The 57,671-nt window shown below is 38.8% G+C and carries 38 protein-coding genes, 1 tRNA gene and 1 pseudogene (1 of these 40 only partly in view); 18 read left to right on the top strand and 22 right to left on the bottom strand.

Features of this window, described 5'->3' with window-relative positions; translation table 11 throughout:
- A protein-coding gene (locus tag BUA60_RS00345; protein WP_072860780.1) for a tellurite resistance TerB family protein crosses the window boundary here: on the bottom strand, nucleotides 1-78 show its start. The gene continues 345 nt to the left of window position 1, outside the view; the window shows 78 of its 423 coding nt (coding positions 1-78); the start codon lies at nucleotides 76-78; the stop codon falls past the left edge of the window.
- A gap of 453 nt (nucleotides 79-531) precedes the next feature.
- On the opposite strand from BUA60_RS00345, the gene BUA60_RS00340 reads away from it, so the two are divergent.
- The 5 genes from BUA60_RS00340 to BUA60_RS00320 all read left to right on the top strand — a co-directional run bounded on the left by BUA60_RS00340 (nucleotide 532) and on the right by BUA60_RS00320 (nucleotide 6,994).
- Nucleotides 532-2,574, top strand: coding sequence for a response regulator (locus BUA60_RS00340; RefSeq protein WP_072859780.1), 2,043 nt, complete (start codon nucleotides 532-534; stop codon nucleotides 2,572-2,574).
- 354 nt (nucleotides 2,575-2,928) lie between these two features.
- Entirely contained in the window at nucleotides 2,929-3,789 is an 861-nt protein-coding gene (locus BUA60_RS00335) for a UDP-2,3-diacylglucosamine diphosphatase (RefSeq protein ID WP_072859779.1), read from the top strand.
- A gap of 37 nt (nucleotides 3,790-3,826) precedes the next feature.
- Nucleotides 3,827-4,822, top strand: a complete 996-nt coding sequence (locus tag BUA60_RS00330) for a glycosyltransferase family protein (RefSeq protein ID WP_072859778.1) — start codon at nucleotides 3,827-3,829, stop codon at nucleotides 4,820-4,822.
- Between the two features lie 15 nt (nucleotides 4,823-4,837).
- Nucleotides 4,838-6,199: a GH1 family beta-glucosidase gene (locus BUA60_RS00325; protein WP_072859777.1), complete on the top strand. Its 1,362-nt coding sequence runs from the start codon at nucleotides 4,838-4,840 to the stop codon at nucleotides 6,197-6,199.
- Between the two features lie 294 nt (nucleotides 6,200-6,493).
- Nucleotides 6,494-6,994 carry a heme-binding domain-containing protein gene (locus BUA60_RS00320; protein ID WP_072859776.1) on the top strand — a complete coding sequence of 167 codons (501 nt, stop codon included), beginning with the start codon at nucleotides 6,494-6,496 and terminating at the stop codon, nucleotides 6,992-6,994.
- 27 nt (nucleotides 6,995-7,021) lie between these two features.
- Here the strand turns inward: BUA60_RS00320 and BUA60_RS00315 are convergent, their stop codons facing one another.
- The 6 genes from BUA60_RS00315 to BUA60_RS00290 all read right to left on the bottom strand — a co-directional run bounded on the left by BUA60_RS00315 (nucleotide 7,022) and on the right by BUA60_RS00290 (nucleotide 12,494).
- Nucleotides 7,022-8,200, bottom strand: a complete 1,179-nt coding sequence (locus tag BUA60_RS00315; protein ID WP_072859775.1) for an acyl-CoA dehydrogenase family protein — start codon at nucleotides 8,198-8,200, stop codon at nucleotides 7,022-7,024.
- Nucleotides 8,201-8,273: 73 nt separating this feature from the next.
- Nucleotides 8,274-8,987, bottom strand: a complete 714-nt coding sequence (locus tag BUA60_RS00310) for a tRNA1(Val) (adenine(37)-N6)-methyltransferase (protein WP_072859774.1) — start codon at nucleotides 8,985-8,987, stop codon at nucleotides 8,274-8,276.
- Nucleotides 8,988-9,023: 36 nt separating this feature from the next.
- Nucleotides 9,024-10,451 carry a sulfatase family protein gene (locus BUA60_RS00305; RefSeq protein ID WP_072859773.1) on the bottom strand — a complete coding sequence of 476 codons (1,428 nt, stop codon included), beginning with the start codon at nucleotides 10,449-10,451 and terminating at the stop codon, nucleotides 9,024-9,026.
- Between the two features lie 138 nt (nucleotides 10,452-10,589).
- On the bottom strand, nucleotides 10,590-11,177 hold the full coding sequence (locus tag BUA60_RS00300) for an SET domain-containing protein (RefSeq protein WP_072859772.1): 588 nt from the start codon (nucleotides 11,175-11,177) through the stop codon (nucleotides 10,590-10,592).
- 215 nt (nucleotides 11,178-11,392) lie between these two features.
- The gene (gene rimM, locus BUA60_RS00295) at nucleotides 11,393-11,920 is read right to left on the bottom strand and encodes a ribosome maturation factor RimM (protein WP_072859771.1); all 528 of its coding nucleotides are present in this window, start codon (nucleotides 11,918-11,920) and stop codon (nucleotides 11,393-11,395) included.
- A 13-nt stretch (nucleotides 11,921-11,933) separates the two neighbouring features.
- The gene (locus BUA60_RS00290) at nucleotides 11,934-12,494 is read right to left on the bottom strand and encodes a 30S ribosomal protein S16 (protein ID WP_072859770.1); all 561 of its coding nucleotides are present in this window, start codon (nucleotides 12,492-12,494) and stop codon (nucleotides 11,934-11,936) included.
- A 270-nt stretch (nucleotides 12,495-12,764) separates the two neighbouring features.
- Here BUA60_RS00290 and BUA60_RS00285 point away from each other — a divergent pair, with 270 nt between their 5' ends.
- The 5 genes from BUA60_RS00285 to BUA60_RS00265 all read left to right on the top strand — a co-directional run bounded on the left by BUA60_RS00285 (nucleotide 12,765) and on the right by BUA60_RS00265 (nucleotide 19,579).
- Nucleotides 12,765-13,232, top strand: a complete 468-nt coding sequence (locus tag BUA60_RS00285) for a ferritin-like domain-containing protein (RefSeq protein WP_245802481.1) — start codon at nucleotides 12,765-12,767, stop codon at nucleotides 13,230-13,232.
- A 154-nt stretch (nucleotides 13,233-13,386) separates the two neighbouring features.
- Nucleotides 13,387-17,823, top strand: a complete 4,437-nt coding sequence (dnaE, locus tag BUA60_RS00280) for a DNA polymerase III subunit alpha (RefSeq protein WP_072860779.1) — start codon at nucleotides 13,387-13,389, stop codon at nucleotides 17,821-17,823.
- A 160-nt stretch (nucleotides 17,824-17,983) separates the two neighbouring features.
- Entirely contained in the window at nucleotides 17,984-18,301 is a 318-nt protein-coding gene (gene trxA / locus BUA60_RS00275; RefSeq protein ID WP_031442126.1) for a thioredoxin, read from the top strand.
- Between the two features lie 200 nt (nucleotides 18,302-18,501).
- Nucleotides 18,502-19,431 carry a DUF58 domain-containing protein gene (locus tag BUA60_RS00270; RefSeq protein WP_072859768.1) on the top strand — a complete coding sequence of 310 codons (930 nt, stop codon included), beginning with the start codon at nucleotides 18,502-18,504 and terminating at the stop codon, nucleotides 19,429-19,431.
- Nucleotides 19,432-19,505: 74 nt separating this feature from the next.
- Nucleotides 19,506-19,579, top strand: a tRNA-Asp gene (locus BUA60_RS00265).
- A 281-nt stretch (nucleotides 19,580-19,860) separates the two neighbouring features.
- Here BUA60_RS00265 and BUA60_RS00260 read toward each other — a convergent pair.
- Together BUA60_RS00260 and BUA60_RS00255 are read right to left on the bottom strand one after the other, a co-directional pair.
- Entirely contained in the window at nucleotides 19,861-23,331 is a 3,471-nt protein-coding gene (locus tag BUA60_RS00260) for a glycoside hydrolase family 38 N-terminal domain-containing protein (protein ID WP_084532436.1), read from the bottom strand.
- Between the two features lie 414 nt (nucleotides 23,332-23,745).
- The gene (locus BUA60_RS00255; protein ID WP_072859767.1) at nucleotides 23,746-24,615 is read right to left on the bottom strand and encodes an AraC family transcriptional regulator; all 870 of its coding nucleotides are present in this window, start codon (nucleotides 24,613-24,615) and stop codon (nucleotides 23,746-23,748) included.
- Between the two features lie 417 nt (nucleotides 24,616-25,032).
- On the opposite strand from BUA60_RS00255, the gene BUA60_RS00250 reads away from it, so the two are divergent.
- A complete protein-coding gene (locus BUA60_RS00250) occupies nucleotides 25,033-25,458 on the top strand; it encodes a cupin domain-containing protein (protein WP_072859766.1) in 426 nt (141 codons plus the stop codon).
- 219 nt (nucleotides 25,459-25,677) lie between these two features.
- Here the strand turns inward: BUA60_RS00250 and BUA60_RS00245 are convergent, their stop codons facing one another.
- The 7 genes from BUA60_RS00245 to BUA60_RS00210 all read right to left on the bottom strand — a co-directional run bounded on the left by BUA60_RS00245 (nucleotide 25,678) and on the right by BUA60_RS00210 (nucleotide 36,619).
- Nucleotides 25,678-26,451: an SDR family NAD(P)-dependent oxidoreductase gene (locus BUA60_RS00245; protein ID WP_072859765.1), complete on the bottom strand. Its 774-nt coding sequence runs from the start codon at nucleotides 26,449-26,451 to the stop codon at nucleotides 25,678-25,680.
- A 1-nt stretch (nucleotide 26,452) separates the two neighbouring features.
- Entirely contained in the window at nucleotides 26,453-27,829 is a 1,377-nt protein-coding gene (locus BUA60_RS00240; RefSeq protein ID WP_072859764.1) for a sugar porter family MFS transporter, read from the bottom strand.
- Nucleotides 27,830-27,946: 117 nt separating this feature from the next.
- Nucleotides 27,947-28,984 carry a mannonate dehydratase gene (locus BUA60_RS00235; RefSeq protein WP_072859763.1) on the bottom strand — a complete coding sequence of 346 codons (1,038 nt, stop codon included), beginning with the start codon at nucleotides 28,982-28,984 and terminating at the stop codon, nucleotides 27,947-27,949.
- A gap of 49 nt (nucleotides 28,985-29,033) precedes the next feature.
- Entirely contained in the window at nucleotides 29,034-31,217 is a 2,184-nt protein-coding gene (locus BUA60_RS00230; protein ID WP_072859762.1) for a glucosidase family protein, read from the bottom strand.
- A 109-nt stretch (nucleotides 31,218-31,326) separates the two neighbouring features.
- Nucleotides 31,327-32,475 carry an extracellular solute-binding protein gene (locus BUA60_RS00225; RefSeq protein WP_072859761.1) on the bottom strand — a complete coding sequence of 383 codons (1,149 nt, stop codon included), beginning with the start codon at nucleotides 32,473-32,475 and terminating at the stop codon, nucleotides 31,327-31,329.
- 328 nt (nucleotides 32,476-32,803) lie between these two features.
- Nucleotides 32,804-35,512 (bottom strand): glycoside hydrolase family 38 N-terminal domain-containing protein, encoded by a 2,709-nt coding sequence (locus BUA60_RS00215; RefSeq protein WP_143153098.1) that lies wholly within the window; start codon nucleotides 35,510-35,512, stop codon nucleotides 32,804-32,806.
- Nucleotides 35,513-35,740: 228 nt separating this feature from the next.
- Nucleotides 35,741-36,619, bottom strand: a complete 879-nt coding sequence (locus tag BUA60_RS00210; protein ID WP_072859759.1) for an AraC family transcriptional regulator — start codon at nucleotides 36,617-36,619, stop codon at nucleotides 35,741-35,743.
- Nucleotides 36,620-36,911: 292 nt separating this feature from the next.
- On the opposite strand from BUA60_RS00210, the gene BUA60_RS00205 reads away from it, so the two are divergent.
- The 6 genes from BUA60_RS00205 (at nucleotide 36,912) to eno (ending at nucleotide 43,271) form a co-directional block, all read left to right on the top strand.
- On the top strand, nucleotides 36,912-37,982 hold the full coding sequence (locus BUA60_RS00205; RefSeq protein WP_072859758.1) for a mannonate dehydratase: 1,071 nt from the start codon (nucleotides 36,912-36,914) through the stop codon (nucleotides 37,980-37,982).
- Between the two features lie 168 nt (nucleotides 37,983-38,150).
- The gene (locus BUA60_RS00200; RefSeq protein WP_072859757.1) at nucleotides 38,151-39,212 is read left to right on the top strand and encodes a lactonase family protein; all 1,062 of its coding nucleotides are present in this window, start codon (nucleotides 38,151-38,153) and stop codon (nucleotides 39,210-39,212) included.
- A gap of 66 nt (nucleotides 39,213-39,278) precedes the next feature.
- A complete protein-coding gene (locus tag BUA60_RS00195; protein WP_072859756.1) occupies nucleotides 39,279-40,055 on the top strand; it encodes an SDR family NAD(P)-dependent oxidoreductase in 777 nt (258 codons plus the stop codon).
- A gap of 18 nt (nucleotides 40,056-40,073) precedes the next feature.
- Nucleotides 40,074-40,919 (top strand): fumarylacetoacetate hydrolase family protein, encoded by an 846-nt coding sequence (locus BUA60_RS00190; RefSeq protein WP_072859755.1) that lies wholly within the window; start codon nucleotides 40,074-40,076, stop codon nucleotides 40,917-40,919.
- Nucleotides 40,920-40,977: 58 nt separating this feature from the next.
- On the top strand, nucleotides 40,978-41,973 hold the full coding sequence (locus BUA60_RS00185) for a phosphotransferase family protein (protein WP_072859754.1): 996 nt from the start codon (nucleotides 40,978-40,980) through the stop codon (nucleotides 41,971-41,973).
- A 14-nt stretch (nucleotides 41,974-41,987) separates the two neighbouring features.
- The gene (gene eno, locus BUA60_RS00180; RefSeq protein ID WP_072859753.1) at nucleotides 41,988-43,271 is read left to right on the top strand and encodes a phosphopyruvate hydratase; all 1,284 of its coding nucleotides are present in this window, start codon (nucleotides 41,988-41,990) and stop codon (nucleotides 43,269-43,271) included.
- A gap of 221 nt (nucleotides 43,272-43,492) precedes the next feature.
- On the opposite strand, the gene BUA60_RS00175 is transcribed toward eno, so the two are convergent.
- The 5 genes and pseudogenes from BUA60_RS00175 to BUA60_RS00160 all read right to left on the bottom strand — a co-directional run bounded on the left by BUA60_RS00175 (nucleotide 43,493) and on the right by BUA60_RS00160 (nucleotide 52,564).
- Nucleotides 43,493-44,890, bottom strand: a complete 1,398-nt coding sequence (locus BUA60_RS00175) for a c-type cytochrome domain-containing protein (protein ID WP_072859752.1) — start codon at nucleotides 44,888-44,890, stop codon at nucleotides 43,493-43,495.
- 390 nt (nucleotides 44,891-45,280) lie between these two features.
- Nucleotides 45,281-46,744 (bottom strand): DUF1501 domain-containing protein, encoded by a 1,464-nt coding sequence (locus BUA60_RS00170; RefSeq protein ID WP_072859751.1) that lies wholly within the window; start codon nucleotides 46,742-46,744, stop codon nucleotides 45,281-45,283.
- Nucleotides 46,745-46,748: 4 nt separating this feature from the next.
- Nucleotides 46,749-49,133 (bottom strand): PSD1 and planctomycete cytochrome C domain-containing protein, encoded by a 2,385-nt coding sequence (locus BUA60_RS00165; RefSeq protein WP_072859750.1) that lies wholly within the window; start codon nucleotides 49,131-49,133, stop codon nucleotides 46,749-46,751.
- Between the two features lie 700 nt (nucleotides 49,134-49,833).
- Nucleotides 49,834-50,172 (bottom strand): annotated as a pseudogene (locus BUA60_RS23360) (glycoside hydrolase domain-containing protein); the annotation flags it as partial.
- Nucleotides 50,173-50,182: 10 nt separating this feature from the next.
- Entirely contained in the window at nucleotides 50,183-52,564 is a 2,382-nt protein-coding gene (locus BUA60_RS00160; RefSeq protein ID WP_218587875.1) for a glycoside hydrolase domain-containing protein, read from the bottom strand.
- 400 nt (nucleotides 52,565-52,964) lie between these two features.
- On the opposite strand from BUA60_RS00160, the gene BUA60_RS00155 reads away from it, so the two are divergent.
- Nucleotides 52,965-54,107, top strand: coding sequence for a DUF4185 domain-containing protein (locus tag BUA60_RS00155; protein WP_072859749.1), 1,143 nt, complete (start codon nucleotides 52,965-52,967; stop codon nucleotides 54,105-54,107).
- Nucleotides 54,108-54,305: 198 nt separating this feature from the next.
- On the opposite strand, the gene BUA60_RS00150 is transcribed toward BUA60_RS00155, so the two are convergent.
- Nucleotides 54,306-57,659 carry a VCBS repeat-containing protein gene (locus BUA60_RS00150; RefSeq protein WP_143153097.1) on the bottom strand — a complete coding sequence of 1,118 codons (3,354 nt, stop codon included), beginning with the start codon at nucleotides 57,657-57,659 and terminating at the stop codon, nucleotides 54,306-54,308.
- Between the last annotated feature and the right edge of the window lie 12 nt (nucleotides 57,660-57,671).

Below are 57,671 nucleotides of genomic sequence, written 5' to 3'. Positions count from 1 at the left end.
AGCCAAAGTAGCAATGGATGCAAAATGCGCCAAATTTCTTCTATGTGCACCACTACTATATAAATCTACATAAGACATATTCATATTATTTATTTGGAACAAAGATAAATTTTTAGAAAAGTTTATTTATAAATTTCTTTAATTATTTCGCTGGGGTTTCCTTTCCCAAGGTTGCGGCCATTGGGCTACAAGTACAAAGGCTTGGTTTAAATGAGCTATTTGCACTATCCGTTTAGGGGATAAATATGTTATATATAGTCATATATTTTTTACTTTGAATTTCGCCAATACCTGATGACAAAATTGGCCTAGCTAAGTCCAGTTACCTTGGTTAGTTGAATGTAAATGTCTAATTAACAGTATTTAGGGTGTATTTTAATGATTTTCTTTGTTCATTTTAGGTTGGGGCAAGCTATTTTTTAAAGTCCTTTTATTATGGCCGAATAAAAAGAGGTATTTTTTTATTTAATGTGATATCTTTGACTATATCAACCATTGGTTGTACTAATAAAGTTATAGAGCACCCCTAATATGTCCTTTAAAATTCCAAAAAAAGAAATAATATATCCTTTTTCTGTTTTTGTACTATTGATGCTGGTTGTACTGGCTCTTTGGAAGAACTCTTTGGATTCCAATAGGGAGTTGCTCAAGAAAGATATTGAGGTGAATGGGCAAATCCAGTCCCAGGGATTTTTGTCCTCGGGTCAAAAGAGTATCATCGTCCTTGAGAATCTTATGGAGAGGTTGGAAATGACCGATGGTGATTATTTTGAGTATTGGGAAAAGGACGCCGAACTCATCCTAAAAGAAGATCAATCTTTTAAATTTGTTGAATGGATAGATAGTTCCTTGGTTATCAGGAGGATTGTACCGCATAAGGGGAACGAGGCCGTAGTAGGTATGGGCTTGTCCAACCACCCGAGACGCGATGAATGGGAGCGGCATGTACGGGATTCCACGACCAACTTAACGTCTTGGATACCTTTGAGGCAAGGAGGAAATTCCATACTAATAGATGTTCCTGTTTTTTTTGGGGGCAAATTCCAGGGTACCATAACCGCAGGTATGGATTTTACGAATACTTTTGATATGTTGTCTGCCGGAATGGACAATTATGCCATTGAAATAAAGGATGATAAGGGAACCACTTTTTATAGCCTCAATGACCCCTCAATTAACGATTTTAGCGACGATTTGGTCTATGCTAGGTCTTATGAAGTAGACCAGGATGATAAACAGGTGTGGACCTTTTACTTAATGCCCCGCAATAAAAACGTTTTGGCCGAAAGGAACAAATCTTCTTCCAGCATTTTGGTTTTTGGGGTTCTCATATCCCTACTTATGAGTTTGTTGACCTATTTTTATCAATCTTCCCGAAATGAAAACACACGTTTTAGGGAGTTAAATATTAAACTCCGGGTAGCCAATAGAAGTTTAAGGGAAGAACGGACCAAGGCGGAAAAAGCGTCAAAGGCGAAAACCGAGTTTGTCTCCAATATGAGCCATGAAATTAGGACCCCTCTTAACGCTATAATGGGCTTTATTGAGGTTCTAAAAGAGTCCAAAATAGATAATTCCCTCATGGAATATCTTTCTTTGATGGATGTCTCTTCCAAAAAATTACTGCTATTGGTGAACGATATTTTGGAGATAGATAAAATAGAATCTGGCCAAATAAGCTTTAAGAAGGATGTCTTTTCCCCTTCGGAAGAGTTGCGGAATATAATTAGTATATATAGGCCAAGTATTGAGGCCAAGGGGCTTTACGCCAATTTGGATATTGATTCGGATTCCAAAACCCATGTTATTGCCGATATAGGAAAATTTGGCCAGATACTCACCAATCTTTTGAGGAATGCCCTAAAGTTTACGGAAGAGGGAGGAATAGATATTACCTATGAAGAGACCGTACTAAATAGTGATCTAAATATTAGTATCGGCATTAGGGATACAGGAATCGGAATTCCGAAAAACAAGCTGAAAACCATTTTTGATAGGTTTACACAAATAGATTCAGGTATTACCAAAAGACATGAAGGGAGTGGTCTAGGGTTGTACATTACCTATCTTCTAATAGAGTTGCTGGAAGGTCATATAGAAGTGGAAAGCAAGGAAGGCGTTGGAACGGAATTTAAGATTTCACTTAAGTTTCCCATTACCGAGATGCAGCCCGAGACAAAGGAGCCTATTTCCAATAGTATAGATTTGACCGGGTTTAAGGTTTTGATCGTGGACGACAATAAGGTAAATGTTGTGGTGCTTAAAAAGACCTTGGATGCCTTTGGAATCAACACGTATTGGGTGGGCAATGGGAAAGAAGCGGTAAAGGCGGTGTCCGAAAACCAATACGATTTGGTCTTTATGGATATCCATATGCCCGAAATGGATGGTTTTGAGGCTACCGAGGAAATAAGGAAAACCCAAAAAGACCTCGTAATTATTGGTTTCTCTGCGGATGTAACCAAGGAAACTATCCAAGGGGCCAAAGAAGTTGGTATGAACGATTATTTTACCAAACCAATTACATTTGATAAACTTAGACAGAATTTGTCCAAATATCTTGTGCGGGTATAGTGTAGCTTAAAACAATCCCTGGCCCTATGCTTATTCTAACTATTTCTAAAATTGAGTTGATTACTCCTTTTTACAGTTTCCAAGATTTCGATTTTCCTGGATAATTACATACATGTTTCGTTTTTCGGCAAGGTTGAAAAACAGTCTGTTAACAATCATATAACCTAATTTTAAAGTTGTTTATGGTCTGTTATAGGCCCGAAATGTCAATCTTTGAATTTATATTGATTTTCTGTGCATGAAAATTATTTTTAATTCAATACTGGCCATTGTGGTCAAATTTGTATACCTGGAATCCAGGTCCTCTTGCTCTCCTTTCAAGTTTCAAATAATAAACCGACCAAATATTACTACATGAAAAAAAGACCTGTGGAACTAGTGGTTTTGTCCGATGTGCATTTGGGTACCTACGGATGCCATGCCAAGGAATTGGTCAAATATCTAAAGTCTATAAAACCCAAGGAAGTGGTTTTAAACGGGGATATTATTGATATATGGCAATTTAGCAAGCGCTATTGGCCGAAATCCCATATGAAGGTAGTAAAGATTATTATGCAATGGGTGGCAGATGGAATCCCCGTGCATTATGTGGCCGGTAACCATGATGAAATGTTAAGGAAATTTCTAGGTTTTAAATTGGGGTCATTTAGTATTGTCAACAAAGTGGTACTGGAGATTAACGGTAGTAAGGCTTGGATGTTTCACGGCGATGTTTTTGACGTTACCATGCAGCATTCCAAATGGGTAGCAAGGCTGGGCGCTACTGGTTATGATATGTTGATTTTGTTGAACAGTGCTATAAACTATTGCAGTAAAAAAATGGGAAGAGGACCCGTTTCCATGTCCAAGAAGATAAAGAACAGTGTTAAATCGGCCATTAAGTTTATAAACGATTTTGAACAGATTGCGGCCGATATTGCTATTGAAAATAAATATGATTACGTGGTCTGCGGGCATATTCATCAGCCGGGGATGAGGGAAATATCTACCTCCAAGGGGTCTGTTATGTATCTAAATTCCGGGGATTGGATTGAGAATTTAACGAGTTTGGAATATAATAATGGGGAGTGGAAATTATACCACTATATGGAGGATGTTATGGTTATAAATGATGATGATAATATAATGGAGTCCATGGAAATTCTGGATAAAAACCAACTTTTTCAAAATTTGGTAAGGGAATTTCAATTTTTGGCCTCCACAGAGAATAAATGATCTTCCCGTTCATTTGATCTCTTAAAACACAAATAATATGAAAGTACTATATGCCATCCAGGGAACTGGCAATGGTCATTTAAGTAGGGCGCGCGATGTTATTCCGGCACTACAGAAAAAAGGATTGGAATTGGACATACTTGTAAGCGGAATACAGGCAGATATACAGATTCCACATCCTGTAAAATATCAGCTTCAAGGTCTTAGTTTTATTTTTGGTAAACAAGGAAATGTTAATCTATGGAGGACTTATCTCAAGTCTAATGCCGCCAGATTGCAAAAGGAGATAAAAAGTATTCCAATAGAAAATTACGACTTGGTCATAAACGATTTTGAGCCGGTTTCCGCATGGGCTTGTAAACTAAAAAATAAGCCTTCAGTTAGTTTTAGCCATCAAGCAGCGGTACTTTCCCCCAATTCCCCAAAGCCTGACAAAAATGACCTTATGGGAAAATTTATCCTAAAGAACTATGCGCCCACCAACCAGCAGTTCGGCCTTCATTTTAGAGCCTACGGGGAAAGGATTTATACCCCTATCATAAGAAGTGATATTAGAACGGCAGAGACTAAGGAAGGGGATCATTATACCGTGTATCTGCCGTCTTATAGCGATGGCAGAATATTGAAAATCCTTTCAGAGGTTCCCGATATTAAATGGGAAGTTTTTTCCAAGCATAATAAGGTGGAATTTTTTGGAAAGAATATTAGCATTAGGCCAATAACCAACGAAGCTTTTGTACATAGCATGGTCACTTCCAAGGGCGTATTGTGCGGTGCGGGTTTTGAAACACCTGCCGAAGCCTTGTATCTAGGCAAGAAGTTGATGGTAATCCCTATGAAGGGGCAATATGAACAACAGTGCAACTCGGCCGCCTTGAAGGAATTGGGGGTGCCAGTAATCAAATCCCTTAAGAATAAGCATTTGGACAAATTAAGAAATTGGGTGGACAGTGAGGACAAAATAGTGGTAAATTATCCCGATATCACAGAACAGATTATTGACCAGTTGCTTGAAGAGGCAGTTCTTGGTTAGGCAATCTTAGTTATTATGTCGAAAAATTTGGATTATTTTGATTTGCAAGCGAATGACTTTGGGGATGATTTTATTTGGGGGGTATCCACCGCGGCATATCAAATAGAGGGCGCGCACAATATACATGATAAAGGTCCTTCCATTTGGGACGATTTTACCTCAAAAAAAGGGAATACGTACCAAAATCAGCACGGCAACGATGCCTGTGAATTCTATCACAAGTTTCAAGAGGATATCCTCTTGATGAAGAAAATGAATATTGGGCACTTCAGGTTCTCCTTATCTTGGTCCCGGATTTTACCTAAGGGAACAGGAATCGTTAGCGATAAAGGAATCCAATTTTACAATGATGTAATCAACTTTTGCCTGGAATGTGGTATAACGCCTTGGGTGACCGTATACCACTGGGATTTACCCCTTGTGCTGGAAGAAAAGGGAGGTTGGACCAATCGGGATATTGTGCAGTGGTTCCAAGAATATGTAACGGTCTGTGCCAATAGTTTTGGGGATAGGGTCAAGAATTGGATGGTGTTGAACGAACCTATGGTGTTTACGGGTGCGGGCTATTTTCTAGGGGTACATGCCCCAGGTAGGAAAGGCTTAAGAAATTTTTTGCCCTCCGTGCACCACGCCGTATTGTGTCAGGCTGCCGGAGGTAGGATTTTGCGAAATTTGGTGGCCAATGCCAATATTGGGACTACCTTCTCTTGTTCCCAGATATCACCATACAGGAATAATCGCAGGGACCTAAGGGCGGCAGAAAGGGCAGATGCCATGCTTAACCGCCTCTTTATAGAACCTTCCTTGGGAATGGGTTACCCTTTGGATACTATCCCGATCTTAAGACGTATACAATCCTATATATTGCCGGGAGACGCCGAAAACTCCGTATTTGATTTTGATTTTGTGGGAATCCAAAATTATACGCGCGAAAAAGTAAGGCATTCCTATCTTGTTCCCTATGTCCGGGCCAAAATTGTAAAGGCAAGTAAGCGCAAGGTTAAGGCTACCCTAATGGACTGGGAAGTATATCCGCCCAGTATTTTTAAAATGATAAAAAGATTTAACAGCTACAAGGGAGTAAAAAAAATAGTAATTACAGAAAACGGAGCTGCCTTTGAAGATGAAATCTACCAAGGCGGGGTACACGACGAAGAACGACTTTCCTATTTACAGGCTTATTTGAAGCAGGTACATAGGGCGAAAAGGGAAGGGCTAAGGGTAGATGGGTATTTTGTATGGACATTTACCGATAATTTTGAATGGGCGGAAGGGTATAACCCTAGATTCGGGTTGGTATACGTGGATTTTAATAATCAACAAAGAATTATAAAGTCATCCGGAAAATGGTTCAGCCATTTTTTGGGCACTAAGTAGTGTTTTTGGCCAATTACGGGGGGCTGATTGATATAAACAAAAAAAACCGATGTGATCATCGGTTTAGAGTAGCTAACTCAAATCAAATTATAAGAACGTATCCTTTATTAGGTTACCGTAAAAATATATTTTATGGTTGTTTCTGATGTTATCTTAAGATAGTCAATGGGTTAGTTTAGTATTAATTATTAAGCCGTTTTCCGAAATGGGCTTCAAAACCAAAAATATATTACCTTAGTGCATGACCAATATTTCATAATTCGCTGTATTTATCATTAACCAATATTTTTTATTATGCTAAAAAAAATTTTGTTGGGGTTGGGTGTAGTATTGATCCTAATCCAGTTTATGCGACCCGAAAAAAATGAGTCCAACGATAATACGTATGGCATTTCCACCAAATATAATGTTCCAGAGGATGTAAACCATTTGCTGAAGGTTTCCTGTAATGATTGTCATTCCAATAAGACGGAATACCCTTGGTATTCCAAGGTGCAGCCCGTAGCCTGGTTTTTGAACAGTCATGTTGTGGATGGTAAAAGACATTTAAATTTTTCCAATTTCACCAATTTGCCTTTGGCCATTCAATACCACAAATTTGAAGAAATAGTAGAAATGGTGGAAGAAAAAGAAATGCCGATCCCGTCATATACTTATTTCGGACTTCATCCTGAGGCCAACCTCACCCAGGATCAACAGGACAAAATTTTGGATTGGTCCAAAGCACAAATGGCATACTTAAAGGCCACTTATCCTGCGGATAGTTTGGTTAGGAAGCCTAGACCCAAAAAGTAGGGTGAAGCAGTTATTATTTTGACATACTTATTGAAAAGCTGGTAGTCCGGTAATGTCGGCACCTGTAATCAATAGGTGGATGTCATGCGTGCCTTCATAGGTAATGACGCTTTCAAGATTCATCATATGGCGCATAATACTGTATTCGCCGGTAATGCCCATTCCACCCAAGACCTGCCTGGCTTCCCGGGCTATCTTGATCGCCATTTCCACATTATTTCGCTTGGCCATGGAGATCTGCGCCGTAGTGGCCCTTCCTTCGTTTTTCAATTGTCCCAATCGGAAGGCCAATAACTGTGCTTTGGTGATTTCTGTAATCATCTCCGCCAATTTTTTTTGCTGCAACTGGGTGGCCGCAATAGGTTTTCCAAATTGAATGCGTTCCTTGGCATATCTCAAGGCGGTATCATAACAATCCATTGCAGCGCCTATGGCGCCCCAGGCAATCCCATAACGGGCGGAATCCAAGCAGCCCAAAGGTGCTCCAAGCCCGTTTTTACCTGGCAGTAGATTTTCTTTGGGAACTTTTACATTATCAAAGATTAATTCACCGGTCGCCGAGGCGCGCAGAGACCATTTATTATGGGTTTCCGGTGTGGAAAAGCCTTCCATGCCCCGCTCTACTATTAGTCCATGGATACGCCCTTCTTCGTTCTTGGCCCATACCACGGCTATATCGGCAAAAGGGGAATTGGAAATCCAAAGTTTGGCCCCGTTTAGTAGAAAATGATCGCCTTTATCCTTAAATCTTGTTTCCATACCACTGGGGTTGGAACCATGATTGGGCTCAGTAAGTCCAAAACAGCCCATAAATTCGCCGGAGGCCAATTTAGGCAAGTATTTCTTGCGTTGTTCCTCACTGCCATAGGCATAAATGGGATACATTACTAAAGACGATTGTACCGAGGCGGTGGAGCGTACCCCGCTATCTCCTCGTTCTATTTCCTGCATTATTAACCCATAACTTATCTGGTCCAGACCAGCCCCTCCATATTCCTCCGGAATATAGGGTCCGAAGGCGCCTATTTCGGATAGGCCTTTGATGATCTGTTTTGGGAACTCCGCCTTTTGGGCATACTCTTCTATGATAGGGGAAATGTCCCTTTTTACCCATTGTCTGGCAGCATCGCGCACCAATTTATGTTCTTCGGATAAAAGGTCGTCTAAATTGTAATAATCAGGAGCTTCAAACAAATCGGGTCGCATAGAGTAAATTTTAGAATCAAAAATAAACAAATTAAGGATTTGTCTAAAAATATAACACAAGAAAGTATGATTGTTACATTTTTAAATAAAAATCTTTTGTCAGATCAATGTATTCCTTGGTGTATTGGTGTCGGGCCGACTCTATGGTGAGATTTTCAATTTCAACAGAAGTCTTTCCAATTTGCAATTCCAACAAGCTTCGCTTAATCTCGGATTTAGGATTCCCTTTAATGCGCATAAGCCGCTTGGGGTGTAGGTTGATTGCGGCTGCCAAATCCAAGAATCTCTCCTCTTCTTTAAACGGGATGATGGTGGAAAAGGTTCCATTTTCCGCCAATAGCTTCACAACACTGCTCAAAAGTTCCCCAAAGGGCAAGGATTGGTTTTGTCTTGCCATATCCCTGGATTCATTTCCACTGGCCATTATTTCGGAGTAAAATGGCGGATTGGATACAATGAGTTCGTATTTGTCGTCCATTTCATTCACAAATTCGTCCAGTGACGCGTGGTAACAGAATAATCGATCGGCCCAGTCGGAGGCTTCAAAATTCTCTACACATTGTTCATAGGCATCTTCATCGATCTCTATGCCGTCTATGGTTTCTGCATGGCTTCTTTGTGCCAGCATCAATGCAACCACGCCAGTTCCCGCCCCGATATCCAGAATGGACATGGGCTGGTGCTCCACTGAGGTCCAGGCTCCCAATAAAACACCATCGGTACCGATTTTCATGGCGCACCGATCCTGATGTACTTGGAATTGTTTAAATAGGAAGGGTTTGGTCATCATAAATCCAGCTTTTGATTATGGGGATAGCCTTGCTTACTCCGCTTTTCCAGCCTCCCTGTTTTTGGTGCCTTCCAGGTCTAATAGGGAATCCCCTAATTCATGGCGCATTTCATTGGCCAAAACCTTTATTTGGTCTACCACTTCCGGGTAATCTTCGGCCACGTTGTTGGTCTCGCTTATATCCGTTGTAACATCGTAAAGTTCTATTTCTTCCATTTCGACCATTCGGTATTCCCCTGGAAGCCCATCCTTGCCAGGCTCTTGTCCGTCCATGGTCCTGTAAGTATGTGGAAAGTACATTTTCCATTTTCCGTAACGGACTCCCATGAGCTCGTTTATTCTATAGTAAAAGAAATATGCTTCCTGTGGACTCTCTTGGCTTTCCCCGGTAAGAACGGATAAGGCGCTTTTCCCGTCGATGGTTAAATTGGGCAAACGGGCTCCTGTAATTTCTGCGATGGTAGGTAAAATATCAATGGCCATGACAGGTATATCTATAGTTTTTCCTGGGGTTATCTTGTTGGGGTACCTCATAATGAAAGGCTCGCGCTGTGCCCCCTCCCAAGCGGTTCCCTTGCCTTCCCTAAAGGGCAGTGCACTGCCCGCATGGTTGCCATAGGCAAGCCATGGTCCATTGTCCGAAGTAAAGATAACTACGGTATTCTCCTCAATGCCGTTCTTTTTCAAGGCAGCCAATATTTCGCCCACGGACCAGTCGATTTCCATAATGACATCGCCGTACAAGCCTCTTTCTGATTTACCTTTAAATTTATCCGATACAAAGAGTGGTACATGCGGCTGAGGATGGGGTACATATAGAAAGAAAGGATTGTTTTTATTTCTATTGATAAAATCCACGCTCCTTTCCGTGATTTGCGTGGTAAGTTGCGATTGTTCCGTAAGGGTATCAAGAACGGTCTCATTTTCATAGAGTGGTAGGGGCCCAAAATTGAACACGGTACCTTGCTGGGGATGGTAGGGCCACATATCGTTGGAGTAGGGGATGCCAAAGAATTCGTCAAAACCATGTCTCGTAGGCAAGAAATTTGGGCTATCTCCCAAATGCCATTTTCCAAAAATGGCGGTTTTGTACCCAATGTTTTTTAGCATTTCCGCTATGGTCAGTTCCGATGCATTTATTCCTGTGGGGCTACCTGGTCCCAAGGCGTTGTGTATGCCTATACGGTTGGGGTAGCAGCCGGTCAGTATACCTGCCCTTGAAGCGGAACAAATGGGTTGTGCAGAGTAAAAACTGGTGAGTTTTACCCCCTCTTTTGCCATTTGGTCCAAATGGGGGGTTTCAATATTGGGAGAACCAAAAGTACCTACATCCTGATATCCTTGATCGTCGGTGAAAATTAATATTACATTGGGTGGAATTTCGACTTTCGATTCCTTTTTCTTTTCTGCACAGGAAAATAAAATCAAAGAAAGTATAAGTAAGTGTAGGCTCTTGAGCATTATTTTAGTTTTAAATGAATGTCTGTAGTACAGATTTTGATAAAGCTAAAATAATATTTTGAAATGTTATACCCTAACAGCTGAAAGTGCCGAAAACAAACATTTAACGGTGCAGGCTAGGGATGGTCATAGTTACCATTAATCCCCGTTGTAATAGTTGTTTTTAATGGAGTCCATTATTTTTTTGCCTTCGGAAATAGAGCTTATCAAATTCCAGAGATTTTCTGAAATCAAGGGCTTTAAGGGTTGGTCCAACTTTGGGATTTTCGGAAACACGAGTTGTAGTTTTTTGTCCCATACTTTGTAATATTTTAATAGGTCATCCGGATATACAACCTTTCGTCTTGTGCCTTCGTCAATTCCCCTAAAGGGCTGTGGAATGTTCAAATATCCGTAATCATCCGTTAGTTGTTCCCCTACATGTATATCCCGAATGGCCACCTCAAAATCATAGGCCGTAGTAAGGCAGTTGGAATTAAAGCTGTGGTTTACGTATCTGGCATTGTCCCAGCAAAGTATATATCTTCCCTTGTTGTCCCTAAATGTGTAGGTGTCCAATATGGACTGATAAAGTGGTTCCAGGGATTCCAATTCGGCCGGGCTAAATTCGCGGTCCAGCTTATCCAATACCCAGGTTATGGTTCCGGCAGGAATAAATTCTGTGGCTACAACGCCATAGCCAATCTCCTTATTGATGAATTGTAATTCTGTTTTAGGATGAATCATTTTAACGCATAAAATAATCTCGTGAATACTGAATAGATCTTTCCGTGTAAGTATTGCACTGCCTTGGTCTGGTTCTTTTAGTGTACAATTTGCCCATGTAAATCTAATGGGTAAAGTTTTTTTGAATTTGAACCGATCAATAAGAAATGCAATAAAGAAAGATAGGTAAAATTATCGTTCGTTTTAGAACTTGGGATAAATTAATAAGGGGGTGTTTAGGACAAGTAAAGATCTACCAATCCTTCCGGTGTGTCAACAAAAATAGTCTTGTTTTCACGGTCTACTTTAACTATTATTTCATCCCTAACCGGAATAAGTAATTGTTTGTCGCCCTTTTCAACTTCAAATAGCGCTTGGGAAGTGGTGTCGTTAACGCTTTGGATAAATCCTATATTTCCATGGACCTTGTCTTCCATGGCAAAGCCAATTACCTCGTGGTAATAGAATTTATTGCCTTTTAGTTTAGGCAAAAATTTAAGTGGGAGATATATTTCGGAACCCATTACCTTGTCGGCGTCCGATTCATCGGCAACTTCCTCAAACCGCACTCGCAAAAGGCTGGACTTGTGAAGTTGACTTTTTTCAATAAAAAAAGGAACCAGATTGTTTCCAAGGGAAACGAATACTGATTCCAATTTTTCGTACAATTCGGGTTCGTCGGTATCCAATTTAATGAGTACCTCCCCCTTAAAGCTATGTTTAGAAACGATTTTACCGAGGTAGAAACACTCTTCCTTTGTCATCGTTTTCTATTAGCTATTCTGTTTCTTTGGTCTCTTCTGGAGCTTCGGCAGGAGCAGCAGTATCCTCGGATACTACTTCTGGGGCAGCTTCTTCAGCAACTTCTTCTTCAGCGGCTGGGGCTTCTGCCTCTGCAGCAGCGGCCATACGTTTTTCGTTTACCTCTTTCTCAGCTTTCAAGGCCTTGGCTTTAGCATCGGCTTCTGCCTTTGCCAAACTATCTACTTTGGAGCCAACGATACTTGCTTTTTCTTCCAACCAAGCATTGAATTTTTCTTCAACTTGCTCTTCGGTCAAGGCTCCTTTGCGAACACCACCTAATAAATGGTGCTTTAAAAGTACTCCTTTGTATGATAAAATTCTTTTTGCAGTTTCAGAAGGCTGTGCACCGTTCTCTAACCATTTTACTGAACTGTCAACGTCCAATTCTATGGTTGCAGGGTTGGTGTTTGGATTGTAAATACCTAATTTTTCCAAGTATTTACCGTCTCTTTTAGCGCGGGAATCCGCAGCTACTACCCAATAAAAAGGTTTTCCTTTTTTTCCGTGTCTTTGTAATCTAATTCTAACTGGCATATCACATTAATTTGCAGGGTGCCCGACCCTTGGTTATTAATTCTTTTTTCGCTAGGTTCTTCCTAAGCGGGTGCAAATATAATATTTCTTTTTATGTGGTTATCAAATATTTGGACTAAAATTCAATAATTGTGTGCAAATAGCTTAACATTTCTTAAGAAAAGCTGTTAAACTTGGGCTAAAGCTGCCTTCGGATTTGGAGTTATGTTCAATTATTATAGTTTATTATAAGGGTTGGCGAAAGTCGCTAACCAAAATAACTAATTAAAAATGAAGAGAGATAACATGAAGTATTCAGAAAAAATTTCAAACGGATTAAACAATCTATTAGTAAAAAATTATGATGCCGAAAAAGGATTTAAACTCGCAATGGATAAAATCGATAATCCAGCGATCAATACCTTCTTAAAGGACAGGGCTGCACAACGCGGGCAATTTGCCCAAGAGCTTAAAAGTGAAATTTTACAATTTGGGGAATTGCCCGAAAAGGACGGAAGTATAAAAGGGGATATTCATAGAGCTTGGATGAACCTTAAAACGGCCGTGGCCTCCAATGAAAAGGAACAACTTCTGGAGGAAGTGGAACGTGGGGAAAAGGCAAGTCTAGAGGAATACAATGAGATCTTGTATGACAGGGATGTTGTGCTTCCGCCATCCACCGAAAGTATGTTGAAAAGGCATAGGGACGCTATAAAATCGTCATTGACCATGGCCAATATCCATGAGCGAATAGCGTAGAGTCCCGGAGTTTTGGGTTAATATAGTGGAACCAGATGGAAACATCTGGTTCCGTGCTTTTGGTAACGTTGATAACTCCTGATAAATGCACTTTCCCTTTATCCGCTATTTCCTTATTTTTACCACTTCCAATCCCATCACACAAACCCACGCTATGTACCTTATTTTTGATACGGAAACCACAGGATTACCCAAACGTTGGGATGCCCCTTATACGGACACCGACAATTGGCCGCGTTGTATTCAAATTGCTTGGCAGTTGCATGATGAAATGGGCAAATTGGTGGAGAGCCAGGATTATTTGGTGCAACCGGACGGATTTAATATTCCCTATGATGCGGAACAGATTCATGGGATATCTACGGAGCTGGCCCAGCAAAATGGGGTTCCTATTGGGGAGGTATTGGAAAAATTCAATGCAGCACTTTCCAAAACAAAATTTGTAGTAGGTCAGAATGTGGGATTCGATCTAAATATTATGGGAGCCGAATTCCATCGGTACCAAGTTAAAAATTCGCTTCAGGAATTGCCAGTGTTGGATACCTGTACCGAGCATACGGCACAACTGTGCCAGATTCCTGGTGGACGTGGCGGTAAGTTTAAGTTGCCTACCTTAACGGAATTGCATCAATACTTGTTTGGCGAGCCGTTTGGAGAAGCGCACAATGCCACTGCCGATGTGGAGGCAACTACCCGTTGCTTCTTGGAATTGGTCCGTAGAAATGAATTTACGGCAGAACAATTGGATGTTAAGCCAGATTATTTTAAGAATTTCTCTGAGGCCAATCCACAGGAAATACAATTAATAGGCTTAAAGCACATCAACCTAAAAAAGGCATCAAAGAAAATAGCCGATGCCTTATGGGAGAAGGATACAGGCGGAATTTCCAAGGAAGAAATAAAGGAAAATTTGGCCACTTTGGAAACGGCAAACTTTGCCCATCTCCATAACCATACCCAGTTTTCCATTCTACAGTCTACCATTAGCATTCCCGCGTTGATCTCGGCCACGGCAAAAGCTAAAATGCCCGCGGTGGCAATGACCGATCACGCCAATATGATGGGGGCATTTCATTTTGTCAATGGGGTCATTAACCATAACAAGGGGGTTGTTGCCAGGAACGAAGAAAATTTAAAGCGCTATGAGGCCACTAAAAATGGAACCTTGGAAGAAGGGCAAGAACCCTTGGAGGAACTTCCGGAACCAGAGGTGGAAGTTACGCCGATTATAGGTTGTGAATTTCAAGTTTGTGAAGATCATACCAATAAATCCCAGAAAGATAACGGGTATCAGATAGTGATGCTTGCCAAGAACAAAAATGGGTATTTAAATTTGGCAAAAATGTCGTCCATTGCCTTCGTGGATGGGAAGTACTATGTTCCGCGTATAGATAAAAAGGTAATAGAACAGTACAAAGAGGATATCATCGTACTTACCGGGAATCTTTACGGTGAAGTGCCCAGTAAGGTTTTAAATGTTGGGGAGAACCAGGCAGAGGAAGCCTTGCTGTGGTGGAAGGAGACTTTTGGTGAGGACCTATATATCGAAATTATGCGTCATGGTCAGGAGGACGAAGACCGTGTAAACCAGGTATTGATCCAATTTGCCCAAAAGCACAATGTAAAATTGGTGGCCACCAACAATACCTACTATCTGGAAAAGGAGAATGCGCATGCGCATGATATTTTGCTTTGTGTAAAGGATGGTGAAAAACAGGCCACTCCTATAGGCCGTGGCAGGGGTTACCGTTATGGCTTGCCCAATAAGGAATATTACTTCAAGTCCTCTGATGAAATGAAGGACCTGTTCAAGGATATTCCTGAGGCCATTACCAACATTCAGGAAGTAATAGATAAGGTAGAAACATTTACCCTGGCCCGTGATGTCTTATTGCCTGCTTTTGATATTCCGGAGGAGTTTAGGTTTGAAGAGGACAAATTGGATGGTGGTAAACGCGGGGAGAATAAATATTTACGCCATATCACCTATGAAGGGGCTAAAAAGAGATATGGTGAAATTACCCCAGAAATTGATGAGCGACTCGATTTTGAACTTAAGGTAATCGAGAAGACTGGATATCCGGGTTATTTCCTTATTGTGGAAGATTTTATTAGGGCCGCGCGTAGTATGGATGTGTCCGTTGGTCCTGGTCGGGGTTCGGCAGCGGGTTCCGCAGTTGCATATTGTTTATGGATTACCAATTTGGATCCTATTAAGTACGATCTACTTTTTGAGAGATTCCTAAATCCAGATCGTGTGTCCATGCCCGATATTGATATTGATTTTGATGACGAAGGCCGTGGAAGGGTAATGGACTATGTAATTGATAAATATGGTGCCAATCAGGTGGCCCAGATCATCACCTATGGTACCATGGCGGCAAAGTCATCTATTAGGGATACGGCACGGGCCCTGGATCTGCCGCTGGGGGATGCGGACCGTATGGCCAAGTTGATCCCCAATATGTCCAAGTTGAAAAAGATTATTGGGGTAGATGAAAAAACATTAAAGGAAAAATTCAATAGCGAGGAACTGATCAAAATCAATGAGTTGCTGGCTATTTCCGAGGGCGAAGGACTGGAGTCGGAAACCCTTAACCAGGCTTATGTTCTGGAAGGCTCCGTACGTAACACCGGTATACATGCCTGTGGGGTAATTATCACGCCCGATGACATCACCAAGTTCGTCCCAGTAGCCTTGGCGAAGGATTCCGATATGTATTGTACCCAGTTCGACAATTCAGTGGTGGAGAGTGCTGGCTTGCTAAAAATGGATTTCTTGGGGTTAAAAACTTTGACCCTGATCAAGGATACCGTGAAAATAGTTAAGGCCAAACACGGCATTGAATTGGATCCGGAGAATTTTCCCTTGGACGATGAAAAAACCTACGAGCTTTTCCAACGCGGGGAAACTGTTGGGGTGTTCCAATACGAATCCCCCGGGATGCAAAAACACATGCGTGCGTTAAAACCTACCGTTTTTGCGGATCTTATAGCCATGAATGCCTTGTACCGTCCCGGTCCAATGGAATACATTCCCAGTTTCATTGCCCGTAAGCATGGTACCGAGGAAATTATATATGACCTGGATGCCTGCGAGGAGTATTTGGCAGAAACCTATGGGATTACGGTGTACCAAGAGCAGGTGATGTTGCTTTCGCAGAAGCTGGCCGATTTCACCAAGGGTGAGGCGGATGTTTTGCGTAAGGCGATGGGGAAAAAGCAGAAGTATGTCCTGGATAAAATGAAGCCGCAATTTATAAAGCAGGCTTCGGAAAAAGGCCATCCCGTTGATAAGTTGGAGAAAATTTGGAAGGATTGGGAGGCATTTGCGGCTTATGCGTTTAATAAATCGCATTCCACTTGTTACGCTTGGATTGCCTACCAAACCGCATATTGTAAAGCACATTATCCGGCAGAATATATGGCCGCGGTACTGTCCAATAACATGAACGACATAAAGCAGGTTACCTTCTTTATGGAAGAGTGTAAGCGTATGGGCTTACAGGTGCTGGGACCGGATGTAAACGAATCCTACTATAAATTCGCCGTAAACGATGCCGGTGCAGTGCGCTTTGGTATGGGCGCTATAAAAGGGGTTGGCCGTGGAGCGGTGGAGACCATTGTAGAGAATAGAAAGAAAGACGGACCGTATAAGTCTGTTTTTGATCTGGCCAAACGCATAGATCTAAGGGCGGCCAATAAAAAGGCTTTTGAGAACCTGGCGGTGGCCGGGGGCTTCGATTCCTTTGGGGATACCCATAGGGCGCAGTATTTTTATGATGAGGGGGACGGAATTACCTTCTTGGAAAAAGCCATGAAGTATGGGGCCAAATTTCAGGAGAATGAAAATTCTTCTCAAGTAAGTTTGTTTGGCGAGGCAAGTGACGTTCAGATTCCGGAACCTGTGGTGCCGCCCTGCGAGGAATGGGGTACCATGGGTAAATTGAGAAGGGAAAAGGAAGTAGTGGGAATCTATATTTCCGGTCACCCCTTGGATGACTTTAATGCCGAGATCAAGGCTTTTTGCAATGCAAGTCTTTCCACTCTAAATGATTTGGAAGCTATAGTAAATAGGGAGGTTTCCTTTGCGGGGGTCATTACGGATGTGCAGCATAGGGTTTCTAAAAATGGTAAAGGATGGGCCATGTTCACCATGGAAGATTATACGGATACCTTTGAATTTAGAATGTTCGGGGAAGAGTATTTAAAGTATCGTCATTTCTTGATGATCAACTCTTTCGCATATGTAAAAGTGTTTGTCAGGGAAGGCTGGATGAACCGGGATACCGGAAAGAAAGGAGAGCCAAGAATGCAGTTTAATATGATCATGATGCTACAGGACGTTATGGAAACCTTTGCAAAAAAACTCACCATTAAGTTGGATATATCCCAATTAAAGGAAGAAAGCATTTTGGACCTAAAGGATACTTTGGTTTCCCATAAGGGCGATCATCCCTTGAATTTTGTAGTGTACGAGATGGAGGAGCAGATAAAAGTAAACATGACCTCCAGAAAACAAAAAATTCAAATATCGAGTGAATTACTCCTGCAGCTTAATGAAAAAGACGTACATTACAAGTTGAACTAAATGTTTTACAGCGGCTTAAATGGTTGGATGTACTACGTAAGCCAAATGTGTTAAAAGAATAGGTTTTATCAATTTAACCATAGTCAAAACGAATATAACCTTAGTAAGGAAAAGGCAAAATAATTGTCTAAATTTGTATAATATTTAAAAATAACGAAACATGGCATTAGAAATAACAGATGCTACTTTTGATGAGGTAGTTTTAAAAAGTGATAAACCAGTAGTAGTGGATTTTTGGGCAGCATGGTGTGGTCCTTGTAGAATGGTAGGTCCAATTATCGATGAGGTTAGTACCGAGTATGATGGTAAAGCCGTTGTTGGTAAGGTGGATGTGGACGCCAACCAAGAATTTGCCGCGAAATATGGTGTAAGAAATATTCCTACGGTATTGGTGTTTAAAAACGGTGAAATCGTTAACAGACAGGTTGGTGTTTCCCCTAAAAAGGTATATACCGATGCAATTGATGCATTGCTATAGCCTTCACTGATTCCTGAAAGGAATGAAAAAGATAAAAAGATCCTACTTGAAGTAGGATTTTTTTATGCCCAATTTTTAATGTTTATATTACTCCTAACCACATTAAAAAGATATTGATCAAAACAAATTCTAATTGACCTACACTCATTTTTGGGAGTTTCTATTTCCCAATAAGTCAATATCTTCATTATCTTAGCTAAATGAACTTACAATCCGAACTACATAAGGCAAGCCTATTCCAGAATTTGGAATTATTGGCAGGTCAGGTGGTGGAAGGATTTATCAGTGGCATCCACAAGAGTCCCTTTCCTGGATTTTCAGCGGAGTTTGCAGAGCATAAAATCTATAATAATGGGGAAAGTACCAAGCATATAGATTGGAAGCTCTTTGCCAAGACGGACAAGTTATATACCAAACGATACGAGGAGGAGACCAATTTACGATGTCATATGATCTTGGACAATTCGGCCTCCATGTATTATCCGGAGGTGGGCACCCTAAGCCTTGACAATCTCAATAAAATTGGTTTCGGGGTTTTGGCGATTGCCTCGTTGATGAATATACTTAAAAGACAGCGGGATGCGGTTGGTTTAAGTGTGTATAGCGACCAATATAATTTCTATTCTTCCGAAAAGAGTAGTGAAAGGCATCACCAAATGTTATTGGCCAAACTAAGTGAGATTAGTCAGGAAACAAAACTTGCCAAGCAGACCGAGACCTATACTTATTTGCACTTGATTGCCGAAAAAATAAAAAGAAGAAGTTTAATTGTACTTTTTACGGACATGTTTCAATCTTCCGGGGATGACGCGCAGTTGTTCGAGGCCCTACGGCATTTAAAATACAATAAACATGAGGTTATCCTTTTTCATATCATGGACAAGGAGACAGAATATTCCTTCGATTTTGAAAATACCCCCAAGCGTTTTCTGGATGTGGAAACAGGGACGTATATAGATCTTTATGCCGATTCTGTAAAAGAAGCCTATGAAAAGGAGGTGGGGTCTTATTTTACAGAATTACGACTAAAATGTGCCCAATATAAAATTAAATATGTGGAGGTGGATGTAAAGGATAGTTTTTCCCTGATAATGAACACCTTTATGGTGGAGCGACAAAAATTTATGTAGAAACATGCATTATTTTTAAAAAATTGTTTGTGCAATTAAATAAGGGGTGTATATTTGCACTCGCTAAACGCCACGGTTCGGTAGTTCAGTTGGTTAGAATACCTGCCTGTCACGCAGGGGGTCGCGGGTTCGAGTCCCGTCCGGACCGCTTAGTAAACAAAGGCCTTCAAGAGATTGAAGGCTTTTTTGTTTTTGATGGGTACAACATAGGTACAACAATCAAGAATCAAAAAAACTAAGGAAAATAATGGAGGATCAAGTCCAAAATCGGGTTTTCCTTGTTTAAAAGTTTAAGGCGGAACAAAATTGTCCGCCTTAAACTAACATATTAGGTTACTCCTGTGCTATTAAATGAACTTCTATCTAAGATTCTTATTTTGAATGTAGTCGTTTTAATCAATTTTGCAAAAGATTCATGGTATACGAGTATTATTCCCAACTAAGTTTGAAGAATTTACTTTCCAGAGCTTTCATGTTTAATTTTGAGGTTTCTTTAATTTCGTCTCCAATTACATTTGTTTCAAAATATTTGATGGTTTTTCCAGAAAAGATTTCTGGAATAAAGGAGCTTTCTTTACCGCTTACTTCTCTTAAATGAAGTATTATTCCATTTTCATCTTCTAACGGTGTCGCATTAACGATAAGAATATTATCTGGAATATTTGATAGGATTGATAAGGTATTTGTCGCTTTCTTTTCTAAAACACTTGCAGGGATTACTCTAGCTAAAAAAGGCACTCTGCTACCCCAGCCAAATTTGGTAGCCTCCTTATCACTGTTTTTGTCCATACTGGTTAATTGATATGTCCAAGTATACATGCCTCTTTGGTCTGCATTAAAGTTTGTTGTCCAATAATTGTTCATTGGCCAACTATACAAGTTATTACTTTGAGGTACGCCTTTATATTCAAATCGGCCTGTATTGATAGCTCCGAATTGCATGATTGGGGCTTCAGGGGATACCAATACAATTTGTTCCTTATCATTTTTAATTTGCACAAAATTTTGGACTGTATTCCAGTCATTGGCGGATCCAGGTACTTGGTCAACTCCAGCTTCCATTGGACCTCCAGATATTTCAAAATGTATTTTTCCTTTTTCTAATTCAAATGGGAAGGAAATATAAAAGCTTTCTGGATTGGTAATAGGCTTTTTCTTAAGTTCAAAATCAAAGTCTATTCGTTTTGTGGTATTATAAACTTTTAATTCTAGTGAAAAGGCGTCAGAATGATCGTAGGCCGTCTCTGTCTTTCCTCTAAATTTTATTGTGTTCCATATCTCACCTTCCCTTATTTCGGAAAGCCAAACGCTATCAAGAGGTTGTCGGGTATAATCCGTTAAGGGGCCGTTACTTTCACCGTTAGCAGTTCTATTGGTGAACAATTGGGCTCTTCCCCCTATTTTTTCCAGAATAAATTCACCTAGACTATATTCAGATTTTTCATCAATAATATTTTTAGCAAGATCTTTGTCATATATCTGCGATATGGTACCTTTAAGTTTATCAATTTTAATTGAATACCAAGGGTTGTCCAATAATATATGATCCTGTTTTTCTTGATAGTTCAAGTTTTTTTCCTGTTCACCGTGCCGATGCATTTCATCCCCATGTGAATGGGAGTGTTGTTCTTTATATACTTCAATGTCGAATTTTTTGTAACCAAAAGCTGGTATATTCTCTACCCAGGCGCCCCAATACGTTCCTCCATGCCAAGGTTTTAGTACTTGTACGGGGTATTTCTTCCCCTGCTCATCTACCAGGCGTATTTTACTTCCCGGAACCACTTGTTGATGATCTATAAAGATTTCTACCAATCCTTCACGTTCCCAGTTCAATGTATTGAATACTGCCAATGAAGGATTTTTGGTTTTCCCCATATATTCGCTTAGCAGACCTATAGCTTCTTCTCCTATCATGCTAGCTCGTCTAGAGGCTTCCCAGGCATATGATTCTTTTATTTCGCGTTGTTCCATGGTTGCCTTACTATAAGGTTGACTAACACTTTCTTGTGCCCCAAAAGTATGTTCTCCATAAAATAATAGTGCCTTATTGGCTTCAAATACGCGTCCTTTTATACCCTTGGGCATTTTTGAACCTAAAAGCTTGGCCATGGCCAAACCTCCTTGGCCTGCAATAAGATCTACATGGGCATTTCTTGTTGCTGCAACTTCTCTAGCACCCGAAGCAAATCCATCAGTCCACCAATCTGGCCAGTGGGCTTTAACTTCAATAAGCTCTTTCCCGTTTTTGTTTTCGAATTCTTCAAAAAAATCACTTGCAATCGCTGTTTTAATTTTTGGCCATTCATATTTCTCATTCCATTTTTTTATTAGGCCGCTGGATTTAATTGAAGGAGGAGAATTGTCTGTCATAAAACCTGAATGCTGTATTGCGGTAATATCGTAGGGATAGCCTCTTTCATCAAGTTTAATTAAATAATTAAGCAGACCTTTTTCGAAATCTTCAAAATTATCTGTGTGAACACCAAAGGTATTTCCTTGCATATAATGTTCTGCCCTGAATGTCAACATTTTATTGCCTGAAGGAGAAACCCACCAGAATGCCAAAGGCGTATCAAACGATATCAATGCCTTGTGACCATGGGTTCCCATGGTTAAATATTTTATATCCAAGGAATTAAAATAGTCGTTCATGCACCATGCAATACCATTAACATCATTCTGCATAGCAGATGTGATTTTTATTCCTTTATCGGAAATATTTTTTATTGGGGCCAAAGAAGCTGCCAACGACTGCTCGTCAGGAAGTTCGTTAAAGTTAAAATACATACCTGTCACCTCAATTCTTCCTTCTTTAATCCGCTGCTTTAATCGGTCTATTTGGGTCTGAGATCTACTGTTTAAGAATTCGTCCACTGCCCATGAGGCTTCACAGGTCCATCGAAACTTTGATTCTTCAGGGTAATCATCGGTAGCATCGCAATAATCCAGTGCATAATCTATGTACCGGGGATGTTCTGCCAAAATCTCTGTTTGTGACCTAGTGTACCCAATATCGGTATGGGAATGTTGTACAAAATTGACTTTCCACTTCTTTACAGGTTTGAGTCTTATTTTTGTAATCATAGGCTCCTTGCCGGCATCCAGTTTTAAGGTAATAGTTTTTTCTTTATATACTTCAGGGTAGGAAATCTTCAAGGTTTGTATTCCTGGTTCTAGATCGACGATTCTATCCAGTTTGCCATCTATACTTAATTGTGCTTTTACAGGTTCCCTAAAAGAAATGATTTCTGTTAATAATGTTTGATATTTTTTATTGTCAGTGGATCTGATCAAGGCTGGTAATGCAGTTACTTTAATAGATTCAGAAAGGTTTCTTTTGAAGACCATAAAATAAGTTTGGGACTCCTCGTTATTACCTGTTAACCCTAGTTTTAGTGAATTTCCTGATTTTAGGTTTTTGGCGGGCACTGTATAATAGAGGTAACCAAAATAACCATGATTATTATCTTCATGAATCTTTTCGAAACTTAATTTTTGATCGTTTTTAAGAGCTAACGTCCAACTCGTTTTATCCAGTCCAGGAAGAGCAATTTCTGTTTGTTTTTCACCATCAACATAGAAGTTGAAAACAGACCCAGGCCTATTCGCATAATATCCGACATAATGTACAAAAGTAACTTCTCCGTCTTTCTTTTTTAATGAAACGGGAGCTGTTGACCATTCCATTTTTTGATTTCCGGCATCCACTCTGGAAATAAGTGTTGATGTTAATCCTTCTATCCCTGATGGATACTGTAATTCGTTGCCGGTTACCTTTTCTTGGTAACCAGATAAAAAGGTTTCATTAGCCTTAGGGCTCCTTTGGCCATATATAGCCGTACAATTAAAAATAATAAATAGCCAAATTTTGGCTGCTAACATTTGATTTAAATTCATGTTGATAAAATTTACTCGGTTTTATGTGTATGACTAGTTTAATTATTCAATAGTGTAATATTTAGATCACCAAGAGTTATAATGAACTAACCGCTTGAATTTTATTTTAAAATATTACCCAGATTGTTTAATTTCCAGGGAAATAGTTATATCATATACTGCGAAAATCCAGGTACTACATCCTATTCTTGTTCAATGTTGCCAAGATTTTGGAGCTTTTCATGTTAATGGTATTTTTGTTGAAATACAAAACTTGTTTTGCTTAGCAAAATGTTCAGTCAATGCAAAAATAAGGCACACGCTTTATAAATTTTTATTCGAAATTGTCCAAGGTTGAATGAATATTAACTAAGATATTTAGTGAGAAATTGTAGGATTTGATTTTTTTTGAAAAGGTATAGCGAGCAATCAGCTTTAAACTTCTTTGGTTTTTATATATTGGGAGGGGGTTAACCCGTTGTTGAACTCCTTGAATTTTGCATTGAAATGTTGTACACTTGGAAAACCTGATTTTTGGGCTATATGAGCAATAGAATGACGATTGTTTTCCAATAGCATTCTTTTGGCATTATTTATTCTAAATTCATTCAAAAAGGTGAAAAATGATTTTCCCGTTTTCTGTTTAAAAAGGCGGCAAAAGGAAGGTTTTGTTAGACATGCCATATCGGCCATCTCTTGAAGGGAAATTTTATTTTCGATGTTATTTCTAATGTAATCAAATATTTGATTCATCAAATCAAAGTCCCTGTTGCTGACATGAGGTGTGTAGCCGGGACTGGCTAAAAGACGGTAGTCCGTAGCTTCTGTAAGTTCGAATAATAGATTAAAAACGGCCGACCATTTGCGAAGCCCGTCCATTTTATGTATGTCCATAAGCAATGGTGCAATTTGTTTGCTGGTTTTTTTGGAAAAAGAAACCCCTCTTTCCGCTTGTTTAAAAAGCTCCACTAGGGTCTGTAATTCTAATGTGTCAGCAAAAACCATTCTTATAAAATCCTCTGGGAACTGAAGTACTATAGCTTGGCTTACTTTTTTGTTGTCTTCCAAATGACCTTTATTGTTCTGCCATAAATGAGGTAAATTTGGGCCTACTAAAACCAAATCTCCTTCTTTAAATCTTGAGGTGTTGTCTCCTATGTAACGAATTCCGTCACTTTTAAGAATTAATGTCAACTCAAACTCCGGGTGAAAATGCCAAGGATGATCAAAGGCAGGAAGATCAATGTAAGAACAGTGCAGCGGTGCTTTTGTATCAAATATTATTTTATAAAACGAGGCTTTCATTTAATAAGCATCTTAAGTTAGGTGTCGTCTTGATCAATTAAAAATCAAATCAAATTAAATGGTTTAAGAAGGAATAATTTCATGTAATAAATTGGCTTGTTTAAATATACTTAAAAAATCTACTTAATGTTAATATTCATTCAAAAAAGGTTAAGTCCTATGAAGAGGTCTTGCTACCAAATATCTAACTTGCAACCATTGTTTAAGCATCAATATTTTTTGTTGTCTCTATTAATTGGGGAGATTTATTACTATATGATGGGAAACATAAATAGAAGTATGTTCAATATTTTTAATATTTGGATTAATTTTTTAAACCTTAAGTTGGTATATTATTTATTTTGGAAATCATAATAAAGTTTCCTTTTTATGAGAGATTAAGTGAATGGTTTATTTTACCATAAATTCATTATACATATGGATAATAAAAAGCTAATAGAAGAGTATAGTCACAGAAGTGAAGGTTATAATCCGTATTTGATTGGCCCAAAATGGCAAGTTGCACAATTAAACTTTATGCCAGAACTAGCGCCGGATGCAATTAAAAAAATTGATGTTCACCATAACACTGATGAAACTTTCTTACTGATGGCAGGACAGGCCGTATTAATTGCCGCCGAGATAAATCAGAAGGAGATTTCTTATGAGGTTATTAATTTGACACCTAGAAAATTGTATAACATTCCTAAAGGATGTTGGCATAATATAGCACTTTCAACAGATGCCGAAGTTTTAATTACAGAGGATGCCAATACCCATTTGGGGGATTATGAATTTTATTATCTGAACCAAGAGGAGCAGACGGAGTTAGGTCTTCTTATACAGTCGGTTTGGAGAAAATAGTCGGATGCTGTTTGGATATTCTTTTACCACATTGACTAGTTATCTTATTGGGCATCATAATTTTTAAATTAGTATACTGGCAATTTAACAAAGAGGAGTTTATAACATGTCTTTGAATAGATAAAGAAAAAGCTTAAATTCCTCTTTGTTGAATATTTTAGACAAATCCGATGTTTACAACCTAGAATAGGAGACTTAGGATTCATTTTCAAAAAAAAATTATCCCATGTATCTGGGTAGGGTACATAGACCTCCATCCACTTTCATGTCATCACCAGTTATAAAACTTGATTCGTCCGAAGCCAGAAAAACAGCGGCCATGGCTACTTCTTTTGGTTTGCCGAAACGCAACATTGCCGCCTGCCGTTCGGATTCCTTTGTGTATTTTTCTCCTTCCGACTTAATTCTTTCGGTTGCCATGGGAGTCAAAATAGCTCCTGGGGAGATAGTGTTGAAGCGAATGTTCTTGTTCCCAAATTGGCCTGCTAATTGATTGGTCATGGAAATCATACCTCCTTTGGCGGTAGCATAGGCGGTCCAATCATTCCAACTGCGGTGGGCTTGGCCAGAGGCAATATTTATAACGCTTCCCATTTCGGCCTTAAGCATGTAGGGTAAGCATGATTTTATGCATCTAAAGACTCCTTTTAGGTTTACATTCATAAGCAGGTCCCAGTCCTGATCAGGCATTTTGGTAATATTTCCGGAAATGGAAATAGCGGCATTATTTACAAGAACATCAATTTTGCCGAAACTTTCTATACAGGTTTTGACCATTTCATTTACCGAATCCGTATTGCCAACATCACAAAATAGTGGTAATGCATGTTGATTTTGTTTTAAAAGCTCATCAGACTCTTGCCTGCACTTTTTATCATTAATGTCAGCCATTACAACTATGGCCCCTTCTTTTGCGAAGGCTCTGCTAATAGCAAGGCCGATACCATCGGCGGCTCCTGTAACTATTGCGACTTTATTTTTTAATCGTCCCATTTTAATTTCTTTTTAACCAATAATTTTCAATTTCCTCTAAAGTTTTTCCTTTTGTTTCTGGTAGTATCCTTATGACCATAAAAAGTGCTGGAACCATAAATGCAGCAAATAACCAAAATGTGCCATGTGGCTTAAGGTTTTCCAAAAGCCATGGAGTCATTTGACCTATAAACGTGGCTCCGACCCAAACCGCCATAGTAGCTATGGACATTGCTGCTCCACGAATCTTCAGTGGGTATATTTCGGAAAGTAAAACCCATAAGACTGGGCCAAAAGAAAAGGAAAAGCAGGCAAGAAAAGCAAGTATAAATGTCATTAATAAATACGTGTTGTTTACATCAAAATAAAATAATACTCCTACTGCTATTAATGAAATCAGTATTCCTATTATCCCACATATCAGCAATGGTTTTCTTCCAATATCATCTACTTTCCAAAGTGCAATAAAAGTAAACAATACGTTAACGAAACCAATGAGTACTTGACTTCCTAATGCTTCACCTAACTGCAGACCACCTTCCTCAAGAATTTTTGGACCGTAATAAATTATAGCATTGATACCGCTAAGTTGACTTAAAGCAGCCAATGAAATTCCTATAATCATTGCCAGCCTAAAGGGGCCGGAAAAAACCGAGTTAATACCGCTAGATTTTCTTGAAAGTACTTCTTCAACATTTTTAATTTCGCTATCCGCTTCATCCTCTGTCATAAACCGGAGTAAGATATTTTTAGCGAGTACCGTTTTTCCTTTAGTCGCGAGCCACCTTGGGCTTTTCGGGATGGTGAGTAATAGCAAAAGAAAAACAGCAGCTGGTATAATTTCGCTGCCTAGCATGGACCGCCATACTTCAGTAACAAATATTTTATGCCCCAATCCACTTGTTTTGGTAAAACTGTCTGAAGTTGAAACAGACAATAAATAAGCATTGGCAAAATAGGCGAACAAGATACCTAAGGTTATTGCCAACTGATACAATGCAACCAATTTACCGCGGTTTTTTGCTGGTGCAATTTCAGAAATATAGAGTGGGGATAACATGGATGCAACCCCCACTCCAATTCCTCCAAGGAGTCTATATATAACTAAGTTGTCAAAGGAAGTGGATAGCGTGCATCCAATGGCAGAAGCTGCAAAAAATAGTCCGGATGCTATAAGCATATTCTTTCGACCATATTTATCACTAACTATCCCAGCTACTAAAACGCCAAATATTGTACCTATAAGTGCGGAACTAACATACCAACCTTCCATTACCGTACTCAGGTTAAATTGGGTCTTCACAAAACCAATGGTTCCAGATATTATTGCTGTATCATAACCAAAAAGAAAACCACCTAGCGCAGCGATTAAAGCCAAAAAATTCACATTACTTTTCATTTGTTAACGTATTCGTTTGGTACTTATCTGTTCCAAGATATATTCTTATTTCTTCATTGCAATTGTACTTTGTCTCTAGAATCATATTTTTATGAGTAGAGGAAACAATTTAAGGTCTTAATCCAATGCAGCCATAATACCCTTGATATAACCAATAGTAAAAGATCTGCCTCTTTCTTCCCAAGAACCATCTCCTATAATTTTAGGCACATGTCCAGGCATAATCATTCCTTGAAAACCAACTTCTTTAAACTTCTTGAGTATAGATACGGGGTCATAATACCCCGGCATATCAACGAAGACCTCGTTAAATTTATCGTTATTGACCAGAGAATTGGAAACTGTTTGAAAATGTACATATACTAACTTGTCCTGCTTTCCAAAATATTCTGTTACCGCGTTAATATCCTCTCCCATTTCAGAAAAATTACCTAAACAGTATTGCAGGCCGTGATTATCACTTTTTACCAATTCCATAGCCTTCTTGTAGGCCTCAAAACTCCGGAACAATTGAGGTACCCCAGCCAAACTTGGTACAGGTGGATCGTTTGGGTGAAGTGCCAAGGTGACACCGGCCTCTTCTGCAACAGGCAACACTCCTTCTAGAAAATACTGATAGTAATCCCACATTTCTTCCTCTGAAAAAACACGGCCATGGGATAGTGGTGCATTCTTAAAATCTTCAAGATTTACACTCATAGCTTGTGCCCCTCCTCTAATTCTATAAGTCGTGGATGATCGCCATACACCTGTTGGAGTCCATGCATAACCCAATACCGGTATGCCAGCACTGCCCATGTTAGAAATGGTTTCCTGAACGTGTTTCAATTGTTCTTCCCTACCTGGTTGACCTGTCATTATTTTATCATAGAAGGTCCATGGCATATTTTCCAATGCCAATAATCTAATACCTGCATTTTCCACCGTATTACGGAGCATGAGCATATCTTTATATTCCCATTGATAGTCCCCGGGTAGGGGTAAGGAATCAAAGTTGGTGTCAATAAGGTTATTTCTGTACATGTTTAAAATGATATCATCCACGCCTAATTGCTTAATCAGCGTAAGCTTCTCTTCGGTAGGGTGCATAAATGAACCAAACCCAGGGCGCATTGGTAAGTTTGCCCATTTTTCTGTTTTAATAAGTCTTTTCATTGATAGTTTCTGATGTTTATAATATTATTATAATTGTTAAATTATAGAGTTAAAGGTTAATGATTACCGATTCCCCGTAGAATTTAGTTTCAATTAGGGTGTCATTCTCGTATACCGAAAAAGTCTTTTTTTCAAGTTTAACTCCGTAGTTTTTTCCTCGGTACAAAATGTTTTTCATTTGAGCTGTACCTATGTCCTCATTATTGATAGGTTGGAACGTTATAGTATTGTCTTCCATTTTTACACCGAAGGTTCCGAATATAATAGCTTCCATTCCGGCACCAGCCGAAATCTCTAATGGCATTGATGAACGGTCTTGTTCAGGTCTATCAGTTCGCGCATTTTGTGGCAAATATGGGAAATGATCAATAGACCTTATGTGTCTTTTGAGGACATCCCAGCCCTTTCCGGCAAACCCTTGTTGATAAAGGTATTTTGAAGCCCTACCGGGTAATCCTAAATATTGGCCACCACCGCCCCAATCAGAATCAATCATGTCCCAATGGACTTTGTCTTTTGGAGCTATGGAATACACCCCGAATTTCCCTAAAAATACGCCTTCCTGGAGGTGACTGATCAACCTATTTATTTGGTAATCAGGTAAATAATCCGCACCTAACAAATCAAAAAGATGAAACGTCCAAATGGTTCCCTTTGTTCCATCGGGATAAAGGTTGTCGAACCATCCTTCCTTCTCATTCCACATATATTTGTTGACCAAGGAATTCAATTTTTCGGCATCCTTTACATAAGTCTGACTTAGTTTTTTCTCATTTCTTTTTTGCGCCCAATCGGACATAGTGTACAATAGATCAATGGTCAAGGTGTTGGTTATAGGAATGGCGTGGTTGTACCCATCGGTCCGTATTTCAATAATCTTTTCAGTATTGTAGCCCACATCGATTAGACCAAGTTTGTTGGTATAATTGGTTTGAAGTTCGGTTACCCATCGCTGCATCCATTCCCAAACGGAAAGACCTGCCGCCATTTCATCAAAAATTGAATAATCATTGGTATGGCGAATGTAAGCCTCTATCATTATTTGAAGTGCAAATGGTTCTTGAATGTAAAGATTGTCCCATTTGGCGCCATTCCATCCCACATAAGTTCTTTTTAACTGCACTTCTTTAAAATCGGTTAAAATGGCTTGTTTTAGGCTTTCAGAATCTAGCATGGCAATAACATCGGAAGCATAGGAGGTATCCCAACTAATAGTATAAGGCCATGTGCCTACTGCCCAAAATACATCGGAAATGTAATTGGGGTTTTCATAACGGCTCATTAAAACCGACAGCATACAGCGATAGTAATATTCTTCCAATTGCTTATTGGAACTTTTAAGTTGGGGTAGCTTGGAGTAGGCCCAGGAAAGCATTTCCCGGGTCTTTTTATCAGCAGCTTCCATACGTTTCAGAATGTCTGTCTGAACTATTGCTGGATCAGGTTGGTCCGTTTGGTAAAATTTAATAGCGAAATAGTAGGTTTTGGATTCACCTGGCTTTATACTTATTTCAAATCCTTTATCGCTGACAGTTTCTATATTGGATGATACACGGGCACGTGCCCCTTTACTTCCAATAGTGAAATTGTCTATTTTGTTAACTTCAGTCGCAGTCTCTTTACCACTAACTACAATTTGCTCGGCAACCTGGTTGGGTTCCAGCGTCATGTCTAAATCCTTTGAATTTCTATTGGTCAGAATTAATTTAACAAATACCTCATCGTCACTGTATGAGACATTCGTCCAGCTTTCCAACGCGAAACTTACCCATTTTTGGTCGTATTCTTTGTGAAATGTCCCTGTCCTATGACTGGAATTGGGTTGCCAATTTTCGTCTTGTGTGACCACGATGGAAGGAGAATTTGGTCTGAAGTTGGAGCCAAGTGGATCATAACTTCCGCGGTCATCTATCCATGATTTCCACTTAACAGGAACATCATCCTCGATTAATCGTCCGGTAGCCTTGTCGTGAAAGTTTAGGTTAAAATGGTAGAACTCGGACTGTATGGGCAAGAAGTTCACATTCGTGAACTGGGTGACGCTATACTGTCTTGGACTTATAAAACCACGATAGTTGATGAGCAAGGTCTGGTAGTCATCAAAGGTCATTTGCTGGCTGTTCATGGCGTAGTATTCTGGCTCTGCAGGAGTTGGTATAGTCTGTGCTGATACCTGTTGATTTGCACAAATCAAAGCAATTAAAGCTAATATTGACAATTTACATTTTTTCATATCATTGAGAGTCTTTAATATTTATTTCTCTATTCGTTGTTCTAAAATTTATATGCGAGCTGTTAAATCGGTTAAAAGCATATATTTTCCAATGGACTTCTACTTCGGCCTACAGGCAATAGATTGATTTGTATAGTTCGTTCAAATCATTCATAATTTTATGCGAAGGCCTATTTTTTAGGATGCCCTCATGCAATAAAAAGCATCCTTGATCCTGAAATTCGTTCCATCCATGATGTTTTGGTCTAACGTATGCTTTTTCTATAGTTGAAAGGGTGTCCTTGAAGAAATTATTGCACAAAACATTGTTATTCTCATTCTGCCAAGCAATCAAATTTCCGGGTTGTCCGCCATTTAATGTAAATACTCCTACTTGTATTTCAGATCCTGCAACAAATTCCACAAAATTGGTCGCTATATCCGGATAATTGGATTTCGAAGATACCGCCAACCCGACACCACCAAGTAATGTTGAAATATTTTTTTGTTCACCAACTGGACTATCGGTAAAATGTACTATGTTTTTCGTATACCCTTCGCGGGAATAGTTGGAATAACCAAACAAATATGGACAATAGAGTATGTTCTCCCCGTTTCCCATTATATCCAGAACTTGGATGGGATTCCAGTGTATGGATTCCGGATGAAGAAAATCAAGATGATGCTTTATCTCATCTAACACCATGCTTCCCACTTCCTTATTGAAAACCCTGTTCTCAATAAAACCAGCACCCCTGTTTTGGGCACAAAGTGTTAAAAAGGAGCACCATAAATCGGTTGGGCACAAGGCCCATGCCACCGAGAAACCATTGGGAACTTTACCATAAAAAGTTTTAAGGTCTTTGTAAGTCGATGGTAAGTTCAAACCCAATTCCCATATGATATCCTTACGGTAAGCCGCCACTTGGGCTGCAGCATCTATGGGTAAGGCATATAGATGTCCATTGTATTGATAAGAATTGAAACAGTCTCCTAAAGATTGTTCTTGCAAAACTCTTAATCTATCCTTGGAAATATATTCTTCGAGATTAACTAAAAGTCCTTTGTTGTCAGCTTGCCCCATATAGGGATGGTCTATTGTAATCAAGTCATAGGATTCAATTAAATTCTCAATGGGCATATCGCCAAATTCTTTTAGCGAACGTACATCCCAAGTAATCGAAACCATAGAATTCTTTTTGGTGAATTCGTTTGACGCCGCAATTAGGGGTTCATATCCTCGCGGGTGATCCCATGCTATTCCTTTTAATAGTGTCATTTTTATTTTTCTCTGATGATAAATTCTTGTTTACAACTTATCCTTAACCGGTCCCATCAAGTTCAACTCAGAAATTCTTACAATACCATTTTGGTCAGTTAATTCTGATTTTGGTAATTTATAATGATGGATATTTGTGCCAAGTTTCTCAACCTTCATTTTTGTAATTTGCTTAAGAGCCTTATCAGTTTCTTGCTTAGGGAAGAAAGGGGTTGGGCTTATAGCTGAAATTGTTGGTTGTTGGGCCGTTAATGGCTCAAAAGCAGAAACGCACAAGGAAAAAGAATCATTATTTTAAACCTCACTTTAGAAATATACATTGTTCTCATCATTTTAAAATAAAAGTTACGGGCTGATTCTTTTTAAGGTATATGCTAAATGAATCGTTAACAATTTCAATTCCTAAACCATCCAAGGTATTATTTCTTAAATCGGATGGATAAGCACGTTTAAATCCGCTGTTCGTTGGCAGTTTTACGGTGCACTTGCCATTTTCACCTGCCTGTTCCCATAAGCGAAGTACCGTGCCTTCTTCGTTGTTAAAAAAGGCTGTTAGCAGTACTCCACTTCGGTTTATGCTAATACCTTCTTGACTCAAAGGGTGTTCGCCAGCCTGTCCCTCAAAAAACACTCCCATTAATGGGGTTCTGGTATCTTCTGTTGGCGTAATCAGGGTAGTGGCTGAATTATATTTATCATAGCCCCAGATATACATTTTTGATGAGAATGAACCTTCGATCCATTCGGTAAAATTTGTTCCCCACTGGTTGTTGTATAGGTTTACAAAAACATTTCCGCTTCTAAACTTCTTTTCTCCTGTAAACCTCCACAAACCAGGTTCGTCAATACTAACAGCCGGCGACTCAGGGCAATTAAGAGCAACACCATTTCCTTTCTTACCATAAAGTGCCATAGAGGTGTTCAGGAAGAAATAATCGAAATTGGTATTCTTAACAAAATCGGTATTTGGGTCAACGATTCCTCCTGTGCGCAGCGCGCCATAATTTGGATTTTCTACATTAAAAGGAAAGGACAGCCATCCCGCTTCTGGCGTTGAGTTTGGCTTTTTGCCATCAACACCCCAGTTTACCTCAACATATGGTTGTTTTTCGTAGAGGGTGTAACTCACCAAATACTTTTGTTCATCGCTATCATTTAATTTCCCCCAAACGGTTGCTCGAACTGCATTTCCTATATTCTGAAATGTAAGCTTTTCGCAGGTGCCAAAGTATACATCATCGCCCTTTTTAGCATAGGGAGGACGGGTCATTTCCGGATTGGCCCAACCCTCATTACCTGGTTTTACATAGGCCTTGTTATAATGTGAGATTCTATCGAAACCCGGCTGTTCCATAAAATATCCTCCAAACCCATATTCGCTGTGAACAGCTACTAATTCAAGCTTGTTTTTTTTGTCGTATAAGGATACCAGAGTGCCTTTCTTTTTGTCTATTTTGAGTTTAAAAAAATTGTTTTCAAGTGTATTGTTTTTTTCATCGATAAAAACAGATTTTTCTACTTCGATGGGTTTCGTTATTGGAATGAAAGATTTATACCCTCCTGCCGGAACAGCATCCACATCAAAGGAGAAAAGGCTGCCGTCCTCATAAACAGGAATAATCTGCTCAGTCAATGCGTCTTTAAGAGCATAAATATTAAAGTTTTTACCATATACACCACCAAAAAACCGAACTCTGCCGCCACGTTCCCATGGCAAAGGATTATATACCACTATTCTTTTCCCTTCAACATTAACTGAAGCGGCAAGTTGTTTAAGCTGCTTACGCAATAACGGAGCAACGATTTTCTCTGCTTTGTGTATCCGGTTTCTTTTTTCAATCCAAGTTTCTTCAATATAGTCGTAATGCCCTAAGGACTTATTCAATTTAAACTCATCTCCATACTTCCAGCCCAGTTGATTGCCGTGCGACATTGCCGCACCAAAGGTGTGTTCATCGTACAACATTATATTTTCGGTTACATTTTTTATATGGCCTTCAATAGAGTCGGAACTCATACCCCAAACATTCATTTGCCTGCTTAATATTTCGGTATCATAAGCTTTTCTGTGTAATTTTTTCGCCATTTTGGTTTCCCTGGGATTCGACATAAAACCGTGAATCCAGGAATCGGGCATGTCGCCTTTCACCACAGGCAAATCAGGATTTTCCTTCATCAGCAAATCATGAAAATCGGAAAGACGCCCTATTTTTATGTTTGCATTGGGCATTTTTTCTTTCGCCTCTTTTAACAATTCAGCAACATATTCGGGCGATGGGGCACCTGTATTTTCGTGGGTATGAATCATAGCGAGCCATGTTTTGTACGGCCAGTCATTTGGGGGCATTATGCCTGAACCATAATACTCTGCCCAATAAAAAGTCAATAATTTTGATCCATCGGGACCTTGCCACCAGAAAAGTCTGGGTACGTCGGGTGATGTTGAACCAGAGTTGCAGCCAAAATGGATAAAATCTACTCCGGCGTTTTTCAACAAAGTGGGCAAAACATAAGAATGACTTGGCACATCGGTAAGTTTAGCATCTCGCGCTTCGGGCAGACCAAACCTTGCGTTAATTTGAGAAGTTGTACCCAGACGCCGTGCCAGATTTTCCAAATCGCTAGCCTCAGTTTCGGAGGTGACGGGAAGCGCGTGAGGAACAATTCTTCCACTTGCTACTGCATCTTCTAGTTGCGCTTTTTTATCTGCCGAACAGTTATCAAGCATGTACTTTAAGGGCCATCCCGGTATGGTCCAAACAAACTGTTCTTCTTTGGGTAAATGTGATGTAACCTCTAAAGAATGTAAAGTTTCATCAAGCATACTTCCGGTGTATTTCTGCAATACGCCTTCGGCCCAGTCAGTATACCCGATATCCACATGCATTTTAAATACTATTACAATATCGGTTACCTGATTACTCTCAGAACCATTGTCAACTTCAACCGCTGCAATTTGTGCGTTTGATTTAAACATAAACAACAATAATAATAGACTACTTCTGAATTTTTCCATATTTAAGATCAAAAATTTCATACTATTCAATTTGAATCAAGTAGTAAGAACAGATTGATGCAAACTGAGGGCAAACTAGGTTCAAATGTAAAATTTATCCGGTCTTGATTATGAAATGACATTTTCTAGTTATGAATGTATATTAACAAACATTCGGAAAAAGGAAATATTTCAATCCTATTTTAGGAGCCGGTACATTGGATTTTTTAGAAAATCAATTTATAATGAAAAAGTGGAAGTCGGTAGTTATCAAATTCCTTTTTCTTTTAAGTATAGAGACGGTGTTAATCCGTTATTGAGTTCTTTGAATTTGGAATTAAAATGTTGGGGGGTCGAAAATCCTGATTTTTGGGCAATGTAACCTATAGAGTAATGCTTGTTTTTCAATAACATTCTTTTTGCGTTGTTAATTCTATACTCATTTAAAAACACAAAAAAAGATTTTCCTGTTTTCTGTTTGAAAAGGCGACAGAAGGATGGCTTGGTTAAACAGGCCAAGTCTGCCATCTCTTGAAGGGAAATTTTATTTTCAATGTTTTTTCTGATATAATCGAATATTTGATTCATCATATCTGAATCTTTTGTACTTAGTTGGGGGGTGTAGCCTTGACTGGCCAAAATGATGTATTCCTTGGTTTCTGTAAGCTCAAATAATAGGTTAAATACGGCTACCCATTTTCGCAAACCTTTTCTTTTGTTGATGTCTAGCAATAATGGGGCAATTTTACTACTGGTCTTTTGGGGAAAGGCTATTCCCCTTTCTGCCAATTTAAAAAGTTGGGCTAAGGGTTCTAGTTCTTCTGCATCCTTAAAGATACCGTTCATAAAATCCAAAGGGAACTGTAGTGTAATCCTGCGACTTCTATTTGCGTTATCATCTAAATTTGTCTTTTTGTTGTCGTTGTTCATCCATATATGAGGCAAATTAGACCCTAGTAAGACCAGATCTCCTGCTTTAAAACTAGAGGTGTGGTCTCCAATGTAGCGAATTCCTTCGCTTTCAAGAATTAAGGTTAGTTCGTATTCTGGATGAAAATGCCAAGGATGGTCAAATACGGGTTTGTCGATATAAGTACACCTAAACGGTGTTTCTTTATCAAATATTATTTTGTAGAAGGAGGCTTTCATTTTACGGACTTTATTTTGCCTGTAATTTCGGTTAATTTGTTAACAAAAAAGAATAATAACTATGTTAATATACATTCAAAAAAGGATAAAAACAAGGAAAATGGAATCTGGTCGAAGTAGTAACTTGCAACTATTAACGACAGGGGTTGATATTTTTTGATTATGACAGGTGTAAGGGCCACTATTTAATCGCCGTATTTACTGGATTAAAATGTCTTCGTTAGTTTTTTAGAGCTGTTGGTTCTTCATGGATTTATATAAATAAGTAGTTAAAATTAAAATAACGTGCAAAATGAAAATAGGATTCGGATTATATAGTCATATGCTGAATGATGATTATTATAAAATGGCAAAACAATTGGGGGCAACCCATATAGTTGCGCATTTGACAGACTATTTCCATCAAAGTGATACGGGGGCGGAAGATCAGCCACTGGGAAATGTCAATAAAGGTTGGGGTATAGCAAAGGAAAGCCAAATTTGGTCTTATGAAGAATTAAAATCCTTAAAAGAAGATATGGCTTTTCACGGGCTAAAGCTAGAGGCATTGGAGAATTTTAGCCCCGGCTTTTGGCATGATGTTTTGTTGGACGGTCCTAAACGGGATGAACAAATTGCAAATTTAAAACAGTTGATCCGTAATATGGGCAAGGCCGGGATACCAATTATGGGATATAACTTCTCATTGGCAGGTGTTGCCGGTAGGACCATAGGTCCCTATGCCAGGGGAAACGCTTTATCTGTAGGACTGGAAGGATATTCAGAGGCCTTGCAAACTCCTATTCCCAATGGAATGGTATGGAATATGGTGTATGATACAAGTGCTCCTGCAGGAAATATAGACACTATTAGTCATGAGGAACTTATAAAGCGGTATCGGAATTTTGTCTCTGAAATGATACCGGTAGCAGAAGAAGTAGGGGTAAAATTGGCGGTGCATCCAGATGATCCGCCACTCAAAGAAGTGCGTAAACAGCCAAGATTGGGGTTTCATCCCGATCATTACAAAGAAGTTATGGAGTTTAACAATAGTCCAAACCATGTAATGGAACTATGTTTGGGAACTATAGCTGAAATGGTTGATTCGGACGTTTACGAGGCGTTGGAGTATTTTGCTAAAAACAATAAAATAGGGTATATACACATTAGAAATATAAAAGGAAAAGTACCTGATTATAAAGAGTCCTTTATTGATGATGGTGATATAGATATGGAGAGGATAATTGGAATTCTCAGAGAGAATAATTTTGAGGGCGTGCTTATTCCTGACCATGCCCCCCAGGTAACCAGTAAAGCTCCATGGGATGTAGGTATGGCTTTTGCTATGGGGTATTTAAAGGCATTGGTTGGTTCAGGTAAATAATACCTGAACCTTCATTTTGTTTAGAACCCGGGTTGATTTCCTATCCAAAATATGGGTGTATAATTTATCAAGCACTAGAATTAGAAGTATTCACGCACAATTTTGAAAGTCATCCTGAAAATAGTACATGATAAATAATTTAGTGGATTTAATAAAAATAGACGGAGTATGGAGCAATTATTCTATGTAGGGTCATATTCAAAACCGGGAGGTTACTTCCCGGCAAGAAGCACAGAGGGGTTAAGTTTGTGTTCTCTAAATAGTAATACTGGGGTATTATCTAAAATAAGAGGTTTTAAGGATATAGTTAATGCTACTTATTTGGGCAAATATGGTGATGGAATATTGCTTGTGGCTTCAGATGAATATTACGATCCAGGGAATGTTCTGTCCTTTGCTATTCAAAAGAATGGATCTTTGCAGTCCTTGTCGTTGCAGAGTGCCCATGGTGCGGCTACATGTCATTTAAGTGTTGGCGAAGTAACGGATCAGGTTTTCGTTGCCTCTTATTTAGACTCCATGATGTCTGTCCATGATATAAAAGAAGGGATACTATCTCCAGCTGAATATGTTTATCAATATCACGGGTATGGACCTAATAAAGAAAGGCAGGAAAAGTCCCATGCCCATTGCGCTGAAATTTCCCCGAATGGAAAATGGCTTTATGTCTGTGATTTGGGAAGTGATAAAATATGGTTACACGATACTAAAAACCTCACAGGTGTATTTACGGATGTAAAGGGGATTGGAGCTCCTATAGGTTATGGTCCCAGACATTTGGTATTCGGAAAATATGGCTCCAAAATATATGTTATTTGTGAGTTGAATGCCCATGTCCTTACGTATGAGCAAAACCAAGAAACAGGTATGTTGAAGCTGATAGATGACCAACCTACCCTTCCTGAAGATTTTTTGGGGGTTCCATCCGCTTCGGCTATCCGGATGCATCCCTCCAATAATACGCTTTATATATCCAACAGAACACATAATAGTATTACTGTTTTTTCCATAAATAAGTATAGTGGTTCATTGTCTATAGAAGACCGTTTCGATACAAATGGGAAGGAGCCTAGGGATTTCAATTTTGATCCAAGTGGAAAATGGTTGGTATGCGCAAATCAGGAATCGGATAATTTGGTTTCATTTGAACTGAATCCCTTGACAGGATTGCCGACCAAGAACATTAAATCTGTTTTGGAATGCGGAACACCAGTATGTGTACAATTTTAATATGAAAATCTAAGTATCAGATTTACATAGAATTTTTTAGATTGAAAACTTTAAATAGCAAATATAATGTTTAGTTTAAAACAAAGAATTGCCGTAGTAACAGGTGGCGGGGATGGAATAGGAAAGGCTATTTCCGAAAAATTGTCCAAAAAGGGAGCTGTTGTTTATATTTTGGATGTAAATGATGATACCGGAAAAAAAACAGCCTCAACAATAAGAGAAAATGGCTATCAGGCACATTTTTTGAAATGCGATGTATCTGACCAAAAACAGGTTAAAGGTTTAATCCAAGGTGTTTATGAGAAGGAAGGCAAATTAGATATATTGATTAACAATGCAGGCATAGCGCACATAGGAACGGCGGAAAACACTTCTGAGGAGGATTTTAATAGAATTGTTGGAGTGAATATTAATGGTGTTTATAATTGTGTACATGCATGTATTCCTTTAATGAAAAATACTGGTGGAGGTGTCATTATCAACATGGCTTCAGCTGCTTCTGTCATTGGATTACCGGACCGCTTCCTTTATTCTATGAGCAAAGGTGCGGTTACAACAATGACATACTCTATAGCTAGAGATTTTGTTAAAGATAATATTCGATGCAATTGCATCGCGCCTGGTAGGGTGCACACGCCCTTTGTGGATGGGTATTTAAAAAAACACTACCCTGGAGAGGAGGCCGAAATGTTCGAAAAATTATCAAAGACACAGCCGATAGGGCGAATGGGCAGCCCATCCGAGATTGCAACTTTGGTACTTTACCTATGCAGTGATGAAGCCTCATTCATTACAGGAAGTAATTACCCGATCGATGGAGGTTTCGTAACTCTTAATACTTAATTTTTAAATAATAATTGGATGCGCTTAGTAAGATTTGGAGAAAAAAATAATGAAAAGCCCGGGGTTTGGATCGACGGGGTAAGAAAGGATTGTTCTGCACATTTTGATGACTGGAACAAAGACTTTTTTAGCAATAATGGATTACAGGAATTACAGAAATTGTTAGACGATGGAAATACTGTATTTCCCGAAGTTCCTAGTAATATACGTTGGGGGGCTTGTGTTTCCAGGCCTAATATGATTCTCTGTGTTGGGCTGAACTATACGGACCACGCTATAGAAGCTGGAATGGAGATACCAACAGAGCCAGTCCTATTTATGAAGGCTACGAACACGCTTTGTGGTCCATATGATAACGTATCCATTCCTAAACTTAGTCAAAAAACCGATTGGGAAGTGGAATTGGCGATAGTGTTGAAAAAAGACTTAGTGTATTCCAATAATGAAGAAGAGGCTTTGCAAGCTATTGGGGGGTATTGTATTATGCACGATGTGTCCGAAAGGGAATTTCAGGTCGAAAGAGGAGGGCAGTGGGTCAAAGGTAAATCCTGTCCTGGTTTTAGTCCCGTTGGGCCTTATTTGGTGACGCCGGACGCTATTCCAGATGTTTTGAACCTCAATATGAACTTGACGGTAAATGGTGAAGAAATGCAAAATGGAAACACCAAGACGATGATATTCAAACCTTCATTTTTAATACACTATATTTCACAGTTTATGCAATTGGAGGCTGGAGATATAATAACCACTGGTACGCCCCCAGGTGTAGGTTTTGGAAAAACACCGGCAGTTTATCTTCGTCCAGGTGATGAAGTGGAGCTAACCATAGAACATTTAGGTCGTCAAAAACAGTTGTTTGTATAATAATTCCTTTCTGTAAAAACGAGCATAGAGATATAAACTTCGTCCTATTGAAAAATATATGAACCAAAATGAACTTATTGATTTTTTAATCGAGGAAAAATTTCTTAATTCTTCGTCGGTTAAAGTAAAGAGTTTGAGTGGAGGAGTTTCTTGTGAAATATTGCTAATTGATAATGGGGACAAGAAATTCGTACTCAAACGAGCGTTAGCAAAATTAAAAGTTAAAGATGAATGGTTCGCTGATGTAAATCGTAACCGTATTGAGCAAAAATATATAAAATATGTAGCTGATTTTTTGCCAGAAGCGGTCCCTAATATTTTATATACTAATCATGATCACTGTTTTTTTTGCATGGAAATGCTTGAAAACGGTTTGGAAAACTGGAAAGATCGGCTGTTAAAAAAACAGATCGATTTGGAGTATGCCAAAATAGCCGGTGGTATTATGGGCTCAATCCATAGTAAATCTGCTGGAGACCCTATTGTGGAACGGGATTTTGATACCTTGAACAATTTTAGTGAGTTGCGTATAGAGCCCTATTTAATTAAAACAGCCGAACTTCATCCGGAATTGAAAGATTACTTTTATGATGAAGCCAAGCGTTTGGCAGCTGTGAAAAAATGTCTTGTACACGGTGATTTTAGCCCCAAGAATATATTGGTAAGCCCTGAACGAGTCGTTTTACTTGATTGTGAAGTGGCTTGGTATGGAGACCCAATTTTTGATGTAGCTTTCTTTTTGAACCATTTTATTCTGAAAGCTTTGTATGCACCGGATAAAGGGGAAGAATTCGTGGAGCTTTCAAAAACCGCATTGAAAGCCTACCAACTACATTCCGGTAATATTTATGATCGAGAATTTGAACATTTAATGGTTCACTTGCTATTACTACTTATGATGGCACGGGTTGATGGTAAGTCTCCAGTAGAATATCTAAATGTGGAAAAACAACAAAAATTGAGAAAGTTTGTGTACCAAGAATTGAGTAATGGTACACGTCACTTTGAAACTTTGGTTGCCAGATGGCTGGAAGCAATAAAAGGATTTAATTAAAAACAAAAAAAATTATGAATATAAAGCAAATTGATGCCTACCAAATATATGATTCAAGGGGATATCCCACTCTAGAGGTTGAAGTCACTTTGGAAAATGGTATAAAGGGTTATGGATTGGTTCCCTCAGGAGCCTCTACCGGTCAATTTGAAGCACTTGAACTTAGGGACCATGATAAGAATAAATTCAGGGGGAAATCTGTATTTCAGGCTATATCTCACGTGAAGACAGAAATCGCTTCTGTTTTAATTGGGGACTCGGTGTTTGATCAAAGTGGTATTGACCAGAAAATGATAACACTGGACGGTACCGAAAACAAATCGCGTTTGGGTGCCAATGCTATTCTTGGGGTATCTATGGCAGTAGCAAATGCTGGGGCAAATGCAAAAGGAGTTCCTTTATATGAATATTTAGGTGATGGAAAAGGAAATTTAATTCCTCTCAATGAGATCCAAATTCTAGGAGGAGGAGCGCATGCCGACTGGGCTAATGATATTCAGGATTTTCTGGTAATCGCAATCGGGGCAAAAAGTTATGAAGAGTCACTTGAAATAACCCATAATGTATATCATGCCGCCGGTGAAGTAATGAAGGCTAGAGGGAAAAGATTAGGTATTGCTGACGAAGGGGGATGGTGGCCAGACTATAGGACAAATGAAGAACCCTTTGAAGTATTTTTGGAAGCCATCCAAATAGCAGGTTATGTACCCGGAGAGGATGTGGCTATTTCATTGGACATCGCTGCAAGCGATTTATATGATGGTACCCACTATAGTTTACCTTTAGATAAAAAGATATACACCCCTGACGAATTTTACGACCTTATGAAATCGTGGTGTGAAAAATATCCAATAATCTCTATAGAGGATCCCTTTGCAGATACCGATATAGCTAATTGGAAACGTTTTAAAACGGAGATGGGCACCAAGGTTCAGATAATAGGGGACGACCTGTTTACTACCAATATAACCCGAATTGAATACGGCATTAAACATGACCTGGCAAATTCAGTATTAATTAAACTGAATCAAATTGGATCCGTTACTGAAACAATTGAGGCCATACGTCTGACACAGAAGGTTGGTTGGTTGCCAGTTGTTTCTGCTAGGTCTGGTGAAACGGAAGATGCATTTATATCCCATTTGGCAGTAGCCACCAATGCGGGTCAACTAAAAGTTGGATCATTTGCTAGAAGTGAAAGAATGGTCAAGTGGAATGAAAATATTAGAATTCAGCGTCATTTAGGTGAGCGTGCCAAATTCATTGGGGCAGATATTTATCGGGCTATATTGGATTGAAATATTTAGAATAACAAAAAGTTTTGTCAAGTTTTATGGTCTTTTGGTCGATGATAATTATATAGGGGAAGGTGAATTTAGGTCAACTTTGGACACTAGGACTCTTTCCGCTGAACTTCGGTAAAATGTTTTTGCAAGTTTACCGAGTAGTTCTTGGTTTAGCGAGCTTTAATCGTTTCTATCACCACTTTCCAAGGGAAGCTAAATATCTATTGATAATATTACTTTGTTTTTGACGTGCCTAAATTTATATGGGTGGCATATTCATTTTTCAATAGTTGTAAATCGGTATGGTCAATATTTGTTTTCCAAGCATAAATTTGATCAGGAGAAATATTGGTCAATAAGTTTTTGATTCCTTCGTTGCTGATGCTGGTATGGTGTATAACAATAGTCTTTAATTGTTTAAGTCCAGTCAAATTATTTAAAGTTAGGTCAGTAATATTTGTTTTGTTAAGTTTTAAAGTAACCAAATTTTGCATATTTTTCAAAGCATTTGTCATGTCATCCGATAGATCTGTGTTTCCCAAATCAAGTTCAACAATTTGGTCCTTGAGTTGTATTAAACTATTTATTCCATCATCAGGGAGTTTTTTATTCTTATATGTTATCCATAGCCCACCGTTTTTTGGGGTAAGTTTTCGAATTGTAAATCCTTTGGCAATAACGGCAGTTATAGCTTCTTCAGAGGCTTCTTTTATCAATATTTCGTCAATGATTAAATAGTCTTTTAAATAGTTGTTAAGGGTATCATTTTTTGGAAGTGAAGCAACTTTATCATCTCTGTCATCCGATGTATTGATCCAGTATTTAATAAGCCATAGCTCTTTCTTTGTAAGTTGTGGTTTTCCTTCTGGAGGCATATGATTATCATCTGTTATGGGGAGCGTACATAATTCAAATAACAAGCTTTCGTGCGCATTGTGTTTTTCGATAGCCATACCAGAATCTCCTCCCAATAGTAAATTGTGTTTTGAAACTAATGAGAGACCACCTTTTTTCTTTGTTGTATTGTGACATTCAATACACTTGTTATCAAAAATTTTATGCACAACATTATCATATAGTTTTAGGCTATCTATATTGGTTATAGGCTTTTCTATTTCCGGGGACTCCATGAATTCGGTCAAAAAATCGGAACCATGTGTTAGCACACTACCATAATGTCCAGCCACGCTAATAGCACAAATAGTTACTATAAACAAGGGTAAAAAAAGTACGCTAGGGCGTTTGCTTTTGGAGGTGCTTACAGCAAACAACAGGGTAATTAGGACTGCTGTAAGAATACCGACCCATAAATGAATATCCAAGGTTTGTTCGGTATACCCACCTTCCAATGATAAAATATATCCAAAAATACAGGCAAGGATAGAAAAGAAAGAAGAAAAACCTAGGGCAATAGTAATGATGTTTTTAGGATATTCACCTTTTAGACGGCTTAACACATATAGAAAAAAGGTTAGGATTAGGGCTCCAATAGGCAAGTGTAAAACCAAAGGATGTAATCGACCTAAAGAAGGAATTATCTTATTGGCAAGATCCTCATTGGTCAACAATATGATTAACAATATTATTATTGCAGCTGGAAGGGTATAATATTTTATATTCCTTTTGTTCATTGAATGCAAATTTTTAAATAGGGTTTAGTTTTTTTGGTTGATCAAATTAAAGTTTGGATTGTGAATTATATTAAACTACCAGGTTGAGTGTTGCTACATTTTGTATTTTGAAATTTAGCAGGGAGAGTAAAAATATATATACTTAAAAATACATCGATATTCACCGCAGTTCGAGATAACGATATGTTGGAAACTTTGATGTAAAAAGCGAAATTTTTTCAATTTAATTCGAAATTAATTCCAATTCCCTTATTGTATTGGTGTTATGTACTGGCCTAACAACTTTAAAGTGCCAAGCAAAATAGGTTTTTGTATATGCCCCCCCCCCCTCTAAATTGTATGGCCATAGTGGTTTTATGAAGACTTTTTCTTTTGTAAATACAAGCTCCGTTAAGTAAGGATATCTTGCACAACATGTCCGCTAACATCAGTTAACCGGAATCTACGTCCTTGATGTTTGTACGTTAATTTTGTGTGGTCTATTCCCATTTGATGCATTATAGTTGCTTGAATGTCATGAACATGAACCGGATCTCTGGTAACGTTGTATCCAAAATCGTCGGTTTCTCCATAAGTAAACCCTGGTTTTACACCTCCCCCTGCCATAAACATGGTAAAACATTTTGGGTGATGATCCCGTCCATAATTTGTTTGGGTCATTGTGCCTTGGCAATAATTGGTTCTTCCAAATTCTCCTCCCCAGATTACTAGGGTATCATCTAGCAACCCTCTTTGTTTTAGGTCTTGTATTAGGGCCGCAGTAGCTTGATCCACGTCTTTTGATTGGTTGGTGATGTCTCCGGGCAGGTCACCGTGCTGATCCCAACCCATGTGATAGAGCTGAATAAACCTAACATCTCTTTCGGCAAGTCTTCTGGCCAATAAACAATTAGCGGCATAAGTACCTGGGCGTCTGGAATCTTCTCCGTACATATCAAAAATGTAGTCTGGTTCGTCTTCAACATTCATTGTTTCTGGTACTGAAGTTTGCATACGGTAAGCCATTTCATATTGTGCAACCCTACTGCCTATCTCTGGATCGCCAAATTCAGCTTCTTGTTTCATATTTAGTTCGCTAATATGATCTAACATTAAGCGTCTATCCGTTTTGCTGATTCCTTCTGGGTTTTTAAGGTATAAAACAGGGTCTTTACCCGATCTAAATTGTACGCCTTGATGAAGTGAACTTAAAAATCCATTTCCCCAAAGTCTGGAGTACAAAGGTTGTGCTACCGGACGCCCAGTACCTCTTGATAAAAGTACCGAAAACGTTGGTAGATTGTCATTTAAACTACCTAGCCCATAACTAAACCACGAGCCCATGCTTGGTCTCCCGGTTTGCTGGGAACCGGTTTGGAAAAATGTTATTGCCGGGTCGTGATTAATGGCTTCTGTGTGTACCGATTTTACAAAGCACAGGTCATCTACAATTTTAGCGGTATGGGGCATAAGTTCACTCACCCAAGCTCTTGATTGTCCATATTGATCAAACTTAAATTGACTGCCTACTAATGGAAATCTGTCTTGGCCAGCGGTCATTCCAGTTAGTCGTTGACCTTGTCTAACAGAATCTGGCAAATCTTCTCCCCTCATTTTGCTCAGGAGGGGTTTATAATCAAAAAGCTCAAGTTGTGAGGGACCGCCACTTTGAAATAGATATATAACACGTTTGGCCTTTGGTGCAAAATGAAGTGCTTTTGCAGGTAAGATGTTCTGAGCTACACTTTTATGACCTCCAGCTAAAGATAGAGGGTCAATCATGGAGGCTACAGCGAGCCCTCCGAGTCCCACGCCCATTTTTTTTATAAATTGACGCCTATTGTTATTCAGAAAATGTTTAGTGATTTCATCCATAATGTTACCCTTTAATTATTGATTCATCAAGATTGAAAATTAGGCTGATCAAATTGGTATATGCCCTCAAATCTTTAGAAGTAGTGTTCTGTGCTTCTGCCTTTTTGGCAATGTCATGATCCTGATTATCATCTGTACTGTTATTCCTTGTTTCGTGTAAATAGTTTTGGAGTCGATTGATCTCCTGTTCTTCGGGAAAACGAGAGGTTATTTTTCTGAAGATATATTTTATTCTGTCAGCTTCGTTCATAGAAGTATTGTTCAGTACTTTGTTGGCAAGGTTTTTAGATGCTTCCATTAACTGGGGGTCGTTCATCATGACCAAAGCCTGTAAAGGTGTACTTGTTTTTTGGCGTTTTACCTCGCATAAGTCCCTTGTGGGCGAATCAAATATTAACATAGCAGGAGGAGGTACCGTTCGTTTCCAAAATGTATATAGACTTCTTCTAAATCCATTTTCTCCTGTGTCCGGAATATATTTAAGAAGTAAACCTTCTACCCCAGAGGATGTTTCTTCCCACAAACCCTCTGGTTGGTATGGCTTCACACTTGGTCCCCCTATTTTTTTGACCAATAAGTCGCTTACCGCAAGCATGTTATCCCTAATCATTTCCGAGGTAAGTTTACTACGAGAGCTGCGTGCTAATAATTTATTATAAGGGTCTCTTCTTAATAACTCAGAACTTACTTTAGATGTTTGGCGGTATGTACTCGACAAGACCATTCGCTTATACAATTTTTTCATATCCCAACCCTCTTCTCTAAAGGTGATTGCCAACCAATCTAGAAGCTCTGGATGTGAGGGCAATGCTCCTTGATTTCCAAAATCATCGGATGTAGATACTATGCCCACACCAAAAATCTGTTGCCACATCCTATTTACTGCTACCCTGGCCGTTAATGGATTATCTTCTTTGAAAAGCCATTGTGCCAAGCCCAATCTGTTCTTGGGGTATTGATCCGTGAAAGGCAAAACACTTTTTGGAGTGTGCGGTATAATTTCTTCTTCTTTATTGGGAGCGTCATAAACGCCTCTATTTAATAGATAAGTTTTACGGTCTGCTGCGTCATCTCTCATTACCATTAATCCTAGTTTTGAAATAGAATCCGGCATATTTATAAAGGCTAGTGTTTGATCAATTTCCTTTTGGGTAATTTCGATTTTAGGCTCAGGAATTTCTTTAAATTCAATAACTCCTTTTTCATTTACCTTATTGAAAAAACTGTAGAAACCAAAAAACTCTTTTTGGGAAATGGGATCGTATTTATGATCATGACAACGAGCGCACTCCATGGTTAAGCCCAAAAAGGCTTTGGCGGTTGTACTCGTTCTATCCATTACGTATTCTACGCGATACTCTTCGTCTATGACTCCACCTTCTTGGGTAATCTTATGATTTCTGTTAAATCCTGTGGCTACAATTTGCTCTAAGGTTGAATTTGGCAATAAATCTCCTGCAATTTGCCAGGTTACAAATTCGTCGTAGGGTATATTTCTATTAAAGGCACTAATTACCCAGTCTCTCCAAGGCCACATAGTCCGCTCATAATCTTCTTGGTAGCCATGGGTGTCTCCATACCTTGACAAGTCTAACCAGTTGGCCGCCATCCTTTCACCGTATGCAGTAGATTCCAATAACCTATCCACTACCTTTTCATAGGCGTTGGAGCTGGTGTCCGATAAAAAAGCATCTAAGTCTTCAATTGATGGGGGAAGACCAGTCAGGTCAAAATATAGCTTCCTAATTAATTTTTCCTTTTTGGCTTCGTGCGATGGTTCCAATCCCTCCAATTCCAAGCGCTTTGATATAAAATAGTCAATCTCATTTGTAGCCCAATCGGGATTATGTATTTTTGGAAGGCTTATTGGTTTAGGCGGTTCAAACGCCCAATGTTCTTTCCATTGAGCCCCTTGCTCTATCCATTTGTTCAGTAACTTTTTCTCATATTCTGTAAGTGTAAGATTGGACGAGGTAGGGGGCATTATTTTTTCTGAATCAGTCTCGTTGATGCGTGATATCAGTTGACTATTTTCCGGATTTCCCGGAACTATAGCATGTTTATCCAAATTTTTACCTATGGCAGCAAAAGCTCCTTCTTGTGTGTCCAAACGCAAACCACCTTCTCTTGTACCTTCATCTGGCCCATGACATAAAAAGCATCTATCTGAGAGTATGGGTTTTATGTGAAAAATAAAATCTACGCTATCAGGTAGTTTGGCCGGTGTGATTATCTCTTCGCTATCCACATTGGACCCTGATTGATTTATTGCCACATACTCGTTTTTATAGCTCTTGGTACTGTATTTAACGGCCAAAAGAATAATAAACGGGATTGCGAAGTATGGTAACCAACTTATGGTGCTTTTGGAATTAAATTTTATTTTCATTAATATGAGTTTATAATGACATATAGACAATGTAATCTATAATAGTTGCTTTCTTAATTTATGTTTTGTTTCACAAATATTTTACGGGTGCTTAATCCAATGTCCACTTTTTAGGGTTAAATTTCTAGTTTTTTGGCTGTCTCCATGCTAAAGTGGGGAATCAAATAGTCGTTCGGGTCTTCAACTTTTGTATGTTGTCCTTAAGACGTTTAGTATCAATAATTTTTCTATTTAGAAAGCACTGGGCCATATCGAAATAAGACAGAAGAACCGGCGGCATATTGAAACAGAAACAGTACGAATTTAAGTGATTATTACGCTTTAATTTTAAGTGTCATTTTCAGATTTTGAAAGTATATTAACCAAAGTTGAATTCGAAGAATTTCTCGGTCGTATATTTTATTGTCTTTTTGCTTTGAACCTTATTTTCATCTATAAAGGGCAGACCCATTTGGTTGATATTTTAATTTATTTTTTCCGTAGAAATCATTAGCCCGAACCTACATTAATTGTACAGCCGCTACCGTACTGAAATTCATAAACTATTTGGCGCGAGTGGGAGCTTAAAAAGAAGTGCCCATTTGTCACTTGGGCGTCTATAAAATGAATGGATTTGTGGAGTACACTAAATAAGGGTTTAATTTTTTTAAAAACCAAACCCCTTATTTTATTGTCCAGCATATTTGCTTAGCTTGTATAATTAATCTACCGGAGGATTGTTTCGCAATCCCCAGTTTTTATTTGGTGTATTTCCTAACCAAATTTCCAATTCCCCCCCTGCGGCGAATTGTTCGTGATAAAACCAAAAATTGTCCAGCTTTTCCCCATTTAGTGTTGCTTTTTGGATATAGCAATTTTCTTTGGAGTTGTTATGGGTTTTAATAACAAATTCTTTTCCTTTATAATATTGGTTGTCTAGCCCAATGGTCACTTTATCAAAAACGGGGGCCGTAATTTCATAGTAAGGTTTCGTGGACTCCGTTCCAACGATATTAAATAGGCCAATAGACATTAGAGCACTCACACCACCCATTTGGCCCTGATCCTCATCATGTCCCCCCCCAGCCTAAATCAGGGGTAATGCCACCGTATGCTTTTTCATTTACCTGTCGTACCCAATATTGTGTAAGCCATGGAGCATCGGCATAGCTAAATACATGGGCATTTGAACAACCTGGCTGGTTGGCATAACTAACATAACCTTTTCCATAGCTGTATACAAAATCACTTTTTTCTCCTTGTTCAAAGGCTTCGTTCAGTTTATTCTGCAACTCTGTATTACCACCCATCAATGAAGCCAATCCCGCAATGTCATGTGATACTCCCCAAGTTGCTTGCCAGGCGTTGGCCTCTACATAGCCCCAGTTCTCCAAGGGGTCGGTAGTAGTAAATTCTCCTTTGTGATTTTTGGGAAATAATAGTTTTTGATTTGGTTCATAACAGTTTTTCCAAGACTTTGACCTTGCCCAGAAGTAATCGAAATCATCGGTCCTGCCAAGTTTCTTGGCCATTTGGGCGGCCCCCCAATCCTGAAAAGCGGCTTCAATATTGATTCCTGCGTTGTTTGGCCACCAACCATTATCAATGTAAAACTTAAGGTCATGGGCAAAAAATTCGCCTCCTCCCATCATGCCTCCGGGTAGATGATTCTTCTTTATCTGTTCAAAAGCGTTTTCGGGATCGGTCTTTGTTAAGATATCTTTCATAAAAGTACTTACGATTAAATTGGTGGCTGGAGACCCGGTCATAATATAGGAGTACCCACCACCAGACGGACCTCGCGGAAGTAAACCGCCATTGTTGGAATAGGCGACCATAGAAGAGGCCATATCATCTTGTATCTCGGGCCAAGCCAATCCCCACAAGACATTTAAATTCCATTGTGTTAACCACCAGGCATCTGAATTGTACATGTTGTGTTTCACTTTTCCCTCGGCATCCTTCCCTGGATTTCTTACTTTAAAATTCGCTTCAGTGGTGAATCCATCTGTCAAGTTTCCTGTGGATTTTGTTACACCAGTAGTCCTGTCGGGATAGTCCCCATTTACATCGTTTATACGGTGGCGGCCCAATAGTACATGCCATAAGTCGGTATAAAACTTGATGCGTTGGGCAACACTTCCCCCCTCAACTTTTATTTTGCCCAACCATGCGTTCCATATATCTTGACTGTCATTTCTTACCCTTTCAAAATCCCAGTTGCTGCACTCCGTGTTAAGATTGTTACGGGCATTCTCAATACTTGTGTACGAAATGGCAATCTTCATTTTTACTTCATCCCCGGCTTTGGCATTGTATAACATGGTGGTTCCGGCACTATCTCCGCCTTCCAGCATGGAAATGTTTTTCAGCACTTTTTCACCATCCCAACCATCTAGAGACGTCCATTTTTTATCTACTTGAACCACAAAATAGATCTTAACGTCCTTGGGTCCTACATTGTAAGCCCTATCTACCGAACTAACCGAGCCTTCAAATTCTGAATGACCAGTTCTTTTGATTTTGGGGTTGGTCATTCTACTGTTACCTAAAAGCCCGCCTAAGGATAGTAATAGTTGTGCTTCTGTATCTTTTGTCCAACGAAATTTGTAAAAACTTACTCGGTCGGTAGCGGTTTGTTCCACCCAGACATTGCTTTTGGGTAAATGAACACGATGATAGCCCGGTTGCACAATTTCATCATCATGCTTAAAGGGTGACTTCCATTCATCCTCGCCTTTACGGGGATCGATACTGGCCAAAGTGGGCATTAAGTTTAGTCCAGATAATGTCCAGGCATGTATCTGTGGAAAACCTAGAATTTCTTTTGATTTATGAGCGTAACCTCCTCCGCTGTTATTCCAGTTTATGGTCATTGGTGCAGCACTTACAACCCCATAGGGACGTTGACCGGTAATAAATAGAAAAAAGCGGCCTCTATTGGTTTCTATATATGGGTCTACCCATTCTACGGGCTCCTTATATTGATTGGCGGAAGGATACACTTCAATTTCTGAAAGCCCTATATTTTTCCCTAAGCCTTTATTTGCATTAAAGCGGACATAACTTGTGTTTTTTTCTTCAAATTCAATGGCTTTTGCCGATCCGTCGGTTGGTAATTCCACATCTATAGTGCTACCATCACTAAACTCTAACTTTCCATATAGAATTCTGTTGGTTTCGGAGGGGGAATTAAAAATAACTATTTTATCCACTAATTGTGGTTTGTCCCAGCTTAACATTATCCAGGCGTCATTTCCTTTAGCCATCCAGTTGCCTTTACCGTCAATAGAGATAATACCGTCATTAATATTGTCATGAGCATGCCTTTTATCCAACTGTGAAGAGGAAGATACTTTTGCTTTGGAGGCAATGCTAAACGGTCTGGCAAAAATTAACTGGGCGTTAAAAAGTACTGTGAAAAGTACGAGGTAAATCTTTAAATTTTTCATTGATTCAATAAAAATAGGTGTTAAAATAATTCTATTTAAGATTATTGCTAAAAGTTCATGTTAATATGTTTAAACATATGTAAATATATCTAAATGTTTAGAATTTTTTGTATTATTAGTAGATTAAATTCTAAAATCGCAATAATCGGTAAATAGTATTGAATAATTTACATAAGATTTGTTTAGGCATTTTTTAGTTGTTCAGCAAGTATCAAATTTCGTAAAGGTTAGTGATGGCTGGTTACATTTAGCTGTAGATCTGCGGACAATGTCAGAAATTAGGACAATATTATTTTTAATGCTCCATAGGGGGCATTGTGTTTTGCGGGGATAAAGTGTTTAGCTATAATTTTTAACTTACATTCAGGTTAAATGAATATTTTGAAGCACAATTGGGGAGATGGATAGATCAAGGGTTAATGTCATTTTAAAGGGATTTGTATTTATTCTTGCTTTTTTTGTGGTTTCCTGCGCAACTAGAAAAAAAGTGAATCCTTTAAATACTGAAAATCGCGATAAGCTTCGCGAAGTAACCAAGGCACCATATTTTGACGATTTGGTAATTGTTGATAGCCTTGGGGTAACTGGTGCGGATGGGGTAATTTCCTTTCCTTTAAATGATAACATGTCTATATTTATGATGGGTGATTCTTTTTTGACACCTGTCCGAAATAAGAAAAGGGATGTCAATAGCCCCATGATCAATAATACTTTTATTACTTTGAATAGGAGGGAAGGGGCCCATAATGCATTTTATCAAGGGACTATAAACAATCCTGACTCCTTTCTTAATCCGATTAATGGCCATAAGGATGAATATTATTGGCCTGGTCACGGTTTTCAAAGTAATGGGAAGTTACATGTTTTCATGTCTCGTTTTTTACATGGTGATGGGGCTTGGGGTTTTAAATTTTTTGGAACGGACTATATAACCATGGACGCTAAGACTTTTAAGGTTATTTCGCAACAGGATTTTCCGTATTCAATTCAAAATCATGTACATTATGGACATTCGGTAATTAACATGGGGAATTATACTTATATCTATGGCGCATGGAGTTACAAGGACTCGACCGCCCTCCATGTAGCAAGGGGGAAACTTAACAGTAATACCGATTTACTAGATTCTTTTGAATTTTTCGATGGGAAAGGCTGGACTGCCGATCCAATTCCTAGCAGACCTTTAAAAGGTATCGGGCAACCGATTCCAGAACAATTTTCAGTGTTTAAGTATGGGAATCTTTTTATTTTGATTCTACAAGCGAGGGAATTGGGCAATGGGAATATTTATTCCTATACATCTAATACGCCGACTGGCCCTTGGCGCAATGAGAGATTACTTTACCATACTACGGAACAAGATAACGTAAAGGATGAGGTATTCACGTACAATGCCATGGCACACCCACAGTACATAACTGACAATAAATTATTGGTGTCCTATTGCGTAAATAGTTTTGACGTTTCAAAAATAAATAAAGTAAACACGGACTACTATCGTCCAAAATTCATTTGGGTACCCATGGAAATGATTTTGGAATAAAAGCCTTTGGTTGGCTTACTTTTATTTACCGCTACAAGGTGGCAATAAAAAAGAAGTCCGCCTTAAAATTGCTTCTAGACGGACTCTTCCTAACTAACTCAAATCACTAATAGTATGAAAATTAGTGATGCCTTCAATTCCATTTATTAACCACAGGCAATAATGTGATTGATCAAAATCGCTTTAATGGATCAGGAATTACAATATTTTCAGTAATTGTAGATAATCATTGTTCTTTGCAAATAGAATGCCAGTACTTCCGTTGGCCAAGCGTAATTTTTTGACTGATTTGACTTCTCCCTTAATCATTAAGCCAGTTTCATAGGGCATGGTGCTTGTTAGTCCGCCATTTCCGTCTCCTAATAAAAGTCCCCCGTAGCCAGCATCCCCTCTTGGGGTTTCAACCTCCGATCCATATAGGTTTCCGGCATAAATGACGTCTAGATTACCATCTTTATTAATATCATGGGTTGCCATAGAGTTTATTGGGGCAATTTGTGCCAAATTATCTAATGGGTGAAACTTAAATTTCCCATTTCCAATATTTTCAACGTAACTATGGGCAAAACTCTTTATTTCGTAGTGTGTGGATTTTTGCAAATGTTCAGTTGAATATATCTCTTCAAGACTAGCAGTAGCAAAGGAATGGTAATCTTTGAATTTGGTTTTGATTGCAGGAATCTGTTGTGAGGAGCATTCTCTGCCACGTACAGGTATCTGGGTGCCTTTTTCTATTTTGCTTAGTACAATATCATTTTTTCCATTGTTGTCATAATCATAGGTGTAGAGGCTAAAAGGTTCATCTTCATGGGCTTGGTATTTGTAATTTTCACCTAAATTGCCCATAATAAAATCAATATCTCCGTCCTTGTCAAAATCACAGCTAGTCATTCCAAACCACCAACCAGTGGTATTCGCAAACCCGGCCGAATCACTTTTGTTTACAAACTTTCCATTTATATTTTTAAGATATGTTATGCCCATCCATTCACCTATAAGTACTAAGTCTTTTTTGTCATCCCCATCAATGTCTATCCATTCTGCCTTGGTCACCATTCCTAAATTTAGAAGTGCTGGAGCTACTTCCTCGGTAACATCCACAAATTTGACTCCCTCTTTATTGCTATCATTCCTAAGAATATAACTTTTTGGAGCAGTGGGATAGTTTCTTGGGGTAATCCTTCCACCTACAAACAGGTCCAAATCGCCATCATTGTCGTAATCTGCAGTAATTACAGTGGAACCACTTGTTGTCATATTAGGTAAGGCCGAAGATTGTTTTTCAAATTTTCCGTATCCTTTATTGAGGTAAAACCTATCTTGGTAGTACTCGTGTCCTTCCCTGTATTCATTGCCGCCGCATACTACATATAGGTCTAAAAAACCGTCCCCGTTGGCATCAAAAAAAATTGCGCTGACATCTTCTTGACCCTTGTCCTGCTCCCATAGGTCGGTCATTATTTTCGAAAAAGTTCCATTTTTACTTTGCCGAAACATTGCACTGGTAGACCTATTGGCTCCTCCTACATAAAGATCATCCAGGCCGTCATTATCAATATCCCCTACAGCTAGAGCTGGACCATATTCTGATATTTTATGCGGTAATAGCACCTGAAAACTAAAATCGTCAAAATTGTTTTCCTCATGTTTGTATTGCAGCCCTACTTTTTTGGTTATATCTTCAAAATAGGATATTTCCTTATTTGGTTCTGTGCTTGACTTAGGGTTTGAAGCATTTATATAGTTAACCGTTAAGAGTTGATTTGCACTGATATCATTTAATATTTCTTCTTTGCCGTCTTGCCACAACACTTTTACTTTTTTAATATTTTCTTTTGTACCAACACCAAAATGCGCTATAGGTTCTACGGAAGATTGGAAACCTCTGGACAAGGTCATTTCTTGAAATTGAGTTTTGCCATTATCCTCAAGCCATATTTTGCAACCTAATCCAAACGCATTGGTTTTAGGTCCTTCAAATTTTATTCTTAAATAATTATTTGTCTTATTATCAGATGTTTTATTTTCATAAACTACACTTGCGTCATCCAAATTATTCAACACCAAATCCAAATCTCCATCATTGTCCAGATCAGCATAAGCAACGCCATTTGAAAATCCATTATAGTTTACGCCCCATTCTTTCGAAACATTCACAAAAGTTAAATCGCCATTATTTTTAAAGGCAAAATTATCTATTTTTTCAGATGGTATTTTTAAGGTAAGATCTAATGGGTTTTTATTTTTAAGATTTTGAAGTGCATCACTTCTGAAATAATCACTATTGTTTATATCCCTTCGTACTCCATTGGTCACATAAATATCCTTTAAACCATCATTATCAAAATCTGCAAATATCGAGGCCCAACTCCAATCGGTAGAAGAAACGCCAGCTAATTTGGCGATATCTCCAAAATGAGGGAGGCCAAGTGTATCATTTCCTATGTTCATTTGCAAAGTGTTTATGGAGTATTGGTAATGCATTTCATGATCCACCATTTTATAGAATCTTTCGGGATCCATGCTATCCATATTTTCCTTTGCTCTTCGGTGGCTTTTGGGCATCATATCCACTTGGTATAAATCTAATAATCCGTCATTGTTAAAGTCCGCTACGTCAGTGCCCATTCCGAAATAAGAGGTATGGTTGGTCAAATTTAGGTTTTGGTCTGTAAAGGTGCCATCTTTATTATTGATCAAAAAATAATCTGGGGTACTGAAATCATTTGAAACATAGATATCTGGCCAGCCATCTTGGTTATAGTCCCCAACAGAAACGCCTAAAGACAACCCATATTTGTTTAAGCCTAATTGTTGTGTTACATCGGTAAATTTATTATTACCATCATTTCTATATAAGCGATCGCTCTTGTCATAAGGTGCATTATAGCGAAAATTTAAAAAAGTGCTTATACTAGTTCTTGAACTGACAAGAGGGTAATTAACGACATATAAGTCTTGATCGCCATCCAAATCATAATCAAAAAACACGGCTTGAGTACTATTTCCTGTATCTGCTACTCCATATTCTTCTGCGGCTTCTGTAAAGGTTGGTATTTCACCATGTTTTGCATCATTAATAAAAAGTAAATTTTTAGTTGTAGTCCATTTTCCGGACACGCTAACGTATATATCCAGCCAACCATCTTCATTGGCATCACCCATAGTTACTCCGGTAACCCATCGATCATCTCCTCCAACATTTGCTTGTTGTGTAATATCTTCAAATCTTAAATCTCCTTTATTCAAATAGAGCTTATTCTCAGTCATGTTCCCTGTAAAATAAATATCCGGTAAGCCATCGTTGTTGAGATCACCAATGGCAACGCCTCCACCCATATAGATATACATATACTCAAAATAATTTATGGAATCATTCTCTTGAAGTAGGTTGGCGAAATGTATTCCGGAATCCGCAGCGCTTATTTTCTCAAATAATTTCTTATCAGGCCGGTTTTTAAATTCCGAACAAGAAATATTGAAAAAAAAGAATGGCAAAAACACACAAACATATATGTATTTACACCAAATTAGTTTCAAAGATTTATCCATTATTATAGTAAT

Source organism: Arenibacter palladensis, assembly GCF_900129275.1.
In the GTDB taxonomy this organism is placed as follows: Bacteria; Bacteroidota; Bacteroidia; order Flavobacteriales; family Flavobacteriaceae; genus Arenibacter; species Arenibacter palladensis.
Note: the sequence above shows the minus strand (reverse complement) of the source record. Positions and strands in the feature narration are given on the sequence as shown.

Bases quoted from the DNA above. Each gene is read 5' to 3' on its own strand.
- BUA60_RS00340 (WP_072859780.1), top strand. From the start codon at position 532: ATGTCCTTTAAAATTCCAAAAAAAGAAATAATATATCCTTTTTCTGTT.
- BUA60_RS00335 (WP_072859779.1), top strand. From the start codon at position 2,929: ATGAAAAAAAGACCTGTGGAACTAGTGGTTTTGTCCGATGTGCATTTG.
- BUA60_RS00330 (WP_072859778.1), top strand. From the start codon at position 3,827: ATGAAAGTACTATATGCCATCCAGGGAACTGGCAATGGTCATTTAAGT.
- BUA60_RS00325 (WP_072859777.1), top strand. From the start codon at position 4,838: ATGTCGAAAAATTTGGATTATTTTGATTTGCAAGCGAATGACTTTGGG.
- BUA60_RS00320 (WP_072859776.1), top strand. From the start codon at position 6,494: ATGCTAAAAAAAATTTTGTTGGGGTTGGGTGTAGTATTGATCCTAATC.
- BUA60_RS00315 (WP_072859775.1), bottom strand. From the start codon at position 8,200: ATGCGACCCGATTTGTTTGAAGCTCCTGATTATTACAATTTAGACGAC.
- BUA60_RS00310 (WP_072859774.1), bottom strand. From the start codon at position 8,987: ATGACCAAACCCTTCCTATTTAAACAATTCCAAGTACATCAGGATCGG.
- BUA60_RS00305 (WP_072859773.1), bottom strand. From the start codon at position 10,451: ATGCTCAAGAGCCTACACTTACTTATACTTTCTTTGATTTTATTTTCC.
- BUA60_RS00300 (WP_072859772.1), bottom strand. From the start codon at position 11,177: ATGATTCATCCTAAAACAGAATTACAATTCATCAATAAGGAGATTGGC.
- rimM (WP_072859771.1), bottom strand. From the start codon at position 11,920: ATGACAAAGGAAGAGTGTTTCTACCTCGGTAAAATCGTTTCTAAACAT.
- BUA60_RS00290 (WP_072859770.1), bottom strand. From the start codon at position 12,494: ATGCCAGTTAGAATTAGATTACAAAGACACGGAAAAAAAGGAAAACCT.
- BUA60_RS00285 (WP_245802481.1), top strand. From the start codon at position 12,765: ATGAAGAGAGATAACATGAAGTATTCAGAAAAAATTTCAAACGGATTA.
- dnaE (WP_072860779.1), top strand. From the start codon at position 13,387: ATGTACCTTATTTTTGATACGGAAACCACAGGATTACCCAAACGTTGG.
- trxA (WP_031442126.1), top strand. From the start codon at position 17,984: ATGGCATTAGAAATAACAGATGCTACTTTTGATGAGGTAGTTTTAAAA.
- BUA60_RS00270 (WP_072859768.1), top strand. From the start codon at position 18,502: ATGAACTTACAATCCGAACTACATAAGGCAAGCCTATTCCAGAATTTG.
- BUA60_RS00260 (WP_084532436.1), bottom strand. From the start codon at position 23,331: ATGAATTTAAATCAAATGTTAGCAGCCAAAATTTGGCTATTTATTATT.
- BUA60_RS00255 (WP_072859767.1), bottom strand. From the start codon at position 24,615: ATGAAAGCCTCGTTTTATAAAATAATATTTGATACAAAAGCACCGCTG.
- BUA60_RS00250 (WP_072859766.1), top strand. From the start codon at position 25,033: ATGGATAATAAAAAGCTAATAGAAGAGTATAGTCACAGAAGTGAAGGT.
- BUA60_RS00245 (WP_072859765.1), bottom strand. From the start codon at position 26,451: ATGGGACGATTAAAAAATAAAGTCGCAATAGTTACAGGAGCCGCCGAT.
- BUA60_RS00240 (WP_072859764.1), bottom strand. From the start codon at position 27,829: ATGAAAAGTAATGTGAATTTTTTGGCTTTAATCGCTGCGCTAGGTGGT.
- BUA60_RS00235 (WP_072859763.1), bottom strand. From the start codon at position 28,984: ATGAAAAGACTTATTAAAACAGAAAAATGGGCAAACTTACCAATGCGC.
- BUA60_RS00230 (WP_072859762.1), bottom strand. From the start codon at position 31,217: ATGAAAAAATGTAAATTGTCAATATTAGCTTTAATTGCTTTGATTTGT.
- BUA60_RS00225 (WP_072859761.1), bottom strand. From the start codon at position 32,475: ATGACACTATTAAAAGGAATAGCATGGGATCACCCGCGAGGATATGAA.
- BUA60_RS00215 (WP_143153098.1), bottom strand. From the start codon at position 35,512: ATGAAATTTTTGATCTTAAATATGGAAAAATTCAGAAGTAGTCTATTA.
- BUA60_RS00210 (WP_072859759.1), bottom strand. From the start codon at position 36,619: ATGAAAGCCTCCTTCTACAAAATAATATTTGATAAAGAAACACCGTTT.
- BUA60_RS00205 (WP_072859758.1), top strand. From the start codon at position 36,912: ATGAAAATAGGATTCGGATTATATAGTCATATGCTGAATGATGATTAT.
- BUA60_RS00200 (WP_072859757.1), top strand. From the start codon at position 38,151: ATGGAGCAATTATTCTATGTAGGGTCATATTCAAAACCGGGAGGTTAC.
- BUA60_RS00195 (WP_072859756.1), top strand. From the start codon at position 39,279: ATGTTTAGTTTAAAACAAAGAATTGCCGTAGTAACAGGTGGCGGGGAT.
- BUA60_RS00190 (WP_072859755.1), top strand. From the start codon at position 40,074: ATGCGCTTAGTAAGATTTGGAGAAAAAAATAATGAAAAGCCCGGGGTT.
- BUA60_RS00185 (WP_072859754.1), top strand. From the start codon at position 40,978: ATGAACCAAAATGAACTTATTGATTTTTTAATCGAGGAAAAATTTCTT.
- eno (WP_072859753.1), top strand. From the start codon at position 41,988: ATGAATATAAAGCAAATTGATGCCTACCAAATATATGATTCAAGGGGA.
- BUA60_RS00175 (WP_072859752.1), bottom strand. From the start codon at position 44,890: ATGAACAAAAGGAATATAAAATATTATACCCTTCCAGCTGCAATAATA.
- BUA60_RS00170 (WP_072859751.1), bottom strand. From the start codon at position 46,744: ATGGATGAAATCACTAAACATTTTCTGAATAACAATAGGCGTCAATTT.
- BUA60_RS00165 (WP_072859750.1), bottom strand. From the start codon at position 49,133: ATGAAAATAAAATTTAATTCCAAAAGCACCATAAGTTGGTTACCATAC.
- BUA60_RS00160 (WP_218587875.1), bottom strand. From the start codon at position 52,564: ATGAAAAATTTAAAGATTTACCTCGTACTTTTCACAGTACTTTTTAAC.
- BUA60_RS00155 (WP_072859749.1), top strand. From the start codon at position 52,965: ATGGATAGATCAAGGGTTAATGTCATTTTAAAGGGATTTGTATTTATT.
- BUA60_RS00150 (WP_143153097.1), bottom strand. From the start codon at position 57,659: ATGGATAAATCTTTGAAACTAATTTGGTGTAAATACATATATGTTTGT.